The sequence below is a fragment of the Paenibacillus phytorum genome (assembly GCF_013141715.1).
GTDB classification, from domain to species: domain Bacteria; phylum Bacillota; class Bacilli; order Paenibacillales; family NBRC-103111; genus Paenibacillus_E; species Paenibacillus_E phytorum.
Window position 1 is genome coordinate 1 of record NZ_WHOA01000263.1, and the last position, 56,327, is coordinate 56,327.

At 46.4% G+C, this 56,327-nt stretch carries 63 protein-coding genes and 1 pseudogene; 38 read left to right on the plus strand and 26 right to left on the minus strand.

The window, feature by feature from the left end; translation table 11 throughout:
- Window positions 1-75: 75 nt before the first annotated feature.
- The gene (locus GC098_RS39015) at window positions 76-504 is read right to left on the minus strand and encodes a DUF2621 domain-containing protein (protein WP_057305039.1); all 429 of its coding nucleotides are present in this window, start codon (window positions 502-504) and stop codon (window positions 76-78) included.
- Window positions 505-670: 166 nt separating this feature from the next.
- Between GC098_RS39015 and GC098_RS39020 the strand changes: the two genes are divergently transcribed.
- The 13 genes and pseudogenes from GC098_RS39020 to GC098_RS39080 all read left to right on the plus strand — a co-directional run bounded on the left by GC098_RS39020 (window position 671) and on the right by GC098_RS39080 (window position 13,774).
- Window positions 671-1,798 carry a deoxyribonuclease IV gene (locus GC098_RS39020; protein WP_171649704.1) on the plus strand — a complete coding sequence of 376 codons (1,128 nt, stop codon included), beginning with the start codon at window positions 671-673 and terminating at the stop codon, window positions 1,796-1,798.
- Window positions 1,799-1,864: 66 nt separating this feature from the next.
- A complete protein-coding gene (purU, locus tag GC098_RS39025) occupies window positions 1,865-2,764 on the plus strand; it encodes a formyltetrahydrofolate deformylase (RefSeq protein WP_171649705.1) in 900 nt (299 codons plus the stop codon).
- Window positions 2,765-2,954: 190 nt separating this feature from the next.
- Window positions 2,955-4,976, plus strand: coding sequence for a transketolase (gene tkt / locus GC098_RS39030; RefSeq protein ID WP_171649706.1), 2,022 nt, complete (start codon window positions 2,955-2,957; stop codon window positions 4,974-4,976).
- A gap of 75 nt (window positions 4,977-5,051) precedes the next feature.
- A complete protein-coding gene (gene ppnP, locus GC098_RS39035) occupies window positions 5,052-5,369 on the plus strand; it encodes a pyrimidine/purine nucleoside phosphorylase (protein ID WP_029199427.1) in 318 nt (105 codons plus the stop codon).
- A 602-nt stretch (window positions 5,370-5,971) separates the two neighbouring features.
- A pseudogene (locus tag GC098_RS39040) lies at window positions 5,972-7,447 on the plus strand (aminotransferase class I/II-fold pyridoxal phosphate-dependent enzyme).
- Window positions 7,448-7,605: 158 nt separating this feature from the next.
- Window positions 7,606-8,514 (plus strand): ubiquinol oxidase subunit II, encoded by a 909-nt coding sequence (cyoA, locus tag GC098_RS39045; RefSeq protein WP_171649707.1) that lies wholly within the window; start codon window positions 7,606-7,608, stop codon window positions 8,512-8,514.
- 36 nt (window positions 8,515-8,550) lie between these two features.
- Window positions 8,551-10,530 carry a cbb3-type cytochrome c oxidase subunit I gene (locus GC098_RS39050; protein ID WP_171649708.1) on the plus strand — a complete coding sequence of 660 codons (1,980 nt, stop codon included), beginning with the start codon at window positions 8,551-8,553 and terminating at the stop codon, window positions 10,528-10,530.
- A complete protein-coding gene (gene cyoC, locus GC098_RS39055; protein ID WP_171649709.1) occupies window positions 10,530-11,156 on the plus strand; it encodes a cytochrome o ubiquinol oxidase subunit III in 627 nt (208 codons plus the stop codon). The genes GC098_RS39050 and cyoC overlap by 1 nt, the downstream gene beginning before the upstream one ends.
- Entirely contained in the window at window positions 11,157-11,483 is a 327-nt protein-coding gene (cyoD, locus tag GC098_RS39060) for a cytochrome o ubiquinol oxidase subunit IV (RefSeq protein WP_171649710.1), read from the plus strand.
- Window positions 11,480-12,358: a heme o synthase gene (gene cyoE / locus GC098_RS39065; RefSeq protein ID WP_171649711.1), complete on the plus strand. Its 879-nt coding sequence runs from the start codon at window positions 11,480-11,482 to the stop codon at window positions 12,356-12,358. The genes cyoD and cyoE overlap by 4 nt, the downstream gene beginning before the upstream one ends.
- Window positions 12,359-12,382: 24 nt before the next feature.
- On the plus strand, window positions 12,383-12,790 hold the full coding sequence (locus GC098_RS39070) for a FixH family protein (RefSeq protein ID WP_171649712.1): 408 nt from the start codon (window positions 12,383-12,385) through the stop codon (window positions 12,788-12,790).
- 79 nt (window positions 12,791-12,869) lie between these two features.
- Window positions 12,870-13,172, plus strand: coding sequence for a c-type cytochrome (locus tag GC098_RS39075; RefSeq protein ID WP_171649713.1), 303 nt, complete (start codon window positions 12,870-12,872; stop codon window positions 13,170-13,172).
- A 23-nt stretch (window positions 13,173-13,195) separates the two neighbouring features.
- Complete coding sequence (locus GC098_RS39080) at window positions 13,196-13,774, plus strand: SCO family protein (protein WP_376774083.1); 579 nt, start codon at window positions 13,196-13,198, stop codon at window positions 13,772-13,774.
- 99 nt (window positions 13,775-13,873) lie between these two features.
- On the opposite strand, the gene pdxR is transcribed toward GC098_RS39080, so the two are convergent.
- From pdxR to GC098_RS39100, 4 genes are all read right to left on the minus strand, one after another.
- Window positions 13,874-15,307 (minus strand): MocR-like pyridoxine biosynthesis transcription factor PdxR, encoded by a 1,434-nt coding sequence (gene pdxR / locus GC098_RS39085; protein ID WP_171649714.1) that lies wholly within the window; start codon window positions 15,305-15,307, stop codon window positions 13,874-13,876.
- Between the two features lie 206 nt (window positions 15,308-15,513).
- Window positions 15,514-15,891: a hypothetical protein gene (locus GC098_RS39090; protein ID WP_171649715.1), complete on the minus strand. Its 378-nt coding sequence runs from the start codon at window positions 15,889-15,891 to the stop codon at window positions 15,514-15,516.
- The gene (locus tag GC098_RS39095; RefSeq protein WP_171649716.1) at window positions 15,879-16,409 is read right to left on the minus strand and encodes an ImmA/IrrE family metallo-endopeptidase; all 531 of its coding nucleotides are present in this window, start codon (window positions 16,407-16,409) and stop codon (window positions 15,879-15,881) included. The genes GC098_RS39090 and GC098_RS39095 overlap by 13 nt, the downstream gene beginning before the upstream one ends.
- Window positions 16,410-16,613: 204 nt before the next feature.
- A complete protein-coding gene (locus GC098_RS39100; RefSeq protein WP_171649717.1) occupies window positions 16,614-17,018 on the minus strand; it encodes a helix-turn-helix domain-containing protein in 405 nt (134 codons plus the stop codon).
- 165 nt (window positions 17,019-17,183) lie between these two features.
- On the opposite strand from GC098_RS39100, the gene GC098_RS39105 reads away from it, so the two are divergent.
- The 4 genes from GC098_RS39105 (at window position 17,184) to GC098_RS39120 (ending at window position 19,739) form a co-directional block, all read left to right on the plus strand.
- Window positions 17,184-17,603, plus strand: a complete 420-nt coding sequence (locus GC098_RS39105; RefSeq protein ID WP_171649718.1) for an ArpU family phage packaging/lysis transcriptional regulator — start codon at window positions 17,184-17,186, stop codon at window positions 17,601-17,603.
- 370 nt (window positions 17,604-17,973) lie between these two features.
- Window positions 17,974-18,786 carry a minor capsid protein gene (locus GC098_RS39110; RefSeq protein ID WP_171649719.1) on the plus strand — a complete coding sequence of 271 codons (813 nt, stop codon included), beginning with the start codon at window positions 17,974-17,976 and terminating at the stop codon, window positions 18,784-18,786.
- Window positions 18,787-18,912: 126 nt separating this feature from the next.
- On the plus strand, window positions 18,913-19,311 hold the full coding sequence (locus GC098_RS39115) for a phage holin family protein (RefSeq protein WP_171649720.1): 399 nt from the start codon (window positions 18,913-18,915) through the stop codon (window positions 19,309-19,311).
- On the plus strand, window positions 19,308-19,739 hold the full coding sequence (locus GC098_RS39120; protein ID WP_171649721.1) for a glycoside hydrolase family 73 protein: 432 nt from the start codon (window positions 19,308-19,310) through the stop codon (window positions 19,737-19,739). Before GC098_RS39115 ends, GC098_RS39120 begins: the two co-directional genes overlap by 4 nt.
- Before the next feature lie 472 nt (window positions 19,740-20,211).
- Here GC098_RS39120 and GC098_RS39125 read toward each other — a convergent pair whose 3' ends face one another.
- Both GC098_RS39125 and GC098_RS39130 read right to left on the minus strand, forming a co-directional pair.
- Window positions 20,212-20,877 (minus strand): DNA-binding response regulator, encoded by a 666-nt coding sequence (locus GC098_RS39125; RefSeq protein ID WP_171649722.1) that lies wholly within the window; start codon window positions 20,875-20,877, stop codon window positions 20,212-20,214.
- Window positions 20,878-21,139: 262 nt separating this feature from the next.
- Window positions 21,140-22,423: an NAD(P)-binding domain-containing protein gene (locus tag GC098_RS39130; protein ID WP_171649723.1), complete on the minus strand. Its 1,284-nt coding sequence runs from the start codon at window positions 22,421-22,423 to the stop codon at window positions 21,140-21,142.
- A 126-nt stretch (window positions 22,424-22,549) separates the two neighbouring features.
- Between GC098_RS39130 and GC098_RS39135 the strand changes: the two genes are divergently transcribed.
- The 7 genes from GC098_RS39135 (at window position 22,550) to GC098_RS39165 (ending at window position 26,934) form a co-directional block, all read left to right on the plus strand.
- On the plus strand, window positions 22,550-23,905 hold the full coding sequence (locus GC098_RS39135; protein ID WP_057305052.1) for a glucose-6-phosphate isomerase: 1,356 nt from the start codon (window positions 22,550-22,552) through the stop codon (window positions 23,903-23,905).
- 167 nt (window positions 23,906-24,072) lie between these two features.
- A complete protein-coding gene (locus GC098_RS39140) occupies window positions 24,073-24,714 on the plus strand; it encodes a YigZ family protein (protein WP_171649724.1) in 642 nt (213 codons plus the stop codon).
- A 61-nt stretch (window positions 24,715-24,775) separates the two neighbouring features.
- A complete protein-coding gene (locus GC098_RS39145; RefSeq protein WP_171649725.1) occupies window positions 24,776-25,417 on the plus strand; it encodes a TetR/AcrR family transcriptional regulator in 642 nt (213 codons plus the stop codon).
- Between the two features lie 107 nt (window positions 25,418-25,524).
- On the plus strand, window positions 25,525-25,749 hold the full coding sequence (locus GC098_RS39150) for a DUF1128 domain-containing protein (RefSeq protein ID WP_056831766.1): 225 nt from the start codon (window positions 25,525-25,527) through the stop codon (window positions 25,747-25,749).
- Between the two features lie 190 nt (window positions 25,750-25,939).
- A complete protein-coding gene (locus GC098_RS39155; protein WP_171649726.1) occupies window positions 25,940-26,263 on the plus strand; it encodes a 50S ribosomal protein L33 in 324 nt (107 codons plus the stop codon).
- A 171-nt stretch (window positions 26,264-26,434) separates the two neighbouring features.
- Window positions 26,435-26,653 carry a hypothetical protein gene (locus GC098_RS39160; RefSeq protein WP_171649727.1) on the plus strand — a complete coding sequence of 73 codons (219 nt, stop codon included), beginning with the start codon at window positions 26,435-26,437 and terminating at the stop codon, window positions 26,651-26,653.
- Window positions 26,654-26,673: 20 nt separating this feature from the next.
- Window positions 26,674-26,934: a hypothetical protein gene (locus tag GC098_RS39165; protein WP_171649728.1), complete on the plus strand. Its 261-nt coding sequence runs from the start codon at window positions 26,674-26,676 to the stop codon at window positions 26,932-26,934.
- Window positions 26,935-26,956: 22 nt separating this feature from the next.
- Here the strand turns inward: GC098_RS39165 and GC098_RS39170 are convergent, their stop codons facing one another.
- From GC098_RS39170 to GC098_RS39200, 7 genes are all read right to left on the minus strand, one after another.
- Window positions 26,957-27,292: a hypothetical protein gene (locus GC098_RS39170; protein ID WP_246359229.1), complete on the minus strand. Its 336-nt coding sequence runs from the start codon at window positions 27,290-27,292 to the stop codon at window positions 26,957-26,959.
- 26 nt (window positions 27,293-27,318) lie between these two features.
- The gene (locus GC098_RS39175) at window positions 27,319-27,846 is read right to left on the minus strand and encodes a hypothetical protein (protein WP_171649729.1); all 528 of its coding nucleotides are present in this window, start codon (window positions 27,844-27,846) and stop codon (window positions 27,319-27,321) included.
- A gap of 8 nt (window positions 27,847-27,854) precedes the next feature.
- On the minus strand, window positions 27,855-28,073 hold the full coding sequence (locus tag GC098_RS39180; protein ID WP_171649730.1) for a hypothetical protein: 219 nt from the start codon (window positions 28,071-28,073) through the stop codon (window positions 27,855-27,857).
- 175 nt (window positions 28,074-28,248) lie between these two features.
- Window positions 28,249-28,692, minus strand: a complete 444-nt coding sequence (locus GC098_RS39185; protein ID WP_171649731.1) for an Hsp20/alpha crystallin family protein — start codon at window positions 28,690-28,692, stop codon at window positions 28,249-28,251.
- Between the two features lie 100 nt (window positions 28,693-28,792).
- Window positions 28,793-29,086: an alpha/beta-type small acid-soluble spore protein gene (locus tag GC098_RS39190; protein ID WP_029199178.1), complete on the minus strand. Its 294-nt coding sequence runs from the start codon at window positions 29,084-29,086 to the stop codon at window positions 28,793-28,795.
- Between the two features lie 20 nt (window positions 29,087-29,106).
- Window positions 29,107-29,553, minus strand: coding sequence for a GtrA family protein (locus GC098_RS39195; RefSeq protein ID WP_246359230.1), 447 nt, complete (start codon window positions 29,551-29,553; stop codon window positions 29,107-29,109).
- A gap of 7 nt (window positions 29,554-29,560) precedes the next feature.
- The gene (locus tag GC098_RS39200; protein WP_171649732.1) at window positions 29,561-30,583 is read right to left on the minus strand and encodes a glycosyltransferase family 2 protein; all 1,023 of its coding nucleotides are present in this window, start codon (window positions 30,581-30,583) and stop codon (window positions 29,561-29,563) included.
- Between the two features lie 205 nt (window positions 30,584-30,788).
- Here GC098_RS39200 and GC098_RS39205 point away from each other — a divergent pair, with 205 nt between their 5' ends.
- Window positions 30,789-32,054: a mannosyltransferase family protein gene (locus GC098_RS39205; RefSeq protein WP_171649733.1), complete on the plus strand. Its 1,266-nt coding sequence runs from the start codon at window positions 30,789-30,791 to the stop codon at window positions 32,052-32,054.
- Window positions 32,055-32,495: 441 nt separating this feature from the next.
- Here GC098_RS39205 and GC098_RS39210 read toward each other — a convergent pair whose 3' ends face one another.
- Window positions 32,496-33,101 (minus strand): DUF2087 domain-containing protein, encoded by a 606-nt coding sequence (locus tag GC098_RS39210; protein WP_171649734.1) that lies wholly within the window; start codon window positions 33,099-33,101, stop codon window positions 32,496-32,498.
- Window positions 33,102-33,300: 199 nt separating this feature from the next.
- Between GC098_RS39210 and GC098_RS39215 the strand changes: the two genes are divergently transcribed.
- The gene (locus GC098_RS39215; protein WP_171649735.1) at window positions 33,301-33,939 is read left to right on the plus strand and encodes a futalosine hydrolase; all 639 of its coding nucleotides are present in this window, start codon (window positions 33,301-33,303) and stop codon (window positions 33,937-33,939) included.
- A 2-nt stretch (window positions 33,940-33,941) separates the two neighbouring features.
- Window positions 33,942-34,889: a 1,4-dihydroxy-6-naphtoate synthase gene (locus GC098_RS39220; RefSeq protein ID WP_171649736.1), complete on the plus strand. Its 948-nt coding sequence runs from the start codon at window positions 33,942-33,944 to the stop codon at window positions 34,887-34,889.
- A 754-nt stretch (window positions 34,890-35,643) separates the two neighbouring features.
- On the opposite strand, the gene GC098_RS39225 is transcribed toward GC098_RS39220, so the two are convergent.
- The 3 genes from GC098_RS39225 to GC098_RS39235 form a co-directional block, all read right to left on the minus strand.
- Window positions 35,644-36,600, minus strand: coding sequence for a D-2-hydroxyacid dehydrogenase (locus GC098_RS39225; RefSeq protein WP_171649737.1), 957 nt, complete (start codon window positions 36,598-36,600; stop codon window positions 35,644-35,646).
- Window positions 36,601-36,622: 22 nt separating this feature from the next.
- Complete coding sequence (locus tag GC098_RS39230) at window positions 36,623-37,516, minus strand: RluA family pseudouridine synthase (protein WP_246359234.1); 894 nt, start codon at window positions 37,514-37,516, stop codon at window positions 36,623-36,625.
- Window positions 37,517-37,774: 258 nt separating this feature from the next.
- Window positions 37,775-38,821, minus strand: a complete 1,047-nt coding sequence (locus GC098_RS39235; protein ID WP_171649739.1) for a LacI family DNA-binding transcriptional regulator — start codon at window positions 38,819-38,821, stop codon at window positions 37,775-37,777.
- Window positions 38,822-38,963: 142 nt separating this feature from the next.
- On the opposite strand from GC098_RS39235, the gene GC098_RS39240 reads away from it, so the two are divergent.
- The 3 genes from GC098_RS39240 (at window position 38,964) to GC098_RS39250 (ending at window position 42,727) form a co-directional block, all read left to right on the plus strand.
- Window positions 38,964-40,307 carry an FAD-dependent oxidoreductase gene (locus GC098_RS39240; protein WP_171649740.1) on the plus strand — a complete coding sequence of 448 codons (1,344 nt, stop codon included), beginning with the start codon at window positions 38,964-38,966 and terminating at the stop codon, window positions 40,305-40,307.
- A 339-nt stretch (window positions 40,308-40,646) separates the two neighbouring features.
- A complete protein-coding gene (locus GC098_RS39245) occupies window positions 40,647-40,871 on the plus strand; it encodes a hypothetical protein (protein ID WP_171649741.1) in 225 nt (74 codons plus the stop codon).
- A gap of 92 nt (window positions 40,872-40,963) precedes the next feature.
- Entirely contained in the window at window positions 40,964-42,727 is a 1,764-nt protein-coding gene (locus GC098_RS39250) for a B12-binding domain-containing radical SAM protein (protein WP_171649742.1), read from the plus strand.
- Between the two features lie 46 nt (window positions 42,728-42,773).
- Here GC098_RS39250 and GC098_RS39255 read toward each other — a convergent pair whose 3' ends face one another.
- Window positions 42,774-43,136, minus strand: coding sequence for a c-type cytochrome (locus tag GC098_RS39255; protein ID WP_246359231.1), 363 nt, complete (start codon window positions 43,134-43,136; stop codon window positions 42,774-42,776).
- A 154-nt stretch (window positions 43,137-43,290) separates the two neighbouring features.
- Between GC098_RS39255 and GC098_RS39260 the strand changes: the two genes are divergently transcribed.
- From GC098_RS39260 to GC098_RS39280, 5 genes are all read left to right on the plus strand, one after another.
- Window positions 43,291-44,058 carry a gluconate 2-dehydrogenase subunit 3 family protein gene (locus tag GC098_RS39260; RefSeq protein WP_171649744.1) on the plus strand — a complete coding sequence of 256 codons (768 nt, stop codon included), beginning with the start codon at window positions 43,291-43,293 and terminating at the stop codon, window positions 44,056-44,058.
- Window positions 44,059-44,094: 36 nt separating this feature from the next.
- Complete coding sequence (locus GC098_RS39265; protein WP_171649745.1) at window positions 44,095-45,816, plus strand: GMC family oxidoreductase; 1,722 nt, start codon at window positions 44,095-44,097, stop codon at window positions 45,814-45,816.
- A gap of 40 nt (window positions 45,817-45,856) precedes the next feature.
- A complete protein-coding gene (tatC, locus tag GC098_RS39270) occupies window positions 45,857-46,585 on the plus strand; it encodes a twin-arginine translocase subunit TatC (protein WP_171649746.1) in 729 nt (242 codons plus the stop codon).
- A gap of 36 nt (window positions 46,586-46,621) precedes the next feature.
- Window positions 46,622-46,819 carry a twin-arginine translocase TatA/TatE family subunit gene (locus tag GC098_RS39275; protein ID WP_047681186.1) on the plus strand — a complete coding sequence of 66 codons (198 nt, stop codon included), beginning with the start codon at window positions 46,622-46,624 and terminating at the stop codon, window positions 46,817-46,819.
- A gap of 228 nt (window positions 46,820-47,047) precedes the next feature.
- Entirely contained in the window at window positions 47,048-48,547 is a 1,500-nt protein-coding gene (locus GC098_RS39280) for an IMP dehydrogenase (RefSeq protein WP_171649747.1), read from the plus strand.
- A 739-nt stretch (window positions 48,548-49,286) separates the two neighbouring features.
- Here GC098_RS39280 and GC098_RS39285 read toward each other — a convergent pair.
- The 5 genes from GC098_RS39285 to mnmL form a co-directional block, all read right to left on the minus strand.
- Window positions 49,287-50,252, minus strand: a complete 966-nt coding sequence (locus GC098_RS39285; RefSeq protein WP_312880630.1) for a type I phosphomannose isomerase catalytic subunit — start codon at window positions 50,250-50,252, stop codon at window positions 49,287-49,289.
- Window positions 50,253-50,327: 75 nt separating this feature from the next.
- Window positions 50,328-50,906, minus strand: coding sequence for a tRNA 5-(aminomethyl)-2-thiouridylate-methyltransferase MnmM (mnmM, locus tag GC098_RS39290; RefSeq protein ID WP_171649748.1), 579 nt, complete (start codon window positions 50,904-50,906; stop codon window positions 50,328-50,330).
- Between the two features lie 31 nt (window positions 50,907-50,937).
- Complete coding sequence (locus GC098_RS41070; protein ID WP_281367188.1) at window positions 50,938-51,267, minus strand: c-type cytochrome; 330 nt, start codon at window positions 51,265-51,267, stop codon at window positions 50,938-50,940.
- The gene (locus GC098_RS39300) at window positions 51,188-51,472 is read right to left on the minus strand and encodes a hypothetical protein (protein WP_171649750.1); all 285 of its coding nucleotides are present in this window, start codon (window positions 51,470-51,472) and stop codon (window positions 51,188-51,190) included. Before GC098_RS39300 ends, GC098_RS41070 begins: the two co-directional genes overlap by 80 nt.
- A 194-nt stretch (window positions 51,473-51,666) precedes the next feature.
- Window positions 51,667-52,632 (minus strand): tRNA modification radical SAM protein MnmL/YtqA, encoded by a 966-nt coding sequence (mnmL, locus tag GC098_RS39305; protein WP_171649751.1) that lies wholly within the window; start codon window positions 52,630-52,632, stop codon window positions 51,667-51,669.
- Window positions 52,633-52,782: 150 nt separating this feature from the next.
- Here mnmL and GC098_RS39310 point away from each other — a divergent pair, with 150 nt between their 5' ends.
- The 3 genes from GC098_RS39310 (at window position 52,783) to trmB (ending at window position 54,469) form a co-directional block, all read left to right on the plus strand.
- Complete coding sequence (locus tag GC098_RS39310; RefSeq protein ID WP_312880631.1) at window positions 52,783-53,328, plus strand: WGxxGxxG-CTERM domain-containing protein; 546 nt, start codon at window positions 52,783-52,785, stop codon at window positions 53,326-53,328.
- 124 nt (window positions 53,329-53,452) lie between these two features.
- Complete coding sequence (locus GC098_RS39315) at window positions 53,453-53,662, plus strand: hypothetical protein (protein ID WP_171649752.1); 210 nt, start codon at window positions 53,453-53,455, stop codon at window positions 53,660-53,662.
- Between the two features lie 75 nt (window positions 53,663-53,737).
- Window positions 53,738-54,469 carry a tRNA (guanosine(46)-N7)-methyltransferase TrmB gene (gene trmB / locus GC098_RS39320; RefSeq protein WP_171649753.1) on the plus strand — a complete coding sequence of 244 codons (732 nt, stop codon included), beginning with the start codon at window positions 53,738-53,740 and terminating at the stop codon, window positions 54,467-54,469.
- Between the two features lie 70 nt (window positions 54,470-54,539).
- Here trmB and GC098_RS39325 read toward each other — a convergent pair whose 3' ends face one another.
- Both GC098_RS39325 and GC098_RS39330 read right to left on the minus strand, forming a co-directional pair.
- Window positions 54,540-55,670 (minus strand): MGDG synthase family glycosyltransferase, encoded by a 1,131-nt coding sequence (locus GC098_RS39325; protein ID WP_171649754.1) that lies wholly within the window; start codon window positions 55,668-55,670, stop codon window positions 54,540-54,542.
- 4 nt (window positions 55,671-55,674) lie between these two features.
- Window positions 55,675-56,202 (minus strand): phosphatase PAP2 family protein, encoded by a 528-nt coding sequence (locus GC098_RS39330; protein ID WP_171649755.1) that lies wholly within the window; start codon window positions 56,200-56,202, stop codon window positions 55,675-55,677.
- Between the last annotated feature and the right edge of the window lie 125 nt (window positions 56,203-56,327).

Genomic DNA, 56,327 nt, shown 5'->3' on the forward strand with positions numbered 1-56,327 from the left:
TTTGGTAAGCGTTTTCAAAATGTATGAAAGAAAAGCCTTCCTCTTACGTAAAAAGCGGAATGGCTTTTTTCATTTTTATTGGAGTAAATGTTTATGCGCACTATAGTCAATCTGCTGCTTTTCGAGGAAGCTAGTCAAGCTCTTATAGTCGCGCCGTGGTGTTGCGAGAATGTAACCTTGAATACAGTGGTCACGTGTTACTTCACTTGCATGCGCCTCCAGGGCAACCTGTCCAATACGAGCTGCGATGGAATGCTTAGCAATATCTCTAAAGGCTGTTGGTACAGGTGATACCAATTGATCGAGAAATGTTTTAGAGTCTTCTGTCCATAAGTGCCGCGAACTGTCCACGTAGTGATTTTGCCAATCCAGCTTCGACTTACCGTCTTCCTTGGGCAGCACCTTTAGGAACTTCCGAAACATGAAATATCCGCCAATGGACATGAACAAAAGCAGGACACATACCCAGAAAATGATGAACCACATGAAAAAATCATTAGCCATTTATTTGTCACCTCACTAGCCTGCATCAATATATCTTAAGAATTATACCTTATTTCTAGATTTCTTGCGACAATCCTAGTAAAATAGGAAGGTAGCAGACGTAACTACTTTGGTCTTCCATACCTAAGTGGTTGCGTAGTAGACACACAAAAAGGAGTTAACCATTATGCCCAAAATTGGCTCACACGTTTCGTTCTCAGATAAAGGCTTGTTAAATGCAGCAGAAGAGGCAGTCACATACGGTTCTTCCACATTTATGATATACACAGGTGCCCCACAAAATACGCGCCGTAAACCGATTGAGGATCAATTTATCGAAGAAGGTAAAGCAGTAATGGAGAAGCATGCGATGAACGAAATCGTCGTACACGCTCCCTACATTATTAATCTAGGTTCTTATAAAGAAGATACCTTTGAGTTAGCCGTGCGTTTCCTTCAGGAAGAAATTCGTCGGACCGACTACATTGGCGTTCGCAATATCGTTCTTCACCCTGGGGCTTACACGGACAAGGATGCGGAGTATGGCATTGCCAGAATCGCGGAAGGTCTCAATGAAGTACTTGCAGGGGTTAAAGATACGAATGTGAACATCGCGCTGGAAACAATGGCTGGCAAAGGGACAGAGATCGGCCGCAGCTTTGAGGAATTAGCTGAAATTATGGAGCAAGTTGAGTTTAACAACAAATTATCCGTTTGTCTGGACACTTGCCATATTCATGACGCTGGGTATGATATTGTGAACGACCTCGATGGCGTTCTGCATCATTTTGACAAAGTAATCGGTCTAGAAAAGCTTGGAGTTATTCACTTGAATGATAGTAAAAATCCTCGCGGAGCTAGCAAGGACCGTCACGCGCCGCTTGGCTCAGGTTGGATTGGCTTTGAGGCTATGAATAATGTTGCCAACCATGAGAAGCTGCAGCATTTGCCTATGATTCTTGAGACTCCTTGGATCGGTAAAGAAGATAAAACGCAGCGTCCGATGTACGAAGCAGAAATAGCGCTGTTGTCCGGTAACCTTAATGGACGTTTTGGCGGCGAATTCTTGGATCATGTAGAGCGAATTGACTTTTTGTTAGGCAAAAAAGAGATTCATTTCCGTGATTTCGTTCTGAATACATGGGAATTATTGAAAAATGATGCCAAAGCCAAGAAAGCGGACGGACGTGAGCCGCTGGAGCGTTTGTATGATATTCTACATGAAGAAAATCTTTTCTCTGACCTTAGTGAGGAGCAGATTAATCAACGTTTGATCGTTTGGCTCGCAGGTAAAGAGATACTCAAGAAAGCATAATATAGATAACAGTAAACTAAAAAGAAAGCTTTCTTACAGAAAGTTAAAGCTATTAGGGGGATTAACATGGAACAGGGAAGTACGAATAACTCATTACGTAGGGAGAGCGTGATGCTGAATAGGGCAAGAATGTTGATCTCATGTCCGGATCAGCCGGGAATCGTCGCGGCGGTCTCACAATTTTTGTTTGAATATGGTGCGAATATCGTGCAATCCGATCAATACACAATGGATCCTGAAGGCGGCATGTTTTTCATCCGGATCGAGTTCGATTTAATGGAGCTTGGGAGACGGGTTGACCAGTTGAGAAAGGATTTCTCTGTCGTTGCGGACAAGTTCTCCATGGATTGGAGTCTTTCTCTTGCTAGTCAGAAGAAGCGCATCGCTATCTTCGTATCGAAGGAAGATCATGCTTTGCTTGAGCTGCTTTGGCACTGGCGCGCGGGTGATCTTAACGCAGATATTGCGATGGTCATTAGTAATCATCCGGACATGCAGTCGCTGGTTGAGCCTTTTGGAATTCCATATCACCATATTCCGGTTACGGCGGATACGAAGGCAGAAGCCGAGCGTCGCCAGCTTGAAGTCGTTGGAGACAATGTTGATGCGATCGTATTGGCTCGCTATATGCAGATCGTTTCGCCTTCGTTTATTAAACACTACGCTAACCGTATGATTAATATCCATCACTCCTTCTTGCCTGCCTTTGTCGGCGGGAAGCCTTATGCGCAAGCCCATAATCGTGGGGTGAAAATCATTGGTGCTACCGCACATTATGTGACCGATGAATTGGATGGCGGACCTATTATTGAGCAGGACGTCCAAAGGGTTAGCCACCGTGATAACGTCGAAGATTTGAAAAGAATCGGTCGACATATTGAACGGATCGTCCTTGCTAGAGCGGTAGCTTGGCATGTAGAAGATCGAATTATTGTGCATAATAATAAGACAGTTGTATTTAACTAAAATAGATTTAGGCTGTGTCCATTGCTGGATGCAGCCTATTTGCTAATGAACGCTTAGGCTGATGATGTTTTAGCGGCTTATTGTGGCAAAGCATTAAAGCAAATGGTACAATAATGCAAGCGGGAATAGTAACTTGTATGTACAAGTCATTGATTGACGAAAATACAGAAATATAGGAGGGAATTTTCGAATGACAGTAACAAACAAAACAATTGAACAATTAGCGGTCGACACGATCCGTACTTTGGGTATCGATGCCGTTGAGAAAGCCAAATCAGGTCACCCAGGTATGGTCATGGGGGCTGCTCCAATGGCTTACGTGCTGTGGAAACAGCATATGAAGCACAATCCATCTAATCCTAAATGGGTCAATCGTGACCGTTTCGTACTTTCTGCCGGCCACGGATCCATGCTTCTATACAGCCTACTTCACTTGTGTGGATATGATCTGCCAATGGAAGAGATCAAAAACTTCCGCCAATGGGGAAGCAAAACACCAGGGCATCCGGAATACGGTCATACAGCAGGCGTTGACGCGACTACGGGTCCACTTGGACAAGGTATTGGTATGGCAGTTGGTATGGCCATGGCGGAAGCTCACCTGAGAGAGACTTACAATAAAGAGAATTTCCCTGTAATCGACCATTATACATACGCAATCTGTGGTGATGGCGATATGATGGAAGGCGTTTCATCAGAAGCGGTTTCCTTAGCAGCTCACCTTAAATTGGGCAAATTAATCATGCTGTACGATTCCAATGATATCTCGCTGGATGGCGAGCTTAATATGGCATTTTCCGAGAACGTTGAGAAGCGTTTTGAAGCTTACGGTTGGCAAGTGCTGCGCGTAGAAGAGCAAAATGATCTTGCAGCGATTTCCAAAGCAATTGCTGAAGCGAAAGCTGACACAACGCGTCCAACTTTGATTGAAGTGAAAACGACAATCGGTTTCGGCAGCCCGAACAAAGGCGGCAAAGGCGGACACGTTGGACCTCACGGATCTCCGCTTGGCGGCGAAGAAGTGAAGCTGACGAAGCAAGCTTACGGCTGGCCGGAAGAGCCGGACTTCTTAGTTCCAGACGAAGTAAGAGCGCACTACGCAGAAATTCAAAAAGAAGGCGCTGCAGCTGAACAAGCATGGAGCAACTTGTTGAATGACTACATCAAAGCATATCCGGAATTGGGTAACCAGTTCAGCGCGGCAGTAAATAATGAATTACCAGCAGGCTGGGACGCAGATCTTCCAGTTTACAGCACATCAGACAAGCCTATGGCTACTCGTGTTGCTTCCGGTAATGCAATCAATGCGATTGCACCTAATTTGCCGCAATTGATCGGTGGTTCCGCGGATCTGGCAAGCTCGAACAACACCATGATCAAAGGCGAATCCAACTATAGCGCAAGCAATTATGCAGGCCGCAACGTATGGTTTGGTGTTCGTGAATTCGGTATGGGTACAGCGATGAACGGTATGGCTCTGCATGGTGGAGTTAAAATATACGGGGCTACATTCTTCGTATTCTCCGATTATCTGCGTGCATCGATTCGTCTTGCTGCGCTTATGCAGCTTCCGGTGATCTACGTTCTAACACATGACAGCATCGCTGTTGGTGAAGATGGACCGACGCATGAACCGGTTGAACAATTGCCAGCGCTACGTGTCATTCCGGGCATCACCGTTATTCGCCCAGCTGATGGTAACGAAACATCAGAAGCATGGCGCTATGCGATTTCCCAAGCTAAGGGGCCAGTTGCACTCGTGTTGACTCGTCAAAACCTGCCGATTCTTGAAGGAACTGTTCAAGGCGCGAAAGAAAACCTAAGCAAAGGCGGATACGTTGTATCCGATGCTACAAATGGTAAGCCAGTTGCACAAATTCTGGCAACAGGCTCCGAAGTACAATTGGCAGTCGCGGCGCAAAAGCTTCTTGAAGCCGAAGGCATTAACGTACGTGTCGTCAGCTTGCCAAGCTTGGAGCTGTTCGAGAAACAGTCCAAAGAATATAAAGACTCTGTCATTCTGCCGGAAGTGAAGAAGCGTCTAGCTGTTGAGATGGCTTACCCACTAGGTTGGGAACGTTACGTTGGTGACGAAGGATCCATCCTCGGTATCTCTACATTTGGAGCATCCGCACCAGGAGATTTGGTTCTCAAAGAATACGGATTCTACCCAGAAAACGTAGCAGCTAGAGTGAAAGCTCTATTGTCTTAGTTAAAGGTAGCCACAGCCCACCACCGCGTGGGCTTGGCTTTATTCTTAGTCATTTTAGAGGGGGAGCCAATCACCATGTCTAGCTTTGAAAATGTAACTGTATTAACGAAAGCTAATGTTTATTTCGACGGTAAAGTAACTAGCCGCACCGTTCAATTCGCCGATGGCACCAAAAAAACACTCGGCATTTTGCTCCCGGGTGAGTATGAATTCGGAACAGATGTTAAAGAAATCATGGAAATCCAAGCTGGTGAGCTGAACGTATTGCTTCCAGGCAGCAGCGAATGGATTACCATTAGCGGCCAAGGTGAATTCACAGTTCCCGCCAATGCAAAATTCAAGCTCGAAGTGAAAACAGTAAGCGATTATATTTGCTCTTATATTCATGAGTAAAAGTATGGGGAGGCTAAACTCCCGACAAAGAATCCCATACATCTATTGGACAAAATGTTCAATGGATGTATGGGATTCTTTTTTTTGTCATGATCCTCGTCACGCCTTATTAACTCTCTAATAAGATATGGCCGCCGTCCACGTAAGAGAAACGGCTACTCGGGCTACTACGTTAGTTTCAAAATTTCGGAAAGCCTTTGAATAAAGGTCGAATTTTCTTCTTCTGTCCCCACTGAAACGCGAATATGGTGAGGAAGTGTAATGACAAGTGTACGTGTTCAACATCATGAAGAGCAGCTGCCGCGGCGGCCTGAGCCAAAGTATTAACATTAATACGACTTTGGATAAACCCTGATCGCTTTGAAGCTCCCAGATGGGCTTTCCCGGGGTATAGGGGGTAATGTTAGCTGCAAAGTAACCATCCAATCCGTGTTCTTTCTACCAATCCAGTTCATATGAGCTTTGTTGATATGTAATGGTTGGTGACAAAAGAAACGAAATGGATGGTTACGCATGAACATCTATCTATTACGATCAATCAGAAATAAGATATTTGTGCCATCCGTCATTGGAAAAATAATGGGAATAAATAGGGGGACAGAATGGATCATCAGAAGACACCGTTGTTTACGGCATTAGTGCAGCACGCAGCAAGCGATCCGCTGCCTTTTCATATTCCAGGTCATAAAAAAGGGAAAGGAATGGACCCCGAATTTCGGGCATTTGTAGGAGATAATGCATTATCGATTGATCTTATCAATATAGTTCCGCTCGATGATTTGCATCAGCCGACAGGCGTAATTCGCGAAGCTGAACAGCTCGCGGCAGATGCATTTGGCGCGGACCATACGCTATTTTCCATACAAGGCACAACAGGGGCCATCATGACCATGATCATGTCAGTCTGTTCACCTGGAGACAAAATCATGATACCTCGAAATGCTCATAAATCTATTTTGTCGGCCGTTATTTTTGCAGGAGCCATCCCTGTATGGGTATCGCCGGAAAAGGATGACAGACTAGGTATCGAGCATGGAGTGACAACAAAATCCGTGTTGCAGGCGTTGGAGCGAAATATGGATGTGAAAGCCGTTCTCGTCATCAATCCGACTTATTACGGAACAAGCATCGATTTACTCGAAATGGTCGAACTTGTTCATAGCTATGGAATCCCTGTTCTTGTGGATGAAGCACACGGCACGCTTATCCACTAGGCGGGTGCAGATATGGCGGCAACCAGCGTTCATAAGCTTGGCGGTTCGATGACGCAGAGCTCGATTTTAAATGTGAAGGGCAATCGGGTAAGCATAGAGAGGATTCGTACTTTAATGAGTATGCTGACGACAACCTCGACATCCTATTTGCTGCTTGCTTCCTTGGATACAGCCCGAAGACAATTGGCTGTGAACGGACAAGCGCTTGCCGAGAAAACGATAATCTTAGCCCAGTGTGCCCGTCGCCAGATCAATGAGATTCCAGGGCTCTACTGCTATGGAGACGAGATACTCCAAGCAAGGGGTGTTTTCCATTATGATCCTACGAAGCTCTGTATTCATCTTGGGCAGCTGGGCATCTCCGGATATGAGGCTGAACAATGGCTGCGGGCCAATGACAGGATTGAGGTCGAGCTTAGCGATCTTACCAATATTCTGTGTCTAATCACGTTGGGAGACTCGGAGCAGGAAGTGAACCTGCTGCTTCATGCGTTGCGACGAATGTCCGCCGCCTTTATCACCAATGAGGTTAACCAGTGCATAGTTCCACCGATGGTTCCTGAGGCCACGCGATTTGAATGGTCACCCAGAGATGCTTTCTATGCGGATACAGAAATAGCGTACTTTCATCAATCTTGTGGACGAATTATTGCAGAATTCATTTATGTATATCCACCGGGCATTCCCATATTAATGCCAGGACAAATGATATCCCAGGAAATCATTGATTATATCAAGCTGCATTTGGAAGCAGGTCTCCCCGTTAAAGGGCCGGAGGACCCAAGTATTCAAAAAATTAGGGTCGTGGCCACTACCCAGCAGGAGATGCTTTCGCAAAAAAGCAGATACGTAATCCCCGACTAAGAAGTGTTTTTATATGTCTAAACCTTGTCGTATTTGTATCGAATCATTGAACATGGTCGGCTGGATATCTTGGCCAGTGGTTGGTGACACATCCAGCACTCTCTTATAAAGTGATACATGATTCAAGTCAGAATGTAAGTTGATAGGAGCTGAGAAATATGAATATACCCAAAATGCTTCGATGGATGGGACTATTTTACATGCTGGTAATTCTGGTATTCATAACCACCGGGTGCGCGGAAAACATCGTTGTGCTGAATCCCAAAGGACCCATTGCTGAACAACAACGGGATTTAATGCTTATTTCAACCGTATTGTGCTGCATAGTTATTGTGCCTGTTCTAATTCTTACAGCATTCATTATCTGGCGTTACCGTGATAAGAAAGGACGGAATGCCAAATACACACCAACTTGGGAGCACAGTACCAAACTGGAGACTATCTGGTGGGGAATTCCGATCATCGTTATTTTAACGCTGGCGGTGATTACGGTACAGGCTACCTATGCCCTTGAGCCGTCCAAGCCTCTGGAGTCGGAACAAAAAGCCATGACGATTCAGGTGACTTCATTGGATTGGAAATGGTTGTTCCAATACCCAGAGCAGGGGATTGCAACAGTGAATGAACTGAAAATCCCGAAGGGGGTTCCAATCCGATTCGAGATCACAGCGGATTCTCCGATGAACTCCTTCTGGATTCCACAGCTTGGCGGTCAGATGTACGCGATGTCCGGAATGGCCATGACGCTTTATTTGCAAGCCAATGAGCAGGGGAAGTACTGGGGATCGGGCGCTAATTTTACTGGAAAAGATTTTGCCAAGATGTATTTTAACGTAGAGTCTACCACGCAAGAGGATTTTGACCAATGGATAAAAAAAGTGAAAGCTACTTCACCTGAGCTAACTCTGGATGGCTATAAAAAGTTGGCAGAGCCAGCTGCGTCAGAAGTGAAGTCATTTTCCGCTTTTCCTGAAGGGTTGTTTGAGATGACGGTCACCAAGTATGCTTCATCGCATAATCATGGCTTGTCGTGGAAGGACATTCAAAGGGTTGAGATTGAAAAATAATACGCTTGGAATTGAATAGTAAGGAGAGAGTTGCCCATGTGGGAGAAAGTAAAAAGCTTCGCTTCGGATTTTTTTGTTACAGGAGATCCGTTGATTTACGGGGCGGATGTCAGTATTGCTCTTACCATCGTTGTGGTGGTATTCGTGTTAACGTATTTCAAGAAATGGACATGGCTGTGGCGTGAATGGCTAACCACTGTCGATCATAAAAAGATCGGTATTATGTATATCATCTCTGCCTTTCTCATGCTGTTTCGGGGCGGTGTGGATGCCCTCCTCATGAGGGTGCAGCTTGTTGTGCCTGAGTTCGACTTTTTGGCTCCGGATCACTACAATGAGATTTTTACGACACATGGCGTCATTATGATTTTATTTATGGCGATGCCGTTTATGTTCGGTTTGTTTAACGTCATGGTGCCTTTGCAGATCGGGGCGAGAGATGTGGCGTTTCCGTTTCTGAATGCGCTAAGCTTCTGGCTCTTCTTCTCAGGAGCGATGCTGTTCAACTTGTCCTTTGTGATCGGAGGCTCGCCGGATGCAGGCTGGTTGGCGTATCCGCCTTATTCGGGGCTGATGCACAATCCGGGTCCCGGGCAGGACTTTTATATTTGGGGGATTCAAATTTCGGGAATCGGCAGCCTGATGACGGGGATCAACTTCATTGTCACGATTCTGAAAATGCGTGCGCCTGGTATGAAGCTGATGAAAATGCCCATGTTTCCATGGTCCGTATTATCAAGTTGTATCGCAATCATCTTTTCATTTCCGATTTTGACGGGAACATTGGCGCTCCTCTTTTTGGACCGTTACGCAGGCGCGCATTTCTTCACTTTGGATGGCGGTGGCAATCCGATGATGTATATCAATCTGATTTGGATGTGGGGACATCCCGAGGTCTATATTATTGTGCTGCCCGCATTCGGTATTTTTTCAGAAATTGTATCTACCTTTTCGAAGAAAAAGCTGTTCGGTTATAAATCAATGGTATACGCCATGATGATTATCAGTATTTTGTCATTTCTCGTGTGGGCGCATCATTTCTTTACTATGGGTTCAGGTGCAGACGTGAATGCTTTCTTCGCTCTGACCACCATGTTGATTGCGATCCCTACAGGCGCGAAGGTTTTCAATTGGTTGTTTACGATGTTCCGGGGGAAAATTACGTTCGAAACACCGATGCTTTGGACAATTGGGTTTATTCCCTGCTTTGTCACGGGCGGGTTGACGGGGGTGCTGCTGTCGGTTGCTCCTGCTGATTTTCAGTTTCATAACAGCTATTTCCTAGTTGCTCATTTTCATCATGTTATTATTGGCGGTGTTGTATTTGGTTATTTCGCCGGTCTGTATTATTGGTGGCCTAAACTCTTTGGCTTCAAGCTGAATGAGCGCATTGGCAAATGGGCGTTCTGGTTCTGGAATATTGGTTTCTATCTGTGCTTCATGCCGCAATATGTGCTTGGTCTCATGGGTATGACACGGCGAGTAGCGACCTATGGGTGGGATAAGGGCTGGTGGGAGATGAATCTGGTTTCCACCATCGGTGCAGGCTTAATGGGTGTGGCTTTTCTGTTCCAGGTTTGGCAAATTGCGCATAGCGTCAAACACCACCGAAGCAATCGAGACACAACGGGCGATCCGTGGAATGGCCGCACGCTGGAATGGTCGATCCCATCTCCTGCACCTCTCTATAATTTTGCAACGTTGCCTCAGGTTTCTAAGCAGGATGAATGGTGGGAGGAGAAGCTGCGAAGGGAGAGCGGACAGCTGTCTCCGCCTGCTGCAAAGCTGGAGCCGATCCATATGCCCAAAGATTCCGCTATACCCATTCTGATGTCAGCCTTTTGGTTTATGACCGGTTTTGGGTTCGTGTTTCATTGGCTTTGGTTAACGATACCGGGATTGGTCGGCGTAGCGGTGTGTATGATTGTCCATTCGTTCAATTATGATACCGATTATTACATCCCAGTGGATGAAATTGAACGCACAGAAGCTGCAATAAGGAAGGTGACAAGCTAATGGCTCAATCAAATGTCTCGGGGCAGGCTTATCCATCCGAATCGCATTCGGAACATCATGCTCATCCGGATATGGAGGAAATGCGAACGTTCGGATTCTGGATCTATCTGATGACCGATGTTATATTATTCGGAACTTTTTTTGCAACGTATATTGTGCTTCGGGGAAATACCAATGGCGGTCCGGGGCCAGCCGAGCTGTTCGAAATAGGCGGAGTGATCGCGAGTACGTTCATTTTGCTCACAAGCAGCTATACATGCGGGTTAGCGCTATTGGCCATGAATAGAGGGAAACGACAAGATTTGATCGGCTGGCTGGGTATTACCGTATTACTCGGCGCAACCTTCATCGGGCTAGAAATCAACGAGTTTATTCATCTGGTGCATGAAGGCGCAACAATGGGTTCAAGTGCCTTTTTATCGGCATTTTATACGCTGGTGGGTACTCATGGCCTGCATGTACTGGTTGGATTGGTCTGGATGGTTGGTGTGATGATTCAGCTATCTAGGAAGGGCATTACGCCTGTAACTAAGCGTAAAGTCAATGTGATCAGCTTGTTCTGGCATTTCCTTGATGTGGTCTGGATTTTCGTGTTCACGGTTGTTTATCTAATGGGGGTGAGCTAGATGGCGCAGGTTGAATCGGTCCATCCGACAGAGGAAGTGCACGGTTCGTTCAAAACGTACACGATTGGCTTTCTATGCTCCATCATTCTGACGATGATTCCGATCGCCATTGTGATGAATGGCTGGCTAGAGGGAGTAAGCAATGCGGTTGTGTTGATGACGGCAGCCGTTCTTCAATTGGCTGTACAGCTGATTTTTTTCATGCATCTGCGTGAGGAGAAGAAACCGCGTTATAACCTGTTCTCCTTGCTTCTCGGTTTGGTTATTCTGCTAGTTATCGTCGCCGGGTCGATGTGGATCATGCTGTACAATATGGTGGCTTTATGAGCCGTACAGGTTTATTCGCTGACTGGATTCAGTTAACGAAGCCGAGAATCCTTCAACTGAATCTTTTTGCCGCATTTGGAGGCTATTGGTTAGCCTCCAAATGGATGGTGGAGTGGAGTTTATTGTTATGGACGCTGTTTGGAACTGCCTTAACGATGGCGTCTTCATGTGTGGTAAATAATATTTGGGATTACAAGCTTGACCAGAAGATGAATCGAACCAAAGAGCGGCCGCTTGCAACCGGCAGACTGAAGACCAGAGACGTACTCTTATATGCTCTGACACTCGGAATAGCTGGAGAATTCATCTTGTTTTGGAAAGTAAGTGTGTTGTGTGGCTGGTTAGGACTGATGGGGATGCTCGTCTACATCGTTATTTACACGATGTGGCTGAAGCGAACTTCAACTTGGAGCACATCCATCGGAGGGATATCCGGCGCCATGCCACCAGTGATCGGTTATTGTTCTTATACAAATGAGGTTGATGTGGGCGCTCTGCTCTTGTTTTCATTAATGTTTCTATGGCAGCCTGCTCACTTCTGGTCGCTTGCCATTCGGCGCGTAGAGGAGTATAGAGCAGCAGGTTTTCCACTTCTGCCCGTCCTTAAAGGGATAGGACGCACCAAGCTGCAAATGATCCCCTATGTTGCGCTGTTATTTCCGACTGTCATCCTTCTATATATGTATGATTATACCGGGGCAGTTTTTCTAATTGTGTCTTTGTTGGCAGGCATTGTTTGGTTATGGCATACGCTGCGGGGAAGAACAGCGATGGATACTGAACGCTGGGCCAAAACGAATTTTTTGATTTCGGTCAATTACTTGATGGTGGTATTTTTCATTTTGATTCTAGACACGTCGGGTCGACCATTCTAATTGAAAATAGGAGGAGGATATTAAATGAAAAGATCGTTGCATCTGTTGGGGGTAGCACTTGCCACCCTCTTGCTGATCGCAGGTTGTTCAAGCCCTCCATCTGAGCCTAGTGAAGTTGCCGATTTGGTACATGTTGTGATCATATCGTCTCCTGAAATGATTCAACTAGGTCAGCCTGTTCAAATAGAAGCACATGTTACACAAGGCTCCAAGCCAGTAGAAGATGCCCAGAAAGTAGAATTTGAAATTTGGAAAGAAGGCAATAACGAGCATGAGAAAATCAAAGTGGCTCATGACCGAGGGGGAATTTATCCCATCAGCCGAACATTTTCTGAAGAAGGGGTTTATTATGTAATTGCCCATGTAACTGCCAGAGATATGCATGTCATGCCCAAAAAGGAATTGGTCGTTGGAGCTGTCAAGTCGAAATGACAGAAAAGTCTGATTAAGGATTTCTAAACTGTTGGAGAGGCAGTGGAACGTTTTGAGTGGAAAAAGTTGTTTACTTGCTATGATGTTTATCTTTCTTTTATCCGCATGCAGTCAAGGAAATAATGATCGGTTAATGGCTTCGAGCTCAGCCACACCTGAAGATGCCAAAGCAGTTGTACTGTATAAAAAACAATGTATTTCCTGTCATGGAGTTGATTTAAGCGGTAAAGTAGGTCCAAGCTTGCAGGAGATTGGCACTAGGCTGACAGAGCAGCAGTTGATGGATATCGTTCATGATGGAAGAAGGGGCATGCCTTCGTTCAAAAAGATAATAAATACTGAGGAAATCAAGGTTTTGGCGCAATGGCTTGCGAAAAACTGATCTTGCCTAAGGAGGTGTTACAGGTGAAGAAAGCAGTTATGTGCTGCTTAATAAGTTTGGTAATATTGATCCTTGCAACTGCATGCGGCAGCGGCAAGCCTAATCAGCTTCATATTCCTGTCCAACCCTTTGAGTATACCAATCAGGATGAGAAACCGGTCGGACTATCAGATTTAAAAGAAAAGGTGTGGATTGCAAATTTTGTTTTTACCCATTGTGCTACCGTATGTCCAACCATGACGGCCAATATGGCTAATCTTCAAGAACGATTAAAAGAGGCCGGAGCGAAGGCGGAATTGATTTCCTTCTCTGTTGATCCGGAGCAGGATGACCCGGCAGCTTTAAAAAGCTATCTGCAAAAATTTGATGCCGACTTTACGAACTGGCATGCGTTAACCGGCTACGATTTTGATGTAATCAAAACATTTGTTTTACGTTCATTTAAATCACCTATTGCTAAGGATACCAGCTCCGATCAAGTCATTCACGGCACTTCTTTTTATCTGGTGGATCAATCAGGAATTGTCGTAGCCAAGTATGACGGAATGCTAGATGTTCCATACGACAAAATCATAAAGGATGTAAAGGTTTTGCAGCAATAGGGAATTCGATCGTTATCGAAACAAAGGGTTGTCCTATCTATCGTAAACTACACGATTCATGGGACAACCCTAATTTTAATTAAGCAGTCAAATAGAAGATTACAATACGCTTCGAAGAGCGGCTGCAAATTTGGCGATTCCCGGACCAATTTCCTCTGCACTTGGTCTTGCAAAAGTAAATCGCACATAACCGGAGTCTGAACCGTAAACGCTGCCGGGTACCATGATAACGCCCCTTCGGATGGCTTCTTCCAACAGCTTGTTATCATTCACCTCAGGGATAATTTTGCACCATAGGTGCAAGCCTCCTTGAGGAATCGCAAAGCTGACCAAGTCAGGCAATTCTTTATGGAGTGCCTCAATCAACAAATCCCGTTTATAGAGCAGATGCATCCTCAAACGCTCCAAATGAGGCTGGAAATAGGGAGACTTCAAGAACTGCGAAGCAACCTTCTGGGGAACGACACTAAGTCCGAAATCCATCTGTTGTCGGGCATCGGCCAGCCTCTCGACTACGGCATGGGGAGCGACCATCCACCCAACACGCAGCCCTGATGCCGCGATTTTGGATAAAGAGCCGATATAAAGGACCGAGCCAATAGGATCAATGGATTTGAGCGGCATCGGTGGAGTCCCGTCATAGGCTGTCAGGCTAAAGGGATCATCCTCTACAATGGGAAGGCCTAGTTCACTTGCAACATCAAGCAATTCAATACGACGTTCATCATCCAGTACAAGGCCAGTTGGGTTTTGATAATTTGGGTTAATAAATACCATCTTAATCCGGTGTTTCTTGTAAAGTGAACGAATATCCTCAGGCCGGACCCCTTTATCATCGACTGGAAGACGGAACAATCGAAGACCGGCTGATTGAAACATTGGCAATGAGTAGTAATAAGAAGGATCTTCAATGGCAACTGCATCACCGGGAGACAGCAAACATTGTGTAATTAAATACAGAGATTGCTGGGAACCCGATGTAATGAGAATTGAAGCATCGGTTGTTTGAATCCCCCGATATTGTTTTAAATACGAAACCAGCGATTCTCTGAGCGGGTTGTACCCTTGTGGATTGTCGTAACCCAAATAGGAGGTGTAATGTTTTTCGCTCATGAGATGATTGATTTCTTCAACAGGAGCCAGATCCCCCGCCAGTTCTCCACTGGCATAATCAATCAATGCTGGATTTTGCCTAAGAGCCTCCCGAATACGCCTCAAAAATGGCAAATTAGGCAAGAAGCTCCCGCCTTCTGTGTACCGATGCCAGTTAGGGGTATGCCTCGGTGTAGCTCCCCATTTATATTTACTTACTCGCGTTCCGCTTCCGGACCGGCTCTCTATAATTCCAAGTGAACGAAGCTCCGCATAAGCTAGGATTACAGTGCTGCGGTTCACTCCCAATTGCTCGGCTAATTTTCTTTCAGAGGGAAGCAGGCTTCCCGGTGGAAACTCGCCGTAAGAGATCCTTTGTTCGATATCGTCAGCAATTTGTTGATATAAAGTTCGACCGCTTAAACGATCGGGTTTCCACATGATCTACACCTCTACCTGTTTATATATAGTATGAAATACGATTGTGATTTTTATCATAACATTTGATAAAGCCATAGCCAGCTTCAATTTTCAACATAAAAATGACAAATGTCTATCGATCTGTTGAACTTGAAGGGGATACATGACCTTAAAATGATGGATATAATGGATTGCGTTTTGGATTATGAAATGAAAAAAGCAAACCTCTATTTGGAAGTCCAACAGTATAATGATCGGATATCCATCTGCAGCACTTCTTCGATGTCGCTCATGCGGATCCATAGCTGCTGGATACTTTGTAGCGTATCAGGTGGAAGCGCCATATGTCGTTGTTGAATTCGGGAGAGGCTGATGCCAATGCATTGGGGGTGTCGTGGATTGACGACAAGGTCATCCAGCAAGACAGTTATTCCAGCCTCTAGGTCGGGGATTTCTTCCATCTTAAGCTGCTGAAACGGAGCCGTTAATGGCACGTACATTGAAGTTTTGTTCCAATCCAGCTCTTGAGGCCGAAAACGCAGCGCCATGAGGAATGGTTGTATACGCTCTTCATGAAAGTCATAAAAGACGGTTAGTTTTGCCATTTGCCATCGCCCCCTTTTCGCTTCAGATGTTCCAGCTTGTCCATGATGAGGCGAGTTGCATCGGACCAATTAGCTGGATTGTATTTACTAGCTTGGCTTTGTGTAAATAGCTGGTATTCATGATCGATAATGCCTTGCAGGACACGACGCTGAATTTGCTCTATGCGCGCTGCAGCAAGCCGATGGGTTACTTGAAACTCATCGGAGAGAAGGGCAATCATCTCGTTCTTTTGCTCGGGCAGCGGTAGTTTCTTAAGCATAGAAATGGGTATTGCCGCGTAGAGCTGGAAGGCCGATGCGTCCTGCTCCTGCCAATCGACATACCGATCTGGCATGATCATTTGGTTGCCGGAATGGCGAAGCACATGGCAAAGCTCGTGAAGGAAGTCTTCCCACTGCTCTTTGGCAGATAATCGCCGATCTACGTTGATGCTGAATTGTCCGTTATTTTCGACGGCCATGCTGTTCATATCCATCGCATAAACCCAAATATGCAGTTTAGCAGCCAAATTGGTCATGCTAAGCTGAGCTGGCTCTATGATATCATGTTGGTGATATAAAGCTTCGACCCATTGTTCCAGAGGGGTGGTTTGGTAGTGTGTGAACAGGACAAACACCTCGTTATAGGAATGTATGTTCGTTTATTTAAGGTAAAGAAAAGCCCGCTAGGGCTTGGCTTTATTGTAAAAGGATAAGATTTCAAGATGGCGCTTAAGCCACTGTTATTGCTGACTGTCTGGTTTGCGGGTCATCTGCTGCTCTTTGATGAAGTTCCAAAAGCGGAGCATTTCGTCCCGACGCTCTTTGGGCGCATTTTTGAAATCTTTGAAAAATAAGCTGACTTCAGGATCATCGACTTCCGAACCGCTCAGTCCAAATGGTCCATCAAGCGCCTCTTCCTCCGTCGGAGCAAACCCGGCAAGCAGTAGAAGATCATCCTTATCAGCACTTCTAAGCGCATCGGCTAAGGCGATAACCGTTTCCCTGGATGGATTGAAGCGGTTATTTTCTATGGAGTTAATAAATGAATAACTGACACCGGATCTTTCTCCGAGTTCTCTAAGGGAGAAATTGTTCTGCTGACGCAAATGCCGGATTCGAATGCCGAATTGCACCATATCTTTCATCGCTTCATCACCTGTTTCTATTGTAAAGGGTTGGTGATACAAAAAACAAGAGGGTTCGGCAAGAAAGTTTTGATTTTCAAAACATTTTGTGTTGAATTTTTAAACAAGAAGACGTATGATTTGTTTAGAAATTCAAAACGACAAATTCTAGGAGATGGTCGGAGAATGGTGGAACGTATTTTACACATAGAGCAAGAACAAGTTGATCGGCGGGCAACGCGTAAGCGGGTGGAAGATGTGCTCGAAACGGTTCGTATGTACCGATTGATCGGGTATGTGCGGAGAGAGAGAGGGGCGATTTCGAGCTCGAATCAGGTGTTCAAGGTGAAGGAGCAGGAAGCTGTGTATCAGGTGGATACAGAGGAACAAATGGTTGGTTTATGTGCTGAGGTAGAGCAAGCGTTGTTGCTGCTTGATGAACTTGAACAGGAAATGATCAGCAAACGTTATTTGCAAAGGGACAAGTTGTTCGATTTCTTGCTGTTCCATGAGCTGAATTTGAGCGAGCGCACGTATCGTCGGGTGAAGGCTAAGGCGATAGCTAAGCTGGCTTACATGCTGCGACTAGAGGTGATTCTTTCTTAAGGAGTAATGTTGGTATGGGGCTTGGGGCTATGGGTGTAGGAAGTAAAGGTATATAAGAAGCATACAAACGGCTAAGGGAGCTTGACCGTAAGTTGGCCGTTTGATGGCAGTTCATTAGATTGGCACCATGGTAAGATCGTTGTATAGAGTTGTGAGGGAGGTGATTATGCTGAACAGGATGCAAGGGATAATGTCCAGATTAAGCAGATCTGTGAAAGGGCTGCTTAGGGGACGAATGGAAGGAGTGAAACGAGTGTGGTAGTTAGGTCTTTTAGACAGTGTGCGCTTTGAAAAGAAAAAAGTGTTTTGAATTTCAAAACATTCAACACTTAAGAATTTGTGGTAAGCGGAAAGGAGGTGTGAGAAGTGAATGATTAACATGGCAAATCAACTAGCGTTATATCTTCTGTCCGAAGGTGTGGGAACACTTGGGAGCGACATGTTCGTGGACAGTTTTCCGCAGGCCCCTGATGAGGCCATCTGGCTCACCCACGTTGGCGGCAACGCGGAGTTCAAGCTAGACGCGCCGGGTAGCTGGCGCAAGCTGAGCTTGAACGTGAGAAGCACAACGCCGTTGGGGGCGCAGGATCGCATCTGGAGCGCTATTAACAAGCTACTCGATCCGGATGACGGTGTCATCGAGGTGGACGGGCAAACCTACACGGTGCAAATTACTGCGCTGCCTGCTGTACAGGACAAGGATGCGGAAGGCAGATGCATTATAAAATCTGTCCTGATCCTTCGGCAAGTAAAGCCTGTGCTAGAAACTTGGCTGAAAGCTATATCCGTATTTACGGAAGCGGCTTTAGGCTCACAGTGGCGCGTATACCGTGGATTCAACGGTACGTGTCGACCTAGCGTCTCATGGCAGTGTTTGAGCGTACAGAGTGCGTCGGAGTCAAGAGGTGCTTGCCAGCTTACGAAACAATTCGTTGGGCAGATTGCTGCGAGGTCGGCAAATGAATATCAATTGGCCGCTCAAATATTACTGCTGGGACTGGCTGAACAAGCTAAATTGCCAATGGGAGGCGCTGGTAGCAGGTGGTTAACGGTGATTAATTCAAGTGCAACGATTCGCTCAGGGGATTTGTCCACGGGGATTCTGACCGTTACTTTAACGGGCGCAGCTGCAGCTCCGCAAGGCACGTTACCTCTCATCGCTGGCGTTCAGACAGCGACATAAATTCATAATTGAGGAGGAAAATATCGCATTCATAACATGGTGAGTGGGTTCGAAAGATTGTCAGGAAGCCAAAAATCCCGACAGCAGCCTCCCCCGACCAATCTGAACTGAAAGGAGCAAAAACGAATGAACCAAATCGGTTTTAACTTGATTTCAGGCACGCTCGGAGCGCTCGCGACCAATGCCTTCGGCGAGTGGAACGAACTTCTTAGCCTATTTCTTATGGCGATACTCGTCGACTATGTAACGGGCATTGCCGCCTCGATGAAGGAACAGCGTGGTCTTAATAGCCAAGTTGGTTACTGGGGTCTTGCCCGCAAAGGGCTGATGCTGCTCGTGATTATGCTGGCGCATCGCATGGATATCCTGATGGATACGGACCTGATGATGACGGGAGCGATTTATTTTTACTTGGCAAATGAGTTTATTTCCATTACTGAAAATTACGGACGATTAGGGCTACCGTTGCCCAGCTTTTTGAAGCAGATGATTCAAGTGCTGCGAGGCAAGGAGGAAGGGTTATGAGCAAGGAAAGCTTTATTTATCAATTAGCTCCAGCTGCACAAGCGGATATGCGGGAGTTTGGTATTGTAGCTAGTGTCACGATCGCTCAGGCTATTCTGGAAAGTGGCTGGGGTCGCTCAGCTCTAGGTAACAATTTGTTTGGGATCAAAGGGAGCGGGCAGCAGCAAATTACGCAGGAATTCATAAATGGCGAGTGGATACAAATCGTGGACGGCTTTCGAGTATACGACAGCTGGTGCGATAGCGTTCGCGATCATTCGCTGCTGCTTATCCACAATCCCAGATACGCAAATGTGATACATGAAAGAGACTATAGGTGTGCTAGTCAAGAGCTGCAGCGTGCGGGTTATGCAACAGATTCGCAATACGCGGACAAGTTGATTCGGATTATTGAAGGGAGCGAGCTAACTTTTTTTGATCAGATATAGGAGGAAAGGGGGTATATGATGATTCAGATGATGCAAAAAAGATTACTAACTTCTTATCCGCTGCTTGGATGAGCACAGAGGATGTAGAAGCTAGAGAGGAGTTTCGCCGTTTGGCTGATGAGCTTCGAAAAGCATCTGGGCAGCAGTGATCTGCTGTATACTCAACAATGATGCGATAAACTTGAAATTGCCGACTTAACATGTAAAATGCTAATAACACCTCAGCTCAAACCAAAATAAGAGTCCCTAGGGACTCTTATTTTGGCATTTTCTCTTCACTGGAGGTAAATAGAAGTCTCCAAAGACTCTTATTTGCACCAATATTCCAATCTGGTGCCGCTTTTTAAACAAATAGAAGTCTCTAGAAGCTTCTATTTTCACTTAAACCCTCGAATTGGCACAAATAGAAGTCCCAAAAGACTTCTATTCTGGAGCACCACCCAATTTTGACCGTCACCACCTCTATATTAGCCTAAATAAACAAATTTCTTCCCTTTGGATCCAGAATGTAGGAGCGAATTCTCTGCTCTCCACTGGCTGGCTTTATTATCCCTTTCCTGTGCAGGCTGTGAAGCCACTTTCTTGCGTGTTCAACTCGGATGCCTAGATGCTCAGCAACTACATGCGGTTTAAGCGGGTCTAGAGTACTCGCAGCTAAACGAGCGATTTCTTTTTCTCGATGTGTGAGTGAAATAAGTTTAGTCTGATTGCCATACCATCGCCCCATGATGTGCAGGATGACTTGTTGGCAGCGTCTTTGATGCCCGGTGATATCATCGAGGGAGAAGCGAAAGATCTTCCACTCGTCCAGAACCAACTGATTTTGCCGCATTAAGTTGTCCCCGAAGCGAGAACGGTCAACATCTCTCGCATGTGGACCATACCCGTCGACCTCGAAACAAATTCGATGCGGAGGACGGAGATAAACAAAGTCAACGAATCTTGTGTTGTCTTGAAAATCTCTTACTTCATACTCGGGATGAAGATGGCGAAAATGCCCAATGATCGGCCACCAGATATGCTGCATAAATTGTTTTTCAGCGTAACCATGCCCCTCTCTTAACCGGCGCAAACGCTCTCCTGTCCGTCGCTCCTCATGGAATCTTATAAAGTTTTCATGCTCTTTTACAAACTCCATCATTAACCTCCGACTATAAAGTGTTATTTCTTATTTTCTCGCTATGTTCAACTTTAAGCTGAGCTGTGGTTTGGCCTGGCCTGGCCTGGTGTGGTGTAGTGTGGTGTAGTGTGGTGTGGTGTAGTGTAGTGTAGTGCAGTGCAGTTTTAGCGTGGTGTGTGTAGTGAAGTTCTACACCTCCCTAGAAATCAAGCATGCCGCCTCTCCCAAAAGGGAAAGACGGCATGTTCTTCACGCGTCATTTTATGTAAATTACTATTTCCTAAAAAGCATACGCAATATGATCCTCAATATACTGCTCCAGCTTGATCCGCACGTAAGGCGGTAAGGCCGACAGCATGCAGCCATAACGGAAGTTGCGGCCATCAGGCTCGATGCGAATCACGCGAGCGGTGATTGGCGGCAGCTCCGCTTCCTGCGGGAAGTGGATGACGATGAACATGTCCGGCGCAAGCGGGGCGGCAGATGTGATCTGCAGTCCGCTCTCGGACAAGTCGAAGAGGGTGCCGTCAATGTTTTGGCCTGAGAAGGAACCTTCCTGCTCCCATTGGTAAATGGAGAGCTTCAGGCTGATGTCCAGCTTCACGCGCGTGTTCCGGCGGCGTTCACGGCCAGAAAGCGGCGATGCCGGCTTTTCTGAAGCAACGACAGGCTCGCTAGGTCGAACAACCTGCTGACCCATCCATTCTTCATAACACTGAATGACGGAGCTCAAATCTTCTTCACCGAGGCCTTTGCTTAGGCCGATTTGGAATAAGTTGGTAGCCGATTGCAGCATAGGCGTCGGCAGTTGGAACTTGCCCGTAATTTCTTGTGCGAGCTGCAGATCCTTCAGCATCAGCTTCAGGGAGAATTGATTGCTGAAATCGCGATCGATAATTTTATCGCCTTTCAGCTCAACCATCTTGCTGTTCGCACCGCCGGAGCGAACAATCTCTAAAAATTGAGCAGGGTTCACCCCTGCTTTAACCGCAATGGATAAGCCTTCGGCTAAGCCGGCTAAATTAATGCCCACCATTGTATTGTGGGCAAGCTTCGCGTAAGAACCGGAGCCGCTCGGCCCGAGGTAAAGTGCTTTACTGCCAAGTGCGAGGAACACATCTTGATGCTCGTCGAACACTTCTTGGTTGCCGCCGACCATGAAAGTAAGCGTACCTGCTTCGGCAGCAGGTTTACTGCCAGTGACAGGCGCGTCGAGGAAGTCGACGAAATGCGCTGCGAGTTCCTCAGACAGCTTTTGACTTGTTTGCGGAGCTACAGTACTGGAATCAATAATCGTCAAAGCGGGATGAATGCCACTCAGAATGCCTTGCTCACTGTAGAATGTTTCAAGTAGTGAAGCATCATTGCTAAGCATTGTAATCAGAACATCCGAACTGCGAGCTACCTCAGCAGGGGTCAAACCCACTTCAGCACCAAGATGGGCCAGCTCGTCCGCTTTTTCAGCAGTCCGATTATATACAGTTACCATAAAACCTTTTTGAATAAGGTTAGCAGCCATGGGTTTGCCCATAGTGCCAAGTCCAATAAAGCCGATACGTTTCATGATCCTTCACCTCTAGATTCATTTTATCATGGTAATTATAACCTGTGAATGCCTTCTTTACTTGCTTTTGGACAGGCAAATAAGTATGCTAGGAAAAGGAAAAAAATAGAGATGGAGGCGAGCATAGTGAGTAAGAAACTACAATTTGATTACAGTAAAGCACTATCCTTTTTATCCCAGCATGAGGTTGATTATTTGGCGGCTCAAGTAGAGCTAGCGCATGAACAGCTGCATAACAAAACGGGTGCAGGTTCCGATTATTTAGGATGGGTTGATCTTCCTGAGAATTATAATCGTGAGGAATTTGCTCGTATTCAGGCTTCCGCTAAACAAATTCAATCCGACTCCGAGGCGCTTGTTGTTATCGGTATCGGCGGTTCCTATTTGGGCGCACGCGCGGCGCTGGAGATGTTGTCTCATTCTTTTTATAATATTTTGCCAAAAGATAAACGTAAGACACCTGAGATTTATTTCGTAGGAAATAACATCAGCTCTACATATGTTACGCATTTGCTTCAACTGCTTGAAGGCAAAGATTTCTCTGTGAACGTGATCTCGAAGTCCGGTACGACAACAGAGCCAGCGATTGCTTTCCGTATTTTCCGTGAGTTGTTAGAGAAGAAATATGGTAAAGAAGCTGCGCGCAAACGTATCTATGCTACAACGGATCAAGAGAAGGGTGCGCTCAAAACACTCGCAACAGCAGAAGGTTACGAAACCTTTGTCATTCCAGATGATGTAGGCGGACGATATTCGGTATTAACAGCTGTTGGTTTATTGCCAATCGCGACAGCGGGCATCGATGTGGAAGCGATTATGAAAGGCGCGGCGGATGCGCAGCATGAGTTCTCCAATCCGAAGTTAAGTGAGAATCAAGCTTATCAATACGCTGCTGTTCGAAATTCACTTTACCGTAAAGGGAAAACGATCGAAATTCTCGTTAACTATGAGCCTTCCCTGCATTTCGTATCGGAATGGTGGAAGCAGCTGTTCGGTGAAAGCGAAGGCAAAGATTACAAAGGAATTTATCCAGCATCGGTAGACTTCTCGACGGATTTGCACTCCATGGGTCAGTTCGTTCAAGATGGCAACCGGATACTATTTGAAACGGTCATTCAAGTTGATCAAGTGGCTGATCATATTACGATTGGCACAGATCCCGATGATTTGGACGGACTCAACTTCTTGAGTGGGAAAACGATGGATTTCGTGAACAAGAAAGCTTTCCAAGGTACGATGCTTGCTCACACGGACGGTAACGTACCGAACCTGATCGTAACCCTGCCGGATATGACGCCTTACTCCTTCGGATATATGGTGTATTTCTTCGAAAAAGCATGCGGGATCAGCGGTTACCTGATGGGTGTGAATCCTTTTGACCAACCAGGTGTTGAAGCTTATAAAAAGAACATGTTTGCCCTCTTAGGCAAACCTGGTTACGAGAAGGAAAAAGCCGAGCTTGAAGCACGCTTGCAGAATTAATTCATAATGCCAAGCAGGAAAACGATCAATCCTATCGGATTGGTCGTTTTTTCCATGGATAATTTCCATTATTTATGTGGTAAATTTTCTTTCTATATTGTCGAAGTCAAAGGATGTGTGTAGAATATAATGAAACAGATGTTTCCTTCTACCAAGAAAGGTCGGCTATGCTAGCACATTTCAAAACTATCCAATCGTACGGATCGTCGGAAATCATCATCAAGAAGTCGCGTTTCATCGGTCATGCCAAACCGGTAGAGTCAGAAGAAGAAGCTACCCTATTTATTGAAGCTATCAAGAAGGAACACAGGTCGGCAACACATAACTGCAGCGCCTATGTCATCGGAGAAAGGGATCAGATTCAGAAGCAGTCTGATGATGGGGAACCGAGTGGTACAGCAGGAAAGCCGATTCTGGAAGTGATTAAGCATCAAGGACTTAAGAATATCGTTATCGTCGTTACCCGTTATTTCGGCGGCATCATGCTTGGCGCGGGCGGACTCATTCGGGCTTATACGGATGGAGCCGTGGTAGGTATTGAAGCAGGACAGCCAATTTATAAAGTCAATCATCAGCAAGTGCTGATTGAGGTGGATTATACGTGGTATGGCAAACTCGAGAACGAGCTGAGAAGTCAGGGGATGCTCCTAGGGGACATTCAGTTTACGGATAAAGTGACTGTAGCATGTTATCCTTTGGCAGCGGCAGCGGAAGCATTTATCAACTGGGCAACAGATTTTACACAAGGTCAAGGCGTTGTTATCGCAGGAGAGAACGAATATATGGTTCATAAGAGCTTGCCGGAATAGGCAGGCTCGAGGTACAAGGTACAACTAATTTCATAGAAGCTAAGGATGCGGAGGGATAGGAATGGCTAGGAAAGCAGTCGCGCAAGAGCTTAGCAGAGAACGAATACTTGCGGAAGCGCGGGAATTATTCGCTACTTTCGGCTATCGCGCTTTAACGATGCGCAGCATCGCAAAAGCAATGGGGTACAGCCATGGTGCGTTATATTACCATTTTAATGAGAAAGCTGAACTGTTTTACGCGTTAATCAAGGAAGATTTCTCCGAATTAGTACAGCGTCAGCGGGAAATGATTGTTCGTGAGCAAGGGTTTAGCGTGAATCTGCTTCAAAAGTTGATGATGGAGTTCGTCTGGTTTGGTTTGAACAATCCGCATCACTACGAAATGATGTTCATGATCAACGAGCCAGAGCTGCAGCAATATTCGCGAACTGAGCAAGCACAATCCTTGGAAATGTTTGCTATTGTCATCCGTCAAGTGATGGCCGATCAACCGGGAGCCGAGAGCAGGAAGTTTACACTTCCGTGGAATTTGTTCATGTCCTTACATGGCCTTATCTCCTACTGCATTCAGTTTAAACAATCCTATGAGGATGCGCGGAAACTGGCTGAAGAGCATATCCGCCTCATCTGTGTCAGCTTAGATTTAGATTCCTATGAACAACAGCGTCCGCTTGTGACACTTGTTAATACAGAATCTGCATAAAACCTGGATTTCATTTTACAACATCCAATAAGTGCTTTAGAATAACAGAAGGGGAGCTTGCTCCTTAATGTGGCACACGCGCTTAAAGGAAGGAAGAACATAAAGCTATGGATTTGAACATTTGGTCGGAAGAAAACGTGGAATATATGTTTGAAGAAATTAAGAGAAAGCTGCGCATGGCTACCGGTGGGTCGATTAAAGCCTCGAACGTCAAGCAGGAAGTATACGAGGACCTGAAGGACTTGTACGATTTGGTCGTCAGCAAAAATAATTTCAGCATTAGCGAAATCGATGCGATTACCACAGAGCTTGGTAAGATTCGTAAAGCATAAGCACTTTTTTATCCATAAAATTGTCGTTATCTTGGCCTTAGGGCTGGAGATACGGCAATTTTTTTTACGTTGAACGGAGTGAGGGCAACCGCGTATTTTTACTGGACAGTGGACAGCTATCCAAGCGATGTTACCTACATAGCCGTACACTGTAGAGCAATGTATCTCTATTTGAAGGAGGTGGACGTTCGTGGCATCAAAAATTCGTAAAGACGACGTTCGGAAATTGGTCGGGAAAAATATCGTGGCTCTGAAGAAAGACGGAACTCAAGTAACTGGTAAATTGGTGCGGATCAGCGGTAACACGTTGATTGTTGCTCCGCAAAAAGGCGAAAAGGTTCAAGTAAAAGCCGTTATTCCATTGGTTTTGTTTGATCTGTTAGCGATTGGTACATCACCTTTTGCTTTTGGTGGATTTGGCGGCTTCGGTGGTCCAGGATTTGGCTTCGGTGGTCCAGGATTTGGCTTCGGTGGTCCAGGATTCGGCTTCGGTGGTCCAGGATTCTTCTGGTAAAGGAGGACTCTTTCCCGATTAGGGAAAGGGTCTTTTTTTTTGCACCATTTCAGCTCTGGATGAATAGGCTAAGATACATCTCCGGCCAAAGTCCGTCAAACTGGGCTGAAGAAGCTGAAAGTTATCCAAGGACAGGGAGTGAGCAGTGTGCCGAGTTCCATCGTTTTTAACATGATTAATATAAATAGTCAAAATACGAATGCCACCGTCGGGATCGGTGAGAATGCGCAATCCAGCTGGGATTCACACAGCAAAAACAATTACGGAACCGGTCAATGGATCGGAAATACCTTCTCCGCCAATATTGTTAATTTCATCTATGACAACGATTTTATTGATGCACCAATTAATGATCAGGATTTTAAACCAGCTGTTACTAATCAAGTATAGTTGAATGGTGGGTGAATGTCGTGCTGAAATTACCGTGCCCGCTAGAGCCGCCGCTCATCGAATTTGATTCTATCCATGTTAATTCCATAGCCGATGCATCCGGTATTTTTATCGGCACCAACACACAAGTAAATTGGTCTACAAGTGGGAAAGCAAACAATGGCCTTGGAGAGATAAACGGTGATCATAATTACGTGCTTTATAATATCAACACAGTTTACGATAATGACATCATCGATGCACCTTATACCAAAGGGGATTTGATCATTGGCCGTGTATAAAAAAAGAATGCTCCGCGCTGCTTCAATCAGCAGTTAGCGGAGCATTTGTTGTTTGTTCAGCCTGAGGGCTGGCGGGAGCAGGGGTAAAGCCGGACGTCTGAGCCTGGTTGGCAATCATGTTCTGCAGCCACTCGGGCGTTTCGTTATCGCCGATATTGAGCATATCAAGGAAATCGGAGTCGTTGAGCATAGAGCGAGTTCCAACTAACTGATTGTTGTCGCCTTCGACAGCGCCAAAGCCTTGGACCGTTTTCTGATTGCTTTGAAAATCGGTCGGCCAATTATTGCCCATATTGAGGCAGGACGCGCTTTGAACCGATCCGATGCGGATTGAGCCGATAATGAACGTTGGAGACATGAAGGAGGACACCTTGTATCACCTCTTTATGATTTGGACTGCGGAGTGTATTTATAACCGGTCGAGGTTCGCTCTGTTTTCGGAGCGGCAGCAGCATGTGATGCAGCATCTACACCTTCAGCAGCTGTACGAGAGCCGGCGACTTTACTTTCTTTTGACACTTGAGCACGTTTAAAAGCTTCATCAACGGGTACACTTTTCTCATTTGGCTTGGCACCGAAATTGTTACCTAAATTCAATGAACCGCTCAGTTCCTTGATATCGAGTTGATCCAGCCGAAAGGTTAAGTTTTCTAAAACGGGTTGATGGATATGCAGGGTATCTATATGTATCTTTGGGTGTTTGGCAGTGAGATCAGCCAATTCTTCTTCTAATTTGCGAAGACGCCGTTCTAATTGCTGAACATGCTGATCATGAACGTGAGACACGGCTTTAACTTCTGATCTAGCTCCAGAACTAGCTTCAGTTCTAGCTGGGGTTGATGCTTTAGCTTTAGCTGTTCCTGTAGTTGGCTGCGTTTTGGGCGGGGACGTTTTCTTTTTTTGAAACCACATGAGTATTCTCAGCTCTTCCGTGTAGATGGTTTAACATCAAAGGTGTCGTCATCTTGGACAGTATGCTTGCCACCCAGAATAACATTATGCTCCCCGCTTATTTCCCCGAGCCCCTGATTAAGCTTCTCGGAATGACGTCTTCCGATGATCCGATTCGTCCCCCTATTCACACTGGATGTTTCGGCGATTCCATCAATATGTATAGATTGAAATTGTATGCGCACCACAGTTTATCCCTCCAATCCTGCATTTCCGAACGATCTCCTTTATTTATATGGGGACAAAGGGAGAATCATTTCTCTTTTTGGCAAAGATTAATTTAAGGATATGAAAAAGATTACCAACCAATCGGCCAGTAAGGCCGGACAGAAGGTAATCTTTATTTGGTTTACTGTGTGTTCATTAAGTGAACTGTATAGGGATAACTTTCTCTCCATCCGGAGGAGCAAGCGGGATTCGAATGATGAGCAAACCGTTGTGATACTGCGCCCGCATTTGATCGGTCATAGCGTTACCGGGCAGGCGGAAAACTCTCTCGAATGCTCCAAAGAATCGCTCGGACAACAGCATTTGCTCATCGAGTACTTGGTAAGGCCGAACGAGCATCCCGCGCATAAGCAGCGATTGGTCACGGAAAGAAAGCTGAATCTGCTCGGGCGAAGACAATCCGGGAACTTCAGCCACAACAACGAGTTCCTGTGGTGTCTCATACATATCAACTCTTGGCCCGGTTAGCGGGATGATACTGGCAATATCCTGCCAGAATTCGGGGCCCAGCACATCGCCAGCTTGCGCCGACAGCCCTTTCCAGTCGGACTTAGGCATTCGGTTGCCTGGGGGATTCATCAGCCATCATCACCTGACTTCTACATAGAAAGTAGCGCTGCGAGCAGCTTGCTACTAGTTTATGTACACCCGCGGCGGAATATGGCTGTCTGTCACGAACCTATCGCTGCGGTGGCCGCTGATTCGCGAGCTGCTGCTGCGCCATGCGCACAAGCTCTCGCACCATTGCCCCGCCAATCGGACCGCCGACCTTGCCCGCGTCTTCCGAGCTAAGCTGCCCGTTGTAGCCTTGCTGAAGGGGAACGCCAAGCGTTCGGGCTACTTCATATTTGACGAGATCAGGTCGTTCTGGGTTGACATTATATCCCTGATTCTTCATGACTTGCGCCTTGAGCAGTCCCAGGCCGTGTTCCGATCCGGGCACGATGGCCCGGTTGCTTCTTCTTCGTGCCATTAGGCATCACCTCTTGGTGATTAGGATGCCCTGGGGTTGTCCGTACCATGAGTACGGAATGTAAAATATTTATGTCCCAAATAATTTCCAACCGTATACAAGCCATTTCCAACCAAAATGGCAGCATTGTGCAGCCAATCTGCCCGCACGGATGGCAAGACAGAGCTTGCTGCTTCTGCAAGCACCCAACTTAAACCATAAGAGACGCCATAACAGCTCAAGATAACAACAGCAAATTTCCACCAACTGCTGCCGACGCTGACATTGGAACGAAACGTAAATGTACGATTCAGCGTGTAGCTTACTATAGCGCCTAGGGTATTTCCTGCGAAAGTGGAAACCCAATAATTTAGGTGAAGCAGATTAAAGAATGCAAAACTGGCTGACAGGCCAACCAATGTATTGAACAGACCGACAAGTAAGAAGCGCGCGAAGCTGCTAGTCAACAAAGCTTTTATCCGGTTCATCGTATGATCACCGTGTGGAGCTTACTTGGGTGGATGGCGTATGGACCGCTTCTTGAGCCTGTCCAGTTGCTGTCAAATCTTTCTCAATGACGAAAAGCGGACGCTGCTTCACTTCTTTATATATTTTACCTATGTATTCACCAATTAAGCCAAGAGCGAGAAGCTGAACGCCTCCAATGAACCAAACCGAAAGAATAAGCGATGTCCAACCGGTAACGTTCGCTCCGAGGATTTTGCCTACAATTGCGTATAAGCCGGCAACGACACTCAGCGCGAATAGGAGGAAACCCATCAAGGTGACGAAGCGAATAGGGGTTACACTGAACGACGTGATGCCATCGAAGGCGAATGCGAGCATTTTGCGAAGCGGATATTTGGATTCTCCGGCAAAGCGTTCTTTACGGTCGTAATAAACCTGAGTAGATGGGAAGCCAAGTAATGGCACCATACCGCGAAGAAATAAATTAACCTCTTGAAATTTCTCTAAATTTTCGAGGGTACGCTTGCTCATTAAACGGAAATCCGCATGATTGTAATGAATTTTCACACCAAGCGATGTCATTAATCTATAAAAACCTTGAGCCGTGGCTCGCTTGAAAAACGTATCCGCTGAGCGATCCTGTCGGATGCCATAAACGATATCGTATCCCTCGTGGAATTTGACGATAAACTCGCGAATGACATTCGTGTCATCTTGCAGATCGGCATCGATGGAAACGACGCAGTCCGAATAGGTTTTGGCTTTCATAAGCCCTGCGAGCAAAGCGCTTTGATGGCCGGCATTTTTTGCAAGCTTAAGCCCAGTAATAAAGGGACTGGAGGCGTGGAAGCGTTCAATAAGTGTCCAAGTCGCATCCTTGCTGCCATCGTCGACAAACAGCACTGTGCTTGTGGTAGCAATTAGTTTATCAGAGATGAGAGTTTGTAACACATTGGTAAGTTGGAATACCGTTTCTGGAAGTACTTCTTCTTCGTTATAACAGGGGACCACAATGGTCAAAACGGGATAAACCACAATTCTCGTCTCCATTCTGAAAAGGGGATTAAAAGGTTGATATATGGATTTCATTATATCGTAATGTATGTAAAATATTAATTTTTAACGAAAATTAAACATTTTTAACAAATGAACGTCCATTTAATAAGTTCTTTACGAATCCTTAACTTGGTAAAAGAGGAGGAATCAGGTAAATTTACAGAAAAGATAAATGATGCTCGGATAGGAGAGATGAAGGATGGAACTGCTGATAGAGAAAGCGCCAAAAAGAGGAAAGGTCAATGTGATTCTATCGATTGTCTTGCTTGTCCTTATTTCTCGTGCACTCATGCTATTTACTGGATATATCGGGATGAATTTGTTCAGTAAATCTTCTCAGGTACCGGTGTATATGCAGAATGTGCCAGGCACCTTGTCCAAGTGGACGGTGAAGCTTCCTGGAGAATTAGCTTCTACGGAGAAGCTGAGGTTAGAGGATTTTATCAAGTTTGATACGTATTCCTATTTAAAAATAGCGACACAAGGCTATGATAAGTTTCGGATGGACGAACCACATACAGCTGCTAATTGGGTTTTCTTTCCCTTGTTCCCGCTGCTGATTTTCTTACTTGGTAAAATATTTTGGTTCGAGCCTGCGATAGTCGGTATGATCGTTTCGAATCTATGTTTGCTTGGAGCTCTTATTTATATCTATTTTATTGCCTTGCAGCGGGGACTCAGTGAACGTCAGGCGGGAACCGTGCTATTGCTAATTGTGATTTACCCATCGTCGCTTTACTATACCCTACCGTACACAGAGAGTCTGTTTCTGCTGCTCTCGGCAGCTTCCATCTATTATGCAGGCAGCAAAAAGTATGCACTCGCCTTTATAGCTGCAAGTTTATCCACCGTAACAAGGGTACCTGGGTTTATCAACCTTGCTTTTGTCATGGGTACCGTGTTTATGGACGAAGGGTTCAAATGGACCTGGCGTTACCTGAAATGGTCGTTGTATAGCATTTTGTCCCTTATCCCAATGGGAATTTATCTCCTACATATGAAAATCGTCACCGGTGATTTCTTGGCACCTTTTCATGAACAGAGCTTGCACTGGTTCCGGTATACAACCATCCCATTTGTCAATTATATTGGTTATTTGAAAAAGCCTTACTTCTCCACGCCTGATGGCTGGGACAACGGCTTCATTGCTTTTACCGTATCGACGGCTGTATTTGTAGTCTTTTTGAGCTACCTCTTTGTTCATATGAAAAAGCTTGTGATGAATAAGCACGAGCTGCTATTTTTCGTTTATGGCTTGCTGCTAATCGTCATCCCATTTTCAAGTCAACCCTTATTTCTCGTAAGCGTCGTACGCTATATGATGGTAAGTATACCGCTTTATTTCTACTTAGTGACGTTAACCGAAAAGTGGAGAAATGCCCGGATTTTCTATATGATGCTGTTTATGATTCTACAGGTTTTCGTGACGCTTGGCTTTTTTAATGGGTATTATTTTGTTATCTAAACAGGGTTGAAAAACGAAAAGCGGCCGGAACATGAATCATCGTCCCAGCCGCTTGTTATTTTATTACCATCCAAATCCGAAAGTACTAAGAACGATAACCAAGAGGATGTATAAAACGAGGACTACAGCTGTGCCAGTATATGGTACAGTAGGACCGCAACCACAACTCATGTCAATCCCTCCCTTCACACAATTACTATATGTCATTCAACTAGAGGGCGCATGGATGAATGTCCTGATCTGGATAATTAAAATTGGGTAACGTGTCCAACACCTTGTATGCAGCAGCGGGATGAGATGAATGGAGAAGCGATTGCTGGAGGTAGTATAATGAATCCAAAACGTTTCTTTTAAAAAGGGTAAGGATATAAAGGCAAGGACGAGTTCTTAGGTCGTTTAATCGACTGGGAACCGTCCTTTTTTTTATAGATCCAATCCAAATTAGGATAAATTCTCCCATTTGGCCCACATCTCCACTGGATTGAGCTCGTATATCTCGTTCTCGCGAAACATGAACTGGTGCATAATGAATTCTCGTCGAATCGTTGCGAAGTCGGGGTGGTAGTTCTTAATAAATGCATTCAGTTCCTTCTCTGTGTAGGTGCGTCCTTTTTCAAGCTGCTCTACAAGATGTTCTAGGACGATAAGTTTTTTCTTGAGCTGAGCAGGGATATGCTTGAGTTTGCCATCTAAGGTTATAAAGTTCCGAATGACAGATTGCTTGAGGTTCTGATTACGGTCTTCATCCTTCATAGGTTCAGTTTCTCCCTTCTTATTTTTGAAAATGAGATCAGCCGTCGCGGTGGCATTACCGCGAATGAAATACTCATTTAAAGTGAAGTAAATGGTGTTCTTGTCTCTACGCTCATTGATGAGGCTGGCCTCGCGAAGCTTGGTTGCGTGATGGGTGATGGTTGCTGGGGTAACACCCAATTTCTCGGCAAGAACTTGACCGTTAAGCTCTCCATCGGCTAGTAAAATAAGCATGCGTATACGCGTTGCATCGGCGAGAGCCTTGTGATAGGTAATGATTTTATCTAATTGCATGGTGGGTGCACCTCCTTAGAAGAGTTTCTAGTTCGATGAATATCTAATTAGATAATAATTAAATTAGGTGAAAATGTCAACATTATGGAATCGATCGAGAAAGTTGGTCATTCCTCGAAAGTTTCCTATTTGATCATGGTCATGTAAAATAATCGTATATAAGAATGGTTATTGATCATAAAAGGGGATTGGAACAACGATGCGTGTACTTGTAATGACAGCTGTAGCTCCTGAAAGAGATGCAGTCCAGCGAGGCCTTGGCCATGACAGCAGATTTGAATTTGCCCTAGCTGGCGTTGGAATTGCTGCGGCAGCAGTGAACGGAGCAATTGAGCTTGCGAAAGCTGAATATGATTTGGTTATTATCGCCGGTATTGCCGGCGGATTTGTAGGGCAAGCGGAGATAGGCTCGCTTGTTGTGGCGAGCGAGATCATCGCTGCGGATCTTGGCGTGGAGCTGCTGGATGGCTTCAGCAGCCTGGACGAGCTTGGCTTCGGCTCGACGCGCGTTGGTGTTGCCGCGGATGTGGCCGAGCGAGTGACAGCGGCGTTGTTAGCCGCTGGTCTGCCGGCGCAGATGGCGCCAGTGCTCACGGTGGCAACGGCCACCGGGACGGCAGCGACAGCTGCTGCGCTGGCTGCGCGCGTGCCTGGAGCGGCTGCCGAAGCCATGGAAGGCTTCGGCATTGCGACGGCTGCGCAGCAGCGCGGCGTGCAAGTGCTGGAGATCCGCGCGATCTCCAACGCGGTTGGTCCTCGCGACCGAGACGCTTGGCGTATCGGCGATGCCTTTAAGGCTTTAGAAGCAGCAAGTTCAGTCCTAGCGGAGGTGCTTTAATTATGAAGATTGCGTATTCACCTTGTCCAAATGATACATTTGTGTTCCATGCTTGGGCGCATGGGTTAATCCCAGGTGCCCCCGAGCTGGATGTCTTATATGCCGACATCGACATTACGAACAAGCTAGCTGCAGAAGGCAGCGGGCCGGATGTCCTCAAGATCTCTTACGCAGCACTGCCTTGGGTGCTGAAGGACTACGCCCTGCTGCCCTGCGGCGGCGCCTTGGGCAGAGGCTGCGGACCGCTGGTGCTGACGAAGAACAGCGGCGTAGAGGGAGCAACGGGAACAGATGGAACAGAGGGAGCAGCAGGGACAACGGGAACAGCAGGGACAACGGGAACAGCAGGGACAACGGGAACAGAGGGAACAGCGAGGACAGTGCCAGACCCGGCCATGCTCAGCGGCCGCCGGGTCGCTGTGCCGAGCGAGCGCTCGACCGCGTACTTACTGTTCCGCCTCTGGGCGGCACAGAACGTTCCGGGCGGCGTTGGGGAAATCGTGGTCATGCCGTTCCACGAGATCATGCCCGCCGTGCGGGACGGCCTCATCGATGCCGGCCTCGTCATTCATGAAGCGCGCTTCACTTACCCGTCGTACGGGTTAGCGCTTCTGACAGATCTAGGCAGTTGGTGGGAGTCGGACACCAACCTGCCGATCCCGCTGGGCGCCATCATTGCGCGGCGCTCCATGGATCTTGAGGCGCTTGCGGGCTGGACCCGCGCCTCGGTCGAATACGCGTGGGCGCATCCGGAAGCATCGCGCGACTACGTCATGCAGCACGCGCAGGAGATGGACCCTCAGGTTGCTGGGGCGCACATCGACTTGTATGTGAATGAGTTTACCGCTGATCTGGGTGAGAGCGGCTATGGCGCCGTCTTGACCTTGCTCCAGCGGGCTGCGGAGGAAGGGCTTGTGCCGCAGATGGATTATGCGGCATTGCTGAAGTAACGCTATGAAATCGAAAAACCGCTTAAGTGGTTTAACACTTAAGCGGTCAAAATAACGAGGCTGTGGATACCCGCAGCCCGCATATAGAGAAGACCACCGTTTAGGGAGCGAACCCTATCACGGTGGTTTTTTCGTCCTTATAATGCTGATTTCGTTTATGTTTGCGGGGCGCGAGAGCAGGCTAGATCAACTGGTTGATTTTCCTAATTCAAGCCCCTGTAGTGATGTTTTTCATCACTAAAGTGTGAATGAGGAGGAAATGAGCTTCGATAGCGATATAAAACATCCTTAAAACTGCCGAACCCAAGTGAAATAGTCTAATCTACTCGCCATAGCGATGTTTTACATCGCTAAAGTGTGCATGAAGAGGAAATGTGCTCAGTTAGCGATGTAAAACATCCTTAAAACAACCGAACCCAAGTGAAATAGTCTAATCTGCTCGCTGTAGCGATGTTTTTCATCACTAAAGTGTGCATGAAGAGGAAATGTGTTTCGTTAGCGATATAAAACATGCTTAAAACTACCGAACCCAAGTGAAATAGTCTAATCTACTCGCATAGCGATGTTTTTCATCGCTAAAGTGTGCATGAGGAGGAAATGAGCTCAGTTAGCGATGTAAAACATCACTAAATCCACCACACAACAGGGATGCACGGCACGATTCCCAGAATTCATTCATTCATTCATTCATTCATTCATTCATTCACTCACTCACTCACTCACTCACTCACTCACTCACTCTGTACTCCACACACTACCCAACCACATTCACCGGACGCCCATCTAGATAGGCACGCACATTACCAACCGCCGTACCCATCAGTCTAGCTCGTGCTTCTTTAGTTGCCCACGCGATATGCGGGGTAATGATCACATTTCGCGCATGCAGCAAGGGATTGTCTGGCCGAGGCGGCTCTATGGTTAGCACATCGAGACCGGCTCCTGCCAATCTGCCTTCATTGAGCGCATGAGCGACATCCTCCTCATTGAGAAGACCGCCTCGTGCTGTATTAATTAAAATAGCTGTCGGTTTCATCAGAGCTATCCGTTTAGCATCTATCAGTTGATTCGTAGCCGGTGTCAACGGACAGTGGAGACTAATGACATCAGAGCGCTGCAGCAGCTCGTCGAGCTGCACCCACTCGATACCCTCAACAGGTTGAGGGACATTTCTTCCACTGCCAGTCGCGATAACTTTCATCCCCATGGCCTGTGCGATCAACGCGCTTTGTTTGCCGATTTGCCCTAAGCCAATAAGTCCCATGGTCTGACCGCTTAACTCCATGAGCGGAGATCGGCTGTAGCTGAAATCAATCGACCCAGACCAATCCCCATTAAGCACGCTGTCACTATGCTGCTGCACCCGATGGCAAAACTCCAATAACAAAGCAAAGACCAATTGAGCAACAGAATTCGAGCTGTAAGCAGGTACGTTAGTGACAATAATGCCATTCTCCTTGGCAGCCTGAATATCAACGATATTGTACCCGGTCGCAAGTACGCCGATATAGCGAAGCTTTGGCAGTTGCTGAATCATTTGAGCGGAAAGCGGCGTCTTATTCGTCAACACAATCTCCGCGTCAGCAGCGCGTTCAATGATCTGCGATTCAGCAGTTCGATCGTAGACAGCAAGATCACTGAGTGAATCTAATACGCTCCAGTTCAGATCGCCAGGATTTAGTGTGTAGCCATCAAGCACAACGATTTGCATCTCTTATCGCTCCCCAAGCCATTTATTTCTTCACAGGTAACTCTTTAAACGGATTCAAAAACACCTTCGGAATATGCGTCTCAAATCGCAGCAGCTGACCCGTTGTCGGATGCAAGAATGCAAGCACTCGCGCATGCAGTCCAAGGCGGCCGATTTCCTTCGTCTTTGAACCGTATTTCTTATCGCCAACAACGGGGTGGCCGATGTCCTGCATATGAACGCGGATTTGATTTTTGCGGCCGGTTTCGAGATTAACTTCTAACAGTGAGAAGCTCTTGTTCGCTTGTAACGTTTTATAATGAGTAATTGCGTGTTGTCCATCATTCGGATATGGCGTCGAAAACATTTTAAGCGACTTCGTATGCTCTTTGAGCCAAGAGGAAATGGTTCCCTCAGGCTTCCGTACCATACCTTCAACCAGGGCAACGTACGTGCGTTCTTTGACACTCTCCTGCCAAGTGTTCTGTAGGTGCTGCTGAGCTTCTTCGTTTTTGGCAAACATCATCACGCCGGATGTATCTCGATCCAGTCTATGTACAACGAAAATTCGAGCCTTCGGATCGTGGTTCCGAACATGTGCCGTGAGCTGACGATAGGCTGTAATCTCATTTTCTTTGGTATTTGTGGCGATAGATAATAGCCCGGCATCCTTTTGAATGACTATCACATCTTCATCTTCATGCAAAATCGTCATACCAGCGAGCGGGATATCTTCGACGATTTTATCTTTGTTAATGGTGACCGTCTGCTCTGGCTGCAATGGATAGTTGTAAGCTGTTACGGCTTTGCCATTCACTGCGACTTGTCCACGGGCAAGTATGGCTTTTACGGAATTCCGGCCCAAACTCGAAAGCTTTTCTATTAAAAAAGGCAGAAGCTCAGAGGACTCCTTAACGGTGTACTGGCGAGTGCTCATCTCTTGGTTTCCTTTTGTTGGAGTAGGAGTCTGGCTCTGACTCTTATTTTGCTTGAATTTGGGATTCTGGTTTTGGCTTTTATTTGGACTTTGAAACTTACCTTGCTTCTTTTGCATAAAAAAGACCTCCTATTGCGATCGCTTACCTTCCGGTCAGATCATTCACCTTACAATATACCACGTTCGCAAAAGCAAAAGAAACGCTATGAGTGAAGATCCTGTATAGCGCGCGACTTTCAAGTTACATCCTAAGGGAAATTACTTATCCGCTACCTGTCCAGCCAGCTTCTGAATCGTGCTCCCCGCGAAAAATTCTCCCTGTAACCGCACATGTTCAAATGGTAAATGCGGATTCGCTATCCGCCAAAGCATCCGATCCGCCGCGCGATAGCCGGTTTCTCGAATCGGCAGCTGCGGGCGCGAGCACAGTGGGAGCGTGTCACTTTGTTCATTGAGCAGTGCGACTAACGAGCATTGCTGTGGAACAGCAACCCCTAAGCGGCGCAGCGTGTGATACGCAGGCGCAGCTTCCTCATCGATACCGCAAATAACGGCAGTGGGCTTGTGCGTCCTGTACAGCACTCCGAAATTCTGCAGCCACTGATCTGTGCCGTCTCGCTCCGTTGCGTGCTCATACGGATCCACCGTAAACCCGGCTTCTTTCATTGCTTCACGAAAGGCCTGCCACCGGATAACGAAGCCACGTTGATCCAACGCATCCCCCACATACATAATCTTCCGATGCCCCATTCGCACAAGCCTTCGAACAGCTTGAAAAACAGCCTCGTATACATCCCAAATCACACTATCTACCTTGGTTTCCGGCGGAGGGAAGTTCAGCAGAATGCGAGGGAGCGGAAGCTCCAACAATTTCAGCTCCAGAAGGTCCAAATTCATTCGCGGCGCAATGAACACACCTTCCGCATACATCAGCTCTTGCTCCTCAGCCCATGCTTCAAATTGCGATGGCTTTAGGTGTGGAGGAATGAGGAGAGGCTGCACCGTGTGGCCGAATTCCATGAATCTTTCGTGCAGTCCTTGCAGCAATAGTCGATTGAAGTTTAAAGACTGTTTGTTTTGGACCAGCACAAACCGGCGCTTTACAACAGGATAGGGTGAAATATGATCCAGCTGCAGCGTTTGTTTCTGATCTTTGGTCATATAACCAAGCTCGCGTGCAAGCCGGAACACTTCACTTCGTGTCTGTTCGGACATTCCGGGGAGTCCACGCAGCGCTTTAGACACCGTTTGTATCGTAAGACCGAGCTCAGCGGCCAAATCATGAAGCGTAATTCGTTTGCGCATATGTCGATGAAATCCCCTTTTCAAATTAATGAATGAACTGTAATTTTAAACTAAATTTAAACTAAAAAGAAGGTTGAATTTAAACTACACTAAGGGGGGAGCAAGGAACTCAGAAGAACTTAAACAAAGGGAGCGAATACAGATGAACAAAATAATAGAAGCAGATATCGTCGTTGTAGGCGGAGGTCCAGCAGGTGTGAACGCAGCCATTGCGGCAGGACGGAGCGGGGCCAAAACGGTTTTGATCGAGAAATACGGCTTTATTGGCGGGATGTCAACCGCTGCTCTTGTTTATCCATGGATGACATTTCATACAACAGATGGTAAGCAAGTCATTAAAGGACTAGCGCAAGAAATTATCGACCGCCTCATGGCAATGAATGCATCCCCCGGCCATCTTCGGGACACGGTGGGCTTTGTGAATACAATTACGCCATACCACCCTGAGATTTATAAAGTGCTTGCTGTTGATATGTTGAAAGAAGCGGGTGTTAAGCTGCTATTCCATAGCTTTGTTGATCATGTAGAGACCGTGGACAACCGTATCCAGTCCGTACAATTAACGTCCAAGTCGGGTAGAATTGATGTGAAGGGCAAAGTATTTATCGATACAACAGGAGATGCGGATCTTGCTTATCTATCAGGAGCACCTTGTTTACAAGGGCGTGACGGCGATAAACTCACACAACCGATGACGATGAAGTTCCGGATGCGCGGTGTGGATTTGGCAGTCGTCAAACAGTACATGATCGACCATCCGGATGAATTTTATAAAAAGACACCGATTGATGAGCTTGCAGATCTGCCTTTGTCCGGTGTTTTGGGTTATTACAAGCACTGGAAGGAAGCGAACCTGCCGATTAATCGAGATCAAGTGCTCTTCTTCACAGGTCCTGAAGCCGACGAGGTACTGGTCAACACTACGCGTGTTCAAGGGCTCGATGGAACTAATGTTGAGGATTTGACAGAAGCTGAAGAGCTGGGGCGTAAGCAGGTGTTGATGGTAGCTGAGTTCATGAAGAACAACCTGCCAGGCTTCGAAAAAGCCTCGATTTCATCGGTAGGCGCTCAAATCGGTATCCGCGAAACGCGCCGTATTGACGGCCAGTATGCGCTGCAGGTTGCCGATGTCGTGCAAGGACGCCATTTTGAAGATGTTATCGCACGCAGCGGTTATCCGATCGATATTCACGATCCATCTGGCAAAGGTGTGACTGCTGCTTGGGTCGAAGGTGACGGAGCTTACGACATCCCATACCGCTGCCTGCTGCCGCAAAAAATCGAGAACCTGCTGACCGCAGGGCGCTGTATTTCAACGACACATGAAGCACTCGCGACAACGCGTCTCACCCCAAGCTGTATGGCAACAGGGCAAGCAGCCGGTTCAGCGGCAGGACTTGCTGTTAAGCATGGTATTCAACCTGCGCAAATTGACATTGCGGAGCTGCAATCTGTTCTCGTGCAAGACGGGGCAGTGTTGAAGTAGCAAAATGCCTCTCAGCGAAAGCTCAGTAGCCTCCCCGCCGATTAAGGGCGGAAAAGGCACTTAAAAGCTTGATAGTTAAGCTGAGAAGGCAGAAAAAGCCTTCTCAGCCAAAGCTCAAACGCCATCCCCGCCGAATAAGGGCGGAAAAGGCGCTTAAAAGCTCGGTAGTTGAGCTGAGAAGCTCCAAAAGGCCTTCTCAGCCAAAGTGCAAACGCCGCCCCGTCGAATAGGTGCCCAAAACGCGCTTAAAAGCCAACTACTGTATGCAGACCTCCAAAAAAGGGAACACTTCTACTTACATGCTGCAACACTACATGTGAGAAAAGGTGGGAATTCCTAATGCTTTTATATCAGTTAACGCAATGGTTCGAAGAGCGCACCACCCTGCAAAAGGCTTTGCAAAGTGGCCCCGCCGAAAATACTGGTGAATTGCAACAAAGAATGCAAGAAGTCGAAGAACAGCTGTATTCCCATGCTGAACGGTGGAAAAATGCGATTCAGGAAGCCTCCTATTTGCAGTTCCCTTATGAGAATCCTCAGTTGGATGATGATATGGTTCTTTAGTCTTCTTTGGGAGGGCTTACCTTTGTATTTCCTCGGTTTTCGTGTAGAATTAGATTGTACGATAAACGAGAACAGAACGAGGTTTTTTGATAATGAAAGTACTTGTATCCACACTTAATGCCAAATTCATTCATACCTCCTTGGCTTTACGCTATCTGAAAGCGTTCTGCGAGAAGGATTTTGACGTTGAAATTACAGAATATACGATTAAAGACCCTGTCATGAACGTCGTTTCGGACATTTACCAAAAGGCCCCGGATGTATTGGGTTTTTCTTGTTATATTTGGAACATTGAAGAAACGATAACGATTATTAAAATGATCAAAAAGATTCGGCCAGATCTCTTGATCATGCTTGGCGGTCCTGAGGTCTCTTATGATACCGAATACTGGATGAATCGCATTCCTGAGGTCGATTTCATTGTGATGGGCGAAGGGGAAGAGACCTTCCACCAACTGCTGACGGAAATTTCAACGACTCGCAAATATCATTTTGTTTATGGACTGGCCTATCGCAAAGGCGAGGAAGTCGTACTGATGCCGGGCAGACCTAAGCTGAAGCTGGATGATATCCCGTCTCCGCACCGTTTTGCAGAGGATGTGCCGAGTCTGGCTAATCGCGTTGTGTATTTCGAGACGAGCCGTGGCTGCCCCTTCTCCTGTCAATTCTGCCTGTCGAGTATTGAGGTTGGTGTGCGGTATTTTGATATGGAACGTACCAAGTCAGACCTGCTTTACTTAATCGACTCCGGCGCGAAGCTAATCAAGTTTGTGGATCGGACGTTTAATATTAAGCGTGATTATGCGATGGAAATCTTTGAATTCCTCATTGAGAATCATCGCGGCACCGTGTTTCAGTTTGAGATTACTGCGGATATCATGCGTCCTGAGGTACTCGATTACCTAGCTGAGAATGCCCCTCCGGGTACATTCCGCTTTGAGATCGGGGTCCAATCTACGAATGATACAACCAATGATTTGGTGCAGCGCAGGCAAAATTTCTTTAAGCTGAGCCGCACGGTATCTAAGGTGAAAAATAGCCTGAAAATCGATCAGCATCTCGATCTGATAGCCGGCTTGCCGGAAGAGGATTATAACTCGTTCCGCAAGACGTTTAACGATGTCTTTGAACTAGGACCGGAAGAGCTGCAGCTCGGTTTCCTGAAAATGCTGCGCGGCACAGGGATGCGCAATGACGCTCATAAATACGGCTATGTTTACATGGACCATGCGCCTTACGAGATTCTCGGCAATGACATTCTGCCATTCACTGATTTGATTCGCATCAAACGGGTGGAGGATGTGCTCGAGAAATATTGGAACGCGCACCGCATGGATCATACGGTCAAATATTTAATCGCCAAAGAATTTGCTTCTGCGTTTGATTTCTTTCAAGAGTTCGGCGACTTCTGGGAAGGCCGCGGTTGGCAGAAGATTGGGCATCAGCTCGAGGATCTGTTTACCCGTTTGCGCGATTTCCTGATGCATCGTGAAACCAAAAACATGCACGTGATTGAAGGCTTGATGAAACTGGATTATTTCCTGGGTCATAAATATAAGCCGCGCAAAATCTGGTGGGACTTCACCCTGGAGAAGTCCGAGCAGAATGCCTACCTCAGGCTCCTGGCTGAGCAGCCTGAGCTCATCAGCGGAGACTTCCAGAGCCTCCGCATCAATGAAAAAGATCTCCACAAGCACGCGATGCTTGAGGTATTGCCTTTCGCTTTGCAGACATATCTGCAGAACGGAGAGATCGACGAAAGCAGCAAAGAGCTGCTTGTTGTGCACTTCCCGCCGGACGCGCAGCAGCCGGCTAGCTACTACACCATGCCGCTGCGCCAATTGGCGACAACATAAAAAAGCTTCGCTTTCCTTCTCGGAGAGCGAAGCTTTTTTGCATCCATTATTTCTTGTCTGCAAGCCAAACAGCTAGAGAGCTGATTTCATCATCCGTAAGCTTCCCTTTGAAGCTGGGCATCGCGCCTTTGCCATTCGTTATAATCGTTGCAAGCTCGTCCTTGGAACGCTTACTGCCTTCTTTCTGTAAATTAGGTCCTACTGCACCCTCAAGGTTAACACCATGGCAACTCACGCAGCTTTGTTTAAAAACAGCTTGGGTGTCGACTTTGGTTGTTGCCCCGCTGCTAGTTGCTGCTGGGGTTCCTGTTGCTGCTGGAGTTCCCGTTGTTGCCGGAGGTGTCGTCTTCCCACAGGCAGCTAGGGAGAAGGCTAACAATAGAAAGAGGCATAGAAATGATTTGTTCAACTGCATCATTCTCCTTCTTTTATTTCATTTGAGTTCTGTCACTACATTTCCCGAATTCGCTACTTTTCATGCAATCGGAATAATTAATGAACCGGTCGCTCATCCTATCCATAACAACCAATTTATACTAAAAACTCCAAGGAGGAATGAGAAATTGGCGGACAAAAACAAAGTAAGTTCTCCAGACCACTCACGGCGTCGTTTTTTGAAATATACCGGGACTGCTATTGGCGGTGTAGTAGTGGGGGGCGTAGTCGGCAGTGCGCTTTCAGGAGGATTTGGAAAAAAACAGGCGGCTCCTGCACCAGCACCATCAACAGCGCCACAAGCAGCAGCCGATTATAATCAAGCCCCTATGTTTTTCAATCAAGCGCAACTGCAGCTGACGGAAGCGGCGGCTGAACGTATTTTTCCCAAAGATGAAAATGGACCGGGAGCGACAGATTTGGGCGTCGTTTTTTATATTGACCATCAATTAGCCAGTCCATGGGGAGTGAATTCACGTGAGTATCGGACAGGTCCTTTTATAAAAGGGGAAGTGACGCAGGGGGATTACCAAAACATCAAGCGTAACGAGTTATTCACGATGGGGCTTCAAAGTATGGAAGAGGCTTGCAAAACCAAATATTCCAAGTCCTTTGTTGATTTAACGCCGGAGGAGAAGGACGCGATTCTGACATCCATGGAAAAAGGCGAGATCATGGTCATTAACGGAATAACGGGCAAAACATTCTTCAATCTGTTCTGCAGGCTGACCATGGAGGGCGTTTACTGCGATCCGCTGTATGGGGGTAACAAGAACATGTTGGGATGGAAGATGCGTAAATATCCAGGTAATCAGATGACTTACGCCAGTATTATGGAGAAGGATCAGTTCGTGGTCATGGATCCGCGTAGTTTGCATGATCATTTCGCCCATTAGTGAAAACACAAACACAGGTGAGAAAGGAAAGAGCATATGGCTACAAAAATGCCGAAAGTTCCAGTTGTCATTGTTGGAATGGGATGGGTCGGGGGCATCATTGCCGCGGAATTAGCTAAACAAGGGGTTAAGGTAGTTGGATTGGAACGCGGGAAGCCGCGAGCTACACAGGATTACTATATGGTGCATGATGAACTGCGTTATGCCCAGCGGTTGGATCTCATGCAGGATCTATCGAAGGAAACGGTAACGTTTCGCAATACGGAGAAAATGACCGCAGTTCCGATGCGTGAACACGGTTCTTTCCTGCTCGGGGAAGGACTCGGTGGAGCAAGCATACACTGGAATGGGCAAACCTATCGGTTTCTTCCTTACGATTTTGAAATTTATAGTAAAACGGTTGAGAGGTATGGGAAACAGAAAATACCAGATGGAATGACCATTCAGGATTGGGGTATTACCTACGATCAATTAGAGCCGTATTTTGACAAATTCGAGAAGATGGCGGGAATTTCCGGCGATCCAGACCAAAACCCTTTGGTTGGTAAGCGCTCGAGCCCTTTTCCTACTAAACCGATGGTGAAAACTCCGGTCTTGAAGCTGTTTGAAGAAGCAACGAAAAAGCTGGGATATCACCCCTATATGATGCCATCGGCCAATCTGTCGGAACAATATACGAATCCGGATGGAGTCACGCGGGCAGCGTGTCAATACTGTGGCTACTGCGAACGCTTCGGTTGTGAATACGGAGCCAAGGCAGATGCCGTGGTCACTGTGCTGCCTATCGCCCAGAAATCAGGGAATTTTGAGCTGCGTACCTATTCTAATGTTATACAAATTCTCAATGACGGTAAGAAAGCTAGTGGGGTTGTATATATTAACACGATTACGGGAGAACAGTTTGAGCAGCCGGCTGATGTGGTCATTATGGCGAGCTACGTGTTCAATAACATTAAGCTCTTGCTAACTTCGAAGTTGGGCAAGCCTTACGATCCAGCTACCGGCAAAGGAGTTATCGGTAAAAATTATTGCTATCAGACCAATGGTGGCTCAGCCGCGGGATTTTTTGACGATAAGGAATTCAATTTGTATGCCGGCGCAGGATCCCTTGGCATGGAGATTCCTGATTTCAATGGAGATAATTTTGACCACAGCAACCTCAATTTTCTTCATGGCGCAGGAATGCGTATTTCACAGACGGGGCAGCGGCCAATCGCTACCAACTCGGTTCCGAAAGGAACACCGACATGGGGAAAAGACTTCAAGCAAAAGTCACTCAAATATGCGAACAGTGTACTTTCTGTTTCTCCGCAGGGCAGCAGTTTGCCGTGGAAGCATCATTATGTGGACTTGGATCCTACCTATAAAGATGCTTATGGCCTGCCGCTGCCCAGGGTTACTTTCGATTTTGAGGAGCAGGATCGGCAAATGGTCAAATTCATGGCTGGCAAGGCAGCCGAAATCATGAAGGAAATGAAGGCTACGACAATTGGCTCATCGGATCAACTTGGACCTTACAATATCGTCCCTTATCAATCTACGCACAATACCGGGGGCGTCATTATGGGGGCAGAACCTTCAACTTCAGCCGTAAATTCCTACTTGCAAATGTGGGATGCTGAAAATGTTTTCGTTGTCGGAGCGTCAGCTTTCGCGCACAACAGCGGCTACAATCCTACGGGTACGGTCGGGGCACTTGCTTATCGGGCAGTAGAAGGGATTGCGAAATATTTGAAACAAGGTGGAATGATTGTTTAATCAAGTTAGGGCATAGGACTTTGTTTAATGGGGTGAAGGGATGGAGCAGGAAGATTGGATCTTTCATTTGACTGAAGTCCGCAAACGTTTGCTGATTGTGGTCGCATGGTTTGTGGTTACACTAAGTGTCGGGCTGTATGTTTCGCCTAGAATCCTGCGGTATATGAAATCGCAACCTTTGGTGGGCGAGATAAATTGGAACGTGTTCTCGTTTACGGACGGGTTGATGATCTACATGAAGTGCGCTTTCCTGGTTGCTTTATTGTTCACAGTTCCAGTGCTGCTTTATCAAGTGTGGGCATTCGTTCGTCCTGGTCTTACTGATGCGGAGGCTAAAAGCACCCTTCCCTACATACCGGTGTCATTTGCACTGTTTATTATCGGGGTATCATTCAGCTATTGGGTGGTATTCCCGATGATGATTCGTTTTATGATACGTATGAATCACACGGTCGGCGCTGTGGAAACATATGGAATCGACCGCTACTTTTCGTTTTTGTTCGAAGTTGTATTCCCCATGGCAATCGCCTTTGAATTGCCCGTAGTCGTTCTATTTCTAACAAGAATCGGTCTGCTGACGCCGCAGCGATTGAAAATGACGAGAAAATACGCCTACGTTGGTTTAGCGATCATAGGCTCATGCATCTCCCCACCCGATATGATATCTCATCTATCGGTCACGGTGCCATTAATCCTGTTGTTTGAAATTAGTGTAATGGTTGCGGGCTGGCAATGGCGAACCATGCAGGAAAGTCCTGCGAACAGCTGACTATCAATTAAGCACAAAGAAAAGAGGATGATGTTCATGTTTAACAATATTGGTGTATCTGGATTAGTGTTAATTCTGGCTATCGCTTTAATCGTGTTTGGTCCGTCTAAGCTGCCGCAGCTTGGTCGAGCGTTTGGTGATACGCTCCGCGAGTTTCGCAACTCTACCCGTAATATCATCGAAGATAATGAGCGTGATCCACTTATCGAAAATGAGGGCAAGAAGCCGCTTTAAGTCCGTCCATCTTTTGAAAAAACGGCTACATGTTAGCGATGCGTGAAATACGCCCGCGAATAGCCGGTGTAAAATTGGTTTTTAGGCGTTACAGAGCGAGCTGCCGAAAGGTCGCCGTTTTGTAACGCCTTTATTGGTATTTGCTAAAAAAATCCATTGACCACAGGTAAGGTTCAGTGATAAGATTGAAAAAATTTACCCATGGATCAAAAGGAGGAAATCGTAAAAGTGGCTACGTATTACTTAGAACCATCCCGCACGTTTAGTGAGTTTTTGTTGATTCCTAATCTTACGACGAAGGAATGTACACCGGCGAATGTGAAGCTTAAGACACCGTTAGTTAAATTCAATAAAGGTGAGGAGCCTGCAATCTCGCTCAATATCCCGTTTTCATCTGCTGTCATGCAGGCCGTATCCGATCATGGAATGGCGATTGCTTTGGCGCGGAGTGGCGGGATTTCGTTTATCTTTGGCTCGCAATCGATTGAAGAAGAAGCACTTATGGTGCGTAAAGTAAAAGGGTACAAGGCAGGATTTGTAGTTAGCCGCTCCAACTTAACTCCTCAGCATACGCTAAGTGATGTGCTGGCGTTGAAAGAAGAAACAGGTCATTCCACGGTTGCCATTACCGACGATGGTACAGCGAATGGAAAATTGCTTGGTATTGTAACAGGGCGTGATTACCGGACAAGTCGTGACCCTTTGGATCGCCAAATCCATCATTTTATGACGCCTTTTGATAAATTAATTTACGGCAAATCAGGAATTACTTTATCGGAAGCAAACAATTTAATTTGGGATCACAAGCTGAATTGTTTACCGATTGTGGATGAGCATCAGAAACTCGACACCCTCGTTTTCCGCAAGGATTATGATGAGCATAAAGAAAATCCGATGGAGCTGCTGGACGGTAACAAAAGCTATATTGTTGGTGCGGGGATTAATACGAAGGATTATAAAGAAAGAGTGCCTGCGCTTGTTGAAGCGGGAGTAGACATTCTGGTCATCGATTCTTCAGATGGATACAGCGAATGGCAGCGTGAAACGGTTCAGTATGTGAAAGAGAATTTCAATGTGAAGATCGGCGCGGGTAACGTTGTAGACCGTGAAGGGTTCCTTTATCTTGTGGAATCAGGAGCGGACTTCATTAAAGTCGGCATCGGCGGCGGGTCTATCTGTATCACTCGGGAGCAAAAGGGGATTGGTCGCGGACAAGCTTCTTCCCTTATGGAAGTTGTTGAAGCCAGAGACCAATACTTCAAAGACACAGGGACCTACATTCCAATCTGTTCTGATGGTGGTATCGTACATGACTACCATATTACATTAGCCTTAGCGATGGGCGCTGATTTTGTTATGCTAGGCAGATATTTCGCACGTTTCGATGAGAGCCCGACCAGAAAGCTAAAAGTTGGCAACAACTTCGTGAAAGAATACTGGGGTGAAGGCTCCAATCGTGCCCGCAACTGGCAGCGTTATGATACGGGCGGCAAAAACAAGCTCTTGTTTGAGGAAGGCGTCGATTCATATGTTCCATATGCTGGAGGCCTGCAGGAGAACCTGGACAAGACGCTTGGCAAAATAAAGTCCACGATGTGCAACTGTGGATCATTAAGCTTGGACGAGCTGAAAAGCAAAGCGAGAATTGCGCTCGTTTCCGCAACCAGCCTTGTTGAAGGCGGAGCGCACGACGTTATTTTAAAAGAGAGCAGCTTATCCGAAGAATAATAGCTGGGAATAGAGTGGGCTGTCTTGAAAGGTGGGTAACACCTGAAAGACAGTTCCTCCTAACTAAACAAGCCTCCAAAACCACGATGAAAGTGGTTTTGGAGGCTTGTTTTCATTTCGAGGATCGCACCAGCTTTGTTGAGAGATACTTCATTTCAACTCAGCTGAGTGAGAGACTTCAAAGTAAATTAAATTTGCTGAAAGAGACTTCATAGTAACTCAACTTTGTCGAGAGAGACTTCACTTTATTAACTCTGTTTCAATTAACTGAGTTGTACATTATACAACAATGTTCCATCCTAAACCGATAAAATCGCATTAAAGTTGCATTTTGTACAACAGTTTCGACTGATTTCCAAAGAAATCAGCTTATTTAAGAGAAATTGTTGTACTTTTTACAACAATCCCTTTCTAGAACACTTTTTAAGCTACAATTGTTGTACTTTTTACAACAATCCCTTTCTAGAACACTTTTTAAGCTACAATTGTTGTACTTTTTACAACAATCCCTTTCTAGAACACTTTTTAAGCTACAATTGTTGTATTTTTTACAACAATCAGACACTTAAGGGGCGAGGGAAAGGGCAAATGAACAGGCAAGGTCAAAGCAAGGTCAGAGCAAGGTCAGAGCAAAGTAAAAGTAAAAGTAAAAGTAAAAGTAAAAGAAAAAATAAAAATCCAAACTCAAACTCAAAGGTGCATTGGCTATGAGTTATAGTCAATATCGCAAAACGTACAATTAAGGCAAGTAGCTGCGAATAACCGTCATGCTGCCTTCAAGTGCATAGCTGCCAAGATCGGCTGGAAGCAGGAAGCAATCGCCAGGCTTCGTGGAGATGCTGCCATCTGTCCACTGGAGGGTTCCGTTACCGTCTGCAATAACGAGGATGACGAAGCTTTCAGGAGAAGTGCTTAGCTCCCATTTCGGTCCTACTAGGCCTTTTTCCACGGTGAAGAAAGGAGACTCGGCAAGTGTTAACCAAGTACCGGCTTCATTCAAATCTGTTTTCATGAAAGTGGAGCCGGAGCCTTCATACGCGATAACGTTGAGCGAATCTTCAATATGAAGATCACGAGGCTTACCGTCCAGTCCAGGACGATTATAATCGTACAAACGATAGGTTGTATCGGAATTTTGCTGAATCTCGGCAACTAGGACGCCAGCGCCAAGAGCATGGACAGTTCCTGCTGGGATGTAAAAGGAATCACCGGCTTCAACAGGCACTTCCTGTAAGCAGTCCAAAATGCGGTTCTCTGCAATTGCTTGAGCTAAACTTTCACGTGTAACGCCTTCTTGCATGCCGTATATAATTTTGGCGCCGGGCTTGGCATCAAGGATGTACCACATCTCTGTTTTGCCGAGCTCGCCGGTAGCCAAATTCTTGTAATGATCATTCGGATGTACTTGTACGGAAAGATCGTCTTCGCAATCCAATAACTTGATGAGTAGTGGGAAACGGCCGTTTTTCTCGGAAAATCCTTTCGTGCCGAACAACGTTTTGCCGTATTTCTCGCGAATTTCGTCTAGACCAAGGCCTGCTAATTCCCCATTAATAACCTTCGTCGTTCCATTCGGGTGATCGCCAATCATCCAGCCTTCGCCAATAGCGCCTTCTGGAAGCTGAAAACCAAACTTTTCTAGGGCTCTTCCACCCCAGACACGTTCTTTCATTTCAGGTTGAAATTGAAGCGGGTATGATTTCACTAACTATCCCTACTTTCTTCTCTAATTTCTCCTACCTAATAGTGCTAATGCACTCTCTAGCATTATATCATGCGTCTATCTTTTTTCTAGAGCTAAGAGATAGGGAGCATGCGTGCTGGTATTCATGAATTGGTACCGCAGCACCTGAAAGGCTGCAAGCGGAAGGAGCTGGGCCCAGCTTTCGACGGCCGCAGCTTCTTCCGAACCTCCATCGTGTCCGCTGTAGAGCACGATGGTCACGATACCGCCTTTGCGGAGCAGGCGGAGGGCAGCCTCGAGAGCAGGAATGGTGGATTCCTGCTTCGTAATGGTTGCCGGATCCGCGCCGGGCAGGTAGCCGAGATTGAACGTGACCGCGGCGACCTTGCCGTGGCGGTCCTGCGGCACAGCCGCCTCCATGAGCGCATGGCTGCATAGGCTCATGTGCACACAAGAAGATGCGTCTGGAAGTTCTTTTTCCAGACGCATCTTTGTTTGATCCAGTGCTTGCTGCTGGATATCGAAGCCGTAAACGCTGCCGCGGGTGCCTACCAGCTTCGCTAAGAACAAGGCATCTACGCCGTTGCCAAGGGTCGCGTCGACGACGGTATCACCCGGCTGAGCCCGCTGATTAATGAGTTGATGAGCAAAACTTAGTACCGAAACAAAACCCATGCGATGAAAGCCCTCCATGCTGCTTATACGATCATTTTTTGTCTGCTAGCCATGCGGCTAGCACTTCGATTTCTTCGGATTTCAGTGCGCTTTTGAAAGGTGGCATATCGCCTTTACCTCCCATGATCTGCGCAATGATCTCATCCTTGGTTTTGTGCGAACCGACCTTCGTCAGGTTCGGCCCGAAGTCGCCTGCAAGCCCTGCCCCGTGGCAGGACATGCAGTTGTCCTTGTACAGCACCTGCGCCTGCGCTGCGGTGCTGGTGCCGCCATCCGCAGGCTTAGCGGATGGGGATGGCGCCGCGCTGGCAGGCGCTGGCGTTGCAGTCGGCGCCGGCTTCGCCGTAGCCGTCTCTTTCAATGCTGGCGTCGCCGCGGCAGCAGTCGGTTTCGCTGTCGCCGCTGCGCTCGGCTGCGGAGTGCTGCTTGCCGCCGGCTGCACCGTAGCGGCTGCCGGTGTTGCCGGCGCCGCAGCAACCGGCGACGCACTTACTACCGCCGTCGGTGACGTTGACGGCGCCACAGAACTTGGCGCCACGGCAACTGGCGCCGGCTCCCCTCCGCATCCAGCCACAACTAGCATCATCCCAACAATGGCTGCTTGAGCTCGTTTCATCATCATGATCATCCATCTCCTTTAGTCATTCTACCTATATAAAGGAAACGGATAATAATCTATTTTGGTTTTATGTGTTTATATGTTTATATGTTTATGGGTTTATATGTTTATGGGTTTTATGTGTTTATGTTTTCGTTACATTTATCTTTGGTCGACCTTACCCTTCCAAAGTTTACCCTGCCAAGTATTTCTTTCTTTCAAAAGGCTGTCAAAAGCATTCAGCACTTCCCACTTTTTGAGGCTCCACATCGGACCAATCAGTAGATCGCGGGGCGCATCTCCAGTAAGGCGATGGACAATCATTTCCGGTGGCAGAAATTCGAGCGTATCAACGATAAGCTTCACATATTCGTCTTTTTCCAGGAACTGTAGCAAGCCGGCTTCGTATTGTTTCACCATAGGTGTTTTACGCATTAAATGAAGTAAATGGATTTTAATGCCTTGAACATCCATTTGAGCGACTGCTCGTCCGGTATCCAGCATCATTTCGTGGGTCTCCCCAGGTAATCCATAAATAATGTGTGCACAGGTGCGAATATTATGCTTTCGAAGCTTGGCAACTGCATCCAAATAGCATTGCGTGTCGTGAGCACGATTGATGAGTTCAGAGGTTGATTCGTGAACGGTTTGAAGGCCCATTTCGACCCATAAATAGGTACGTTCATTCAACTCCGCCAAGTATTGGATCACATCATCTGGTAAACAATCCGGTCTGGTAGCAATGGATAAACCCACAACGCCTGGCTGTTTTAAAATAACTTCATAATATTCCCGCAGCTCCTCAACTGGTGCATACGTATTTGTGTAAGCTTGAAAGTAGCCGATATATTGGGCTTCCGGCCATTTCTGATGCTGGAGATCACGAATCTTATTAAATTGGGTAACTAGATCATCGCGGCGGCTTCCCGCAAAGTCACCGGATCCTCGCGAACTGCAAAACGTGCAGCCGCCGGTTGCGATATTACCATCACGATTAGGACAAGTAAAACCTGCATCCAGCATGACTTTAAAAACCTTCCCGCCGAAAGCTTCACGCATTTCATAATTCCATGTATGGAAACGTTTGTCCCCCCATAATTGAGGCGACTCCTGAATAATTGTAGACATATGGTTGCTCCTTTCTTTCCAACCTAATTGTAGCGAAATTGAAGCATGAAAGCGACCCCTGCCTTTCCAAGAAGTTCCCCGTTAAAAGGGAGCCATACGGAGCATGATAACTTTGCATAACTATTACATGCCGAAAGGGGATTTGAACAAGTGAAAAAGTTTCGTACAATTACTTTGGCGGTAGCTCTGACAACAGCATTAAGCTTTGGGGCATCTAGTGCAATGGCTAACACAATAATGGGGACAACGCCAAGTGCTACACCAGGAACAACGGGGACAGGAACTACGACAACATCGGGATATACAGGAAGTAATTATGACGCGACGGTAGGTACTGGTACTACTGGTACTACTGGTACTACTGGTACAACTGGTGTTACCGGTACTTACGGTACTACTGGTACTACTGGTACAACTGGCCCCTATACGGGATACGGTACTGGTACAGGTTCCTATTCTGGGACTGGCACAGGTACTGGTATTAGAACTCATATCAATGAATATAGCAACAACATGATGGACCGAATGAGTACTAAGGGTACACACACTGGGAATTATGATACTTCATCTTATCGAACTTACGCGACTACCCCAACAAGTGGCAATCGTACGAATTGGGGATGGCTTGGTCTATTAGGTCTGTTAGGCTTAACTGGCCTAAGAGGGAAAGACAAACGAAGAGATGAAGCTAGATAAATAGCTATTATTTTAATGCGCCTTCCAAATGGAGGGCGTTTTTCTTTGTCGCTAGCATGATCTGCCATTCATAAAGAAAATCATCCTAACGAAAGCTATCATTAATGAGGCAGAAGGAAAGCAGGTGAATGAGTTGGTTAAGATGTCCCTAGATACCGATACGTTATCCGTCGAGTTGACCATTAAAGAAGCATTCGCTTTGAGCAGTGGCGTGAAATACGCTGCAGACCCAAGTATATCGAAGAACGCAAGACGAAAAGTACTGCGGTCTTTGGATCAAAAGCTGTTTCCAGCCACATCGAATACCATTGATTATCATACACTGGAAGTGTAATTCCCTTTGATTTTTTTCCTCGAATCGTCTATGATTTGTATTCGATAGCTTGTACGTGTAGGAGGCAAAAAGTAGATGCGTTTACGGGGAAGAAAAGGAATTCGAGAAGATATAGAACGTCAAAAGGAACTCGTTGTATTAAATGCCAAGGAATATAAAGGCAAATGGGCCGAGTTATTCGGTAACAACAACCCGATTCATGCCGAGCTTGGGATGGGTAAAGGGCGCTTCATTAGTGAAATGAGTAAGAAATATCCGAACATTAATTTCATTGGTGTTGATATGTATGACGAGTTGATTCGCAAAGCAAGTGAGAAAGCAAAGAATGCTCATGAAATCAAGACGGATGATGAGGCGGAGTCTGCGCCAAGCATTCCGAATTTGAAGCTCATGCTTTTCAATATCGAACATATTGAGGAAGCTTTTGCTGAAGGTGAATTAGAGCGGGTTTATTTGAATTTCAGTGATCCATGGCCGAAGAAAAAGCATGCTCGCAGACGTTTAACGCATCCTGGCTTTGTTGAGAAATATCAGCAAATATTAAATGCGAACGGCGAGATTCATTTGAAAACCGATTCGCAATCATTGTTCGAATTCTCGCTTAATTCTTTTGCCGATATGGGACTGAGAATGCGAAATATTTCCTTAAACCTGCATGTGGATGGGATTCATCCTGACCATGTTATGACAGAATACGAAACGAAGTTCGCCGGACAAGGCATGAACATTCATCGTTGTGAAGTGGTTATTGGCGAAAAAGTGCTTGCGTCACATCTGGAGCAGTTGAACAAAGCTAAATCGGAATAGGTTTATAAACAAGAAAAAGCTAATCTTCCACTACTGCGGTAGGAGATTAGCTTTTTTTGTTTTACACGAATCACCCGAGCAATTGCATAATGACCTCTGAACAATCAGCTGAGGGAAGATACATCTTCTTTTTATGATAATTAGAAACGCGCTTAGCCTCTACATCCGTGTAGCGACTTGCCAGCATCGATAACCAGTTCGCAATTGTATCTGCAGATCGGATCGGTTCGCCAAAGCCAAGCTGTGTAAAATAGTGGACATTCTCTTCTTCCTGACCCGGTATCGGATCGTAGAACAGCATAGGGATCGACTTTGCAAGCCCTTCTGAGCAGGTCATACCCCCAGGTTTCGTAACGAGCAAATCGGAAGCTTCCATCAGCTTGCCGATTTCTTGGGTAAACCCAAGCAAATGGATATTGGGATGCTGATATCTGGTGTCCATCGCCAGCTTTGCTAATGCTTTCTCATTATTGCCTAAGCAAAATATAAATTGGATCCGATCTCTCCATGTGATCAGGTGCTCACTGAGCGAATCGCCGCCGATTAATCCCCAGCCACCTCCCATAACTAGTACGGTAGGCAGAGATGCCAGCTGGAATTGTAGTCGAATCATCGATTTATCGTGGGCAACACGAAAGCTTGGATGAACAGGAATTCCTGTAATTTCGACTTGAGCTGCCGTGATACCGCGGCCCAGCAGTTTATTTTTGACGTCTTCTGTCGAAACCATATATTTATTTACTTCTCTACTGACCCAAGTTCCATGGACATCGTAGTCCGTAATGACCGTGCATAGCGGAATGTCTAAGCCGGCTCTTTTCAACCTAGATACCACAACACTGGGAAAAGGATGTGTGCAGACAATAGCTTGAGGAGCCCACTTTTGGATAATCGCCGCTGTCTGTGCATAAAAAATGCGATGTAAGGCCAATTGCGTCAAGCGGTTGAGCGATTTTTTGTATTGAGAGCGGTACAATCGGCCGTACAGCTTGGGTTGAGAGGTTAGTGTCTTTTTGTAAGCATGGATGATCCAAGGTGCTAATGTCGGGTGCAGGAATGAGCCTAATTCTAATACACGTGTTTCGATTGTAGAACAACGCTGCTCTAAGCTTACGGCAAGTGCATAAGCCGCTTGCGTATGTCCGGCTCCGAAGCCTTCGGAAAGAATGAGAACCCGTTTTTTACCATGCAAGACATCCATTCGTTTACCCCCAGAAAGCTACTGTCACTAGAGAAGCCGTCGTTCCAATTAAACATCCAACGATACAATCGGAAGGATAGTGCAGCCCTAGGTAGATACGTGATAGACCAACGATTAATGCGAGTGGTATGAGAATAAGTCCAAGTACAGGCACGGCTGTAACAAAAGGAAAAATGATTGAGAAGATAGCGGTTGTATGCCCGGAAGGAAAGGAATGATCCGTTAGCGGGTTTTTATAAGTAATGGTTTGAGGGTGTACCAGGTAAGGCCTAAGTCTTGGGTATTTCTTTTTAATAATAGCAACTGGAATATGACTGATGGTTAAGGCAAGGAGAGCTTGAATACCTGCTGTTCGCAGTGGACCTTGCCCAAACAATGCAAAGCATAAGGATATCGCAATGGAGGCTGTGGCCCCGCCTAAATGTGTGATTTTATTAAAGAAATGATCAAGGAAGAAGTGCTGGATACGTTGATTCACAAAGTGGAATACGCGTGTTTCATGATGCTGAAGCCAGTGTACGACCCTGCTCATGAGTAGTAGCCTCCTTCGCTGCTTGGGTTACCTTCTTAAGTCTTATTGTAAAGAACATTTATTAAAGGAAGATTAACGCAGTAATAAATTTTAAGAAATTTAATTTAACGTTCATCTGATCTCCC

Coding starts and splice junctions, on each gene's coding strand:
- GC098_RS39015 (WP_057305039.1), bottom strand. CDS start 504: ATGGCTAATGATTTTTTCATGTGGTTCATCATTTTCTGGGTATGTGTC.
- GC098_RS39020 (WP_171649704.1), top strand. CDS start 671: ATGCCCAAAATTGGCTCACACGTTTCGTTCTCAGATAAAGGCTTGTTA.
- purU (WP_171649705.1), top strand. CDS start 1,865: ATGGAACAGGGAAGTACGAATAACTCATTACGTAGGGAGAGCGTGATG.
- tkt (WP_171649706.1), top strand. CDS start 2,955: ATGACAGTAACAAACAAAACAATTGAACAATTAGCGGTCGACACGATC.
- ppnP (WP_029199427.1), top strand. CDS start 5,052: ATGTCTAGCTTTGAAAATGTAACTGTATTAACGAAAGCTAATGTTTAT.
- cyoA (WP_171649707.1), top strand. CDS start 7,606: ATGAATATACCCAAAATGCTTCGATGGATGGGACTATTTTACATGCTG.
- GC098_RS39050 (WP_171649708.1), top strand. CDS start 8,551: ATGTGGGAGAAAGTAAAAAGCTTCGCTTCGGATTTTTTTGTTACAGGA.
- cyoC (WP_171649709.1), top strand. CDS start 10,530: ATGGCTCAATCAAATGTCTCGGGGCAGGCTTATCCATCCGAATCGCAT.
- cyoD (WP_171649710.1), top strand. CDS start 11,157: ATGGCGCAGGTTGAATCGGTCCATCCGACAGAGGAAGTGCACGGTTCG.
- cyoE (WP_171649711.1), top strand. CDS start 11,480: ATGAGCCGTACAGGTTTATTCGCTGACTGGATTCAGTTAACGAAGCCG.
- GC098_RS39070 (WP_171649712.1), top strand. CDS start 12,383: ATGAAAAGATCGTTGCATCTGTTGGGGGTAGCACTTGCCACCCTCTTG.
- GC098_RS39075 (WP_171649713.1), top strand. CDS start 12,870: ATGATGTTTATCTTTCTTTTATCCGCATGCAGTCAAGGAAATAATGAT.
- pdxR (WP_171649714.1), bottom strand. CDS start 15,307: ATGTGGAAACCCGATCGTTTAAGCGGTCGAACTTTATATCAACAAATT.
- GC098_RS39090 (WP_171649715.1), bottom strand. CDS start 15,891: ATGGCAAAACTAACCGTCTTTTATGACTTTCATGAAGAGCGTATACAA.
- GC098_RS39095 (WP_171649716.1), bottom strand. CDS start 16,409: ATGACCAATTTGGCTGCTAAACTGCATATTTGGGTTTATGCGATGGAT.
- GC098_RS39100 (WP_171649717.1), bottom strand. CDS start 17,018: ATGAAAGATATGGTGCAATTCGGCATTCGAATCCGGCATTTGCGTCAG.
- GC098_RS39105 (WP_171649718.1), top strand. CDS start 17,184: ATGGTGGAACGTATTTTACACATAGAGCAAGAACAAGTTGATCGGCGG.
- GC098_RS39110 (WP_171649719.1), top strand. CDS start 17,974: ATGATTAACATGGCAAATCAACTAGCGTTATATCTTCTGTCCGAAGGT.
- GC098_RS39115 (WP_171649720.1), top strand. CDS start 18,913: ATGAACCAAATCGGTTTTAACTTGATTTCAGGCACGCTCGGAGCGCTC.
- GC098_RS39120 (WP_171649721.1), top strand. CDS start 19,308: ATGAGCAAGGAAAGCTTTATTTATCAATTAGCTCCAGCTGCACAAGCG.
- GC098_RS39125 (WP_171649722.1), bottom strand. CDS start 20,877: ATGGAGTTTGTAAAAGAGCATGAAAACTTTATAAGATTCCATGAGGAG.
- GC098_RS39130 (WP_171649723.1), bottom strand. CDS start 22,423: ATGAAACGTATCGGCTTTATTGGACTTGGCACTATGGGCAAACCCATG.
- GC098_RS39140 (WP_171649724.1), top strand. CDS start 24,073: ATGCTAGCACATTTCAAAACTATCCAATCGTACGGATCGTCGGAAATC.
- GC098_RS39145 (WP_171649725.1), top strand. CDS start 24,776: ATGGCTAGGAAAGCAGTCGCGCAAGAGCTTAGCAGAGAACGAATACTT.
- GC098_RS39150 (WP_056831766.1), top strand. CDS start 25,525: ATGGATTTGAACATTTGGTCGGAAGAAAACGTGGAATATATGTTTGAA.
- GC098_RS39160 (WP_171649727.1), top strand. CDS start 26,435: ATGATTAATATAAATAGTCAAAATACGAATGCCACCGTCGGGATCGGT.
- GC098_RS39170 (WP_246359229.1), bottom strand. CDS start 27,292: ATGTCTCCAACGTTCATTATCGGCTCAATCCGCATCGGATCGGTTCAA.
- GC098_RS39175 (WP_171649729.1), bottom strand. CDS start 27,846: ATGTGGTTTCAAAAAAAGAAAACGTCCCCGCCCAAAACGCAGCCAACT.
- GC098_RS39185 (WP_171649731.1), bottom strand. CDS start 28,692: ATGAATCCCCCAGGCAACCGAATGCCTAAGTCCGACTGGAAAGGGCTG.
- GC098_RS39190 (WP_029199178.1), bottom strand. CDS start 29,086: ATGGCACGAAGAAGAAGCAACCGGGCCATCGTGCCCGGATCGGAACAC.
- GC098_RS39195 (WP_246359230.1), bottom strand. CDS start 29,553: ATGAACCGGATAAAAGCTTTGTTGACTAGCAGCTTCGCGCGCTTCTTA.
- GC098_RS39200 (WP_171649732.1), bottom strand. CDS start 30,583: ATGGAGACGAGAATTGTGGTTTATCCCGTTTTGACCATTGTGGTCCCC.
- GC098_RS39205 (WP_171649733.1), top strand. CDS start 30,789: ATGGAACTGCTGATAGAGAAAGCGCCAAAAAGAGGAAAGGTCAATGTG.
- GC098_RS39210 (WP_171649734.1), bottom strand. CDS start 33,101: ATGCAATTAGATAAAATCATTACCTATCACAAGGCTCTCGCCGATGCA.
- GC098_RS39215 (WP_171649735.1), top strand. CDS start 33,301: ATGCGTGTACTTGTAATGACAGCTGTAGCTCCTGAAAGAGATGCAGTC.
- GC098_RS39220 (WP_171649736.1), top strand. CDS start 33,942: ATGAAGATTGCGTATTCACCTTGTCCAAATGATACATTTGTGTTCCAT.
- GC098_RS39225 (WP_171649737.1), bottom strand. CDS start 36,600: ATGCAAATCGTTGTGCTTGATGGCTACACACTAAATCCTGGCGATCTG.
- GC098_RS39230 (WP_246359234.1), bottom strand. CDS start 37,516: ATGAGCACTCGCCAGTACACCGTTAAGGAGTCCTCTGAGCTTCTGCCT.
- GC098_RS39235 (WP_171649739.1), bottom strand. CDS start 38,821: ATGCGCAAACGAATTACGCTTCATGATTTGGCCGCTGAGCTCGGTCTT.
- GC098_RS39240 (WP_171649740.1), top strand. CDS start 38,964: ATGAACAAAATAATAGAAGCAGATATCGTCGTTGTAGGCGGAGGTCCA.
- GC098_RS39245 (WP_171649741.1), top strand. CDS start 40,647: ATGCTTTTATATCAGTTAACGCAATGGTTCGAAGAGCGCACCACCCTG.
- GC098_RS39250 (WP_171649742.1), top strand. CDS start 40,964: ATGAAAGTACTTGTATCCACACTTAATGCCAAATTCATTCATACCTCC.
- GC098_RS39265 (WP_171649745.1), top strand. CDS start 44,095: ATGGCTACAAAAATGCCGAAAGTTCCAGTTGTCATTGTTGGAATGGGA.
- tatC (WP_171649746.1), top strand. CDS start 45,857: ATGGAGCAGGAAGATTGGATCTTTCATTTGACTGAAGTCCGCAAACGT.
- GC098_RS39275 (WP_047681186.1), top strand. CDS start 46,622: ATGTTTAACAATATTGGTGTATCTGGATTAGTGTTAATTCTGGCTATC.
- mnmM (WP_171649748.1), bottom strand. CDS start 50,906: ATGGGTTTTGTTTCGGTACTAAGTTTTGCTCATCAACTCATTAATCAG.
- GC098_RS39300 (WP_171649750.1), bottom strand. CDS start 51,472: ATGCGGAGGGGAGCCGGCGCCAGTTGCCGTGGCGCCAAGTTCTGTGGC.
- mnmL (WP_171649751.1), bottom strand. CDS start 52,632: ATGTCTACAATTATTCAGGAGTCGCCTCAATTATGGGGGGACAAACGT.
- trmB (WP_171649753.1), top strand. CDS start 53,738: ATGCGTTTACGGGGAAGAAAAGGAATTCGAGAAGATATAGAACGTCAA.
- GC098_RS39325 (WP_171649754.1), bottom strand. CDS start 55,670: ATGGATGTCTTGCATGGTAAAAAACGGGTTCTCATTCTTTCCGAAGGC.
- GC098_RS39330 (WP_171649755.1), bottom strand. CDS start 56,202: ATGAGCAGGGTCGTACACTGGCTTCAGCATCATGAAACACGCGTATTC.